This is a genomic window from Oerskovia sp. NPDC060338 (assembly GCF_042726295.1).
GTDB lineage: Bacteria > Actinomycetota > Actinomycetes > Actinomycetales > Cellulomonadaceae > Oerskovia > Oerskovia merdavium.
In genome coordinates this window covers 1-56,092 of record NZ_JBHXCQ010000006.1, presented here as the reverse complement: position 1 = coordinate 56,092, position 56,092 = coordinate 1, and the positions used below count along the sequence as shown (strand labels likewise).

The following is a 56,092-nucleotide window of genomic DNA, read 5'->3' as shown; positions in this document are numbered from 1 at the left end:
GGTGACCCCACTGCACCGTACGGTCGCCCCACGAGAGGTACCCCAGACGAGCATGTCAGCCGCAGAGCTGCGCCGGATCACGACCGTGCACCCGCGCTCCTACAACGACGCCCGCGTCATCGGGGAAGCCTTCCGCGGTGGCACGCCGGTCATCATGAACCTCTCCGACATGGACGACGCCGACGCCAAGCGCCTGGTCGACTTCTCCGCCGGTCTCATCTTCGGTCTGCACGGCGCCATCGAGCGGGTGACCAACAAGGTCTTCCTGCTCTCGCCCGAGCACGTCGAGATCACCGGTGAGGAGCAGACCCCGGAGCCTCCCGTGACCCGGGCCGGCTTCTACAACCAGAGCTGACCGCGGGATCTGGCACAGTTGACCCCGTGACATTCGTCTTCGCTCTGCTGGCATTCGTCCTCGGTCTCTATCTCATCGTGCTGATCGGTCGCGTGGTCTTCGACTGGGTGCAGGTCTTCGCCCGGGACTGGCGTCCGCGCGGCGTGATGCTCGTCCTGGCCGAGGCCATCTACACGCTGACGGACCCGCCGTTGCGTGCACTGCGCAAGGTCATCCCACCGCTGACCCTCGGTCAGGTGCGGCTGGACCTCGCATTCATCGTGCTGTTCCTCGCGGTGTCGTTCCTGGCACAGTTCCTGAGGTACCTCGCTTCCTGAGGGCGCCTCCAAACACGTAGAAAACTGACAACCCGGCGATCTTGACGCCGGCGCCCGCGCAGCGGGCGCCGGGCGAGGCCGCCTCCTCTGACAATCTCCGCTACTTTGGACTGTGGCGATCTCGAGATCGCTCGGACTGACGGCGCAAACGCATTGAGGTGAGACGATGGCACTGCTGACAGCAGAGGACATCCTGAACAAGAAGTTCTCCGCGACGAAGTTCCGCGAAGGATACGACGTCGAAGAGGTCGATGACTTCCTGGACGAGGTGGTGAGGACGCTCAACTCCGTGCAGGAGGAGAACGACGACCTCAAGACCAAGCTGGCTGCAGCAGAGCGACGCGTCGCAGAGCTCAGCCGCGCGGACGCCTCGGGTCCGGCCAAGCCTGCCGTGGTGGACGCCCCGGTGGCCCCCGAGCCCGCTCCGGTCGCGCCGATCTCGGCGGCGGTCACCGGCAAGCTGAACGGCGAGCCCGAGTCCGCGACCGGCATGCTCCAGCTCGCCCAGAAGCTGCACGACGACTACGTGCGCTCGGGCCAGCAGGAGGGTGACCGCCTCATCGCGGAAGCCAAGGAAGAGGGCACCCGGATCGTGCAGGAGGCCGAGGAGACCTCGCACCGCACGCTCTCCCAGCTCGAGCAGGAGCGTTCGCTCCTCGAGCGCAAGATCGACGAGCTGCGGCTCTTCGAGCGTGACTACCGCACGCGGCTCAAGAGCTACCTCCAGAACCTCATGGGGGACCTCGACAACCGAGGCAGTGCACTCCCGCCGCGCAGCGGCTCCGGCGCAGGTCGCTCGAGCGACCTGAGCGCGGGCATCTAGTCCGCCTGCCACCTGGCAGACGATCACACCAGGCGTGCGGACCTCGAGGTCACGCCGCCGGTCGGTCCGTCACGACGCACCACCCGGGTCCTCCGGCGTGGTGCGTTGTGCGTACCGGCGGGCGGCGTCTACTCTCACCGCAACTCGAACCGGAGGGGCGACATGACCAAGCTCAGTACCGCGACGCGCGCGGCAGTACGTCAGCAGTTCCCGCACCTAGCTCGCGACGTCAAGTCCTTCCCCGTGCGTGAGGGCGAGGAGCCGTGGACGCTCAAGGAGGCAGAGGAGCAGGCAGCGACCCTGCTCGAGGAGCGTGACCGTCTCGAGCGCGAGCTGGCCGAGGCGGACCAGGAGCTCTCGGAGCTCCTGCGGAACTCGGGGGACGGTGCCGGCGACGACCAGGCGGACTCCGGGTCCAGCGCGCTCGAGCGCGAGCAGGAGCTCACGCTCGTGAACAACACGCGCGACCTGCTCGAGCAGACCAAGCACGCCCTGGACCGGCTCGCGGCCGGGACCTACGCGACGTGCGAGGCGACCGGGCACCCGATCGGCAAGGCTCGCCTGCAGGCCTACCCGCGGGCGAACCTGTCGGTCGAGGCCAAGCAGCGCGAGGAGCGCCGCTGACGGGACTCCGCAGCACGCGAAGGCCGTCGTCCCGAGAGGACGACGGCCTTCGTCGTCCCCGGATCGTGGGGAGCCGGTCGGACATGGCAGACTTGCCGCCGATGCCATCGACTCCCTCTCCCCAGCAGCCCGTGCCCGCCGACCCGTCGCAGGGCGGCGCCGAGCCCGGGTCCGCGGCTCCCTCCACGGTCGTCCCGACACGTGCGGCCGCCACCTCGCGGCGCCTCGTCCTGTGGGTCGGGGTGCTCGCCGCTCTCGTGATCCTGGTCGACCAGGCCACCAAGATCTGGGCCGTCGCGCAGCTCGAGGGCGAGCCGACGATCGAGCTGCTCGGAAGGTGGCTCCACCTCACGTTCATCCGCAACGAGGGCGCGGCGCTCGGGATCGGTTCGGGGTACACCTGGATCCTCACGATCGTCGTCATCGTCGTGGTCGTGTTCATCCTGCGGAGCATGCGCAGGATCGGCTCGCGCGGCTGGGCCGTCGCCCTCGGGCTGCTGCTCGGTGGTGCGCTGGGCAACCTCATCGACCGGATCTTCCGTGCGCCCGGCGTGGCGCAGGGGCACGTGGTCGACTTCATCGGGTACGGCGACCTGTTCATCGGGAACGTCGCCGACATCGCGGTCGTGGGCGCCGCCGTGATGATCGCGATCCTCTCGATCCAGGGCATCGGCATCGACGGACAGCGTCACTCGGGCGAGGGTGAGGCCTCGGAGACGTCCGCGGGGTCGTCCGGAGCACCGGGGGCACCGGCCGTGCCCGACGAGAAGCCCGACGTGAAGCCCGAAGAGAAGGACGAGGTCCCCTCTGCGGCGGCGGGCCAGGCCGAGGCCACTCCGGACGAGAAGGACGCGGCCGAGGGGCCGGACGCTCCCACCACGAGGACGGTGTCCTGATGGCACAGGTCCGTGCGCTGCCGGTGCCCGACGGCCTCGCGGGCGAGCGCGTCGACGCGGCCCTGGCCCGTCTGCTCGGCCTGTCCCGCACCCGGGCGGCCGAGATCGCGGGCGACGGCGGGGTCCGCGTCGACGGACGGGAGGTCGGCAAGTCCGACCGCCTCGTCGCCGGGGCCTGGCTCGAGGTCGAGATCCCGGACGAGCCCGACACGTCGAGCGTGCAGGTCGTCGCCGAGCCCGTGCCCGGCATGAAGATCGTGTACGACGACGACGACGTCGTGGTCATCGACAAGCCCGTGGGCGTCGCGGCCCACCCGTCGCCGGGCTGGACAGGGCCCACGGTCGTCGGCGCCCTGATCGCCGCGGGGTACCGGATCTCGACGTCGGGGGCGGCCGAGCGCCAGGGGATCGTGCACCGGCTCGACGTCGGCACCTCGGGGCTCATGGTCGTCGCCAAGAGCGAGCTCGCGTACTCGGTCCTCAAGCGCGCCTTCAAGGAGCGCACGGTCGAGAAGGTCTACCACGCGCTGGTCCAGGGGCACCCCGAGCCCACCACGGGCACCATCGACGCGCCGATCGGGCGTCACCCCTCGGCCGACTACAAGTTCGCGGTCGTGGCCGAGGGCAAGCCCTCGGTGACCCACTACGAGGTCCTCGAGATGCTCCCGGCGGCCTCGCTCGTCGAGGTGCACCTCGAGACGGGCCGGACCCACCAGATCCGCGTCCACTTCTCGGCGCTGCGCCACCCGTGCGTCGGCGACGTGACGTACGGGGCGGACCCGGTGCTGGCCAAGAAGGTCGGGCTCACGCGACAGTGGCTGCACGCGGTCCAGCTCGGGTTCGAGCACCCGTCGACGGGGCAGTGGACCCAGGTCACGAGCGAGTACCCGCAGGACCTGGCGCACGCGCTCGAGGTCGTGCGCGGGGCGTACTCCTGAGCGCCGCGTGCACGTGGCCCGCTGCGAGCCACCAGGACATCGAGGAGGGCACAGGGTGCTGACGACCGAGCGGGTCACGACGCCCGCCCAGCTCGAGGCGGCGCACACGCTGCGCCTCGAGGTCTTCGTGGGAGAGCAGCAGGTGCCGCTCGCCGAGGAGATCGACGACGCAGACTTCGCCCCCACGACCACGCACGTCCTGGTCCGCGCGGGAGAGCAGCCCGGCGAGGGCCCCGTCGTCGGGACCGGACGGTTGCTCACGGACCCCGCGCACCCTGGCGAGGTGCACATCGGGCGCGTGGCCGTGGCACGCAGCGCCCGGGGGACCGGAGCAGGTGCCGCCGTGATGCGTGCGCTCGAGGAGATCGCGCTCGCCGAGCACGCAGTGGGCGGAGCCGTGCGGATCGAGCTCAGCGCCCAGACCCAGGCCTCGGGGTTCTACGAGCGCCTCGGCTACGAGGTGCACGGACCTGTCTATCTCGACGCGGGGATCGACCACCGCGACGCCGCGAAGACGCTCCGCTCGCACGACTGAGGTCGTCGCCCGGTCGGGGCGCTCCCTGCCGCACCCGGCCGACGTGCCGGGCCGTCGTCGCGCTCTCGCGGGCTGGTCCGCGCCCCAGCGCGCCGAGAGCGAGAGGCTCGCGGCGCCGTCGGGCAGGCATGAGAGAAGGCACACGCGGCCACCGGCACGCGACACGCCGAGGGGCGTCGGTGGCTCGATCTAGACTCGTCGCATGCCGTCTGCCGCCACCCCTGGAAGCACCCAGAAGTCCGACGACTTCGTCCACCTCCACGTCCACACCGAGTACTCGATGCTGGACGGCGCCGCGCGGCTCGGAGACCTCTTCGAGGAGACCGCGCGCCTCGGGCAGAAGGCCATCGCGACCACGGACCACGGCTACATCTTCGGGGCGTTCGACTTCTGGTCCAAGGCGACCCAGGCCGGCATCAAGCCCATCATCGGCGTCGAGGCGTACGTCACGCCCGGCACCAGCCGGTTCGACCAGACGCGCGTGCGGTTCGGCGAGAAGGGGCAGGAGTCCGACGACGTCTCGGCCCGCGGCGCGTACACGCACCTGACGATGTGGGCCCGCAACAACGAAGGGCTGCACAACCTCTTCCGGGCCAGCTCGCTCGCGTCGCTCGACGGCCAGATGGGCAAGTGGCCGCGCATGGACCGTGACCTGCTCGAGCGCTACGGCAAGGGCATGATCGCGTCCTCGGGCTGCCCGTCGGGCGAGATCCAGACCAAGCTGCGGCTCGGCCAGTGGGACGCTGCCGTGCAGGCCGCCGGCGAGCTCCAGGACGTGTTCGGCAAGGAGAACTTCTACATCGAGCTCATGGACCACGGGCTCGACATCGAACGCCGGGTCATCAAGGACCTGCTGCGGCTCTCGGAGACCATCGGTGCGCCCCTGGTCGCGACCAACGACCTGCACTACGTGAAGAAGGAGGACAGCCACTCCCAGGAGGCGCTGCTGTGCATCAACTCCGGCTCCACGCTCGCGGACCCCGACCGCTTCAAGTTCGACGGCGACGGCTACTACGTGAAGTCCGCCGCCGAGATGCGGCACATCTGGAAAGAGCTCCCCGAGGCCTGCGACAACACGCTGCTCATCGCCGAGCAGTGCGAGGTCAGCTTCGACACCTCGGCCAACTACATGCCCAACTACCCCTGCCCGCCGGGGGAGGACGAGACCTCCTGGTTCATCAAGGAGGTCGAGAAGGGCCTGCACTACCGCTACCCGGACGGCATCTCGGACGCCGTGCGCAAGCAGGCCGAGTACGAGACCCAGGTCATCGTCCAGATGGGCTTCCCGGGGTACTTCCTCGTCGTCGCCGACTTCATCAACTGGGCCAAGGACAACGGCATCCGCGTGGGGCCCGGCCGTGGCTCGGGAGCGGGGTCCATGGCGGCCTACGCGATGCGCATCACGGACCTCGACCCCCTGCAGCACGGCCTGATCTTCGAGCGCTTCCTCAACCCGGACCGCGTGTCCATGCCCGACTTCGACGTCGACTTCGACGAGCGTCGGCGCGGCGAGGTCATCCGCTACGTCACCGAGAAGTACGGCGAGGACCGCGTGGCGCAGATCGTCACGTACGGAACCATCAAGGCCAAGCAGGCGCTCAAGGACTCCTCGCGGCTCCTGGGCTTCCCGTTCGCCATGGGGGAGAAGCTCACCAAGGCGATGCCGCCCGCGATCATGGGCAAGGACATCTCGCTCACGGGGATCTTCAACCCGGACGACAAGCGCTACAACGAGGCCGACGAGTTCCGCCAGATCCACGCGGCGGACCCCGACGCGCAGCGCGTCGTCGAGCTCGCCAAGGGCATCGAGGGGCTGAAGCGCCAGTGGGGCGTGCACGCGGCCGGCGTCATCATGTCGAGCGAGCCGCTCATCGACATCATCCCGATCATGCGTCGCCTCCAGGACGGCGCGGTCATCACGCAGTTCGACTACCCCACCTGTGAGGGCCTCGGCCTGATCAAGATGGACTTCCTGGGGCTGCGCAACCTCACGATCCTCGACGACGCGCTCGAGAACATCGTGATGAACGGCAAGGACCCGGTCGAGCTCGAGTCGTTGACGCTCGACGACCCCAAGACGTACGACCTCCTGGGCCGCGGCGACACCTTGGGCGTGTTCCAGCTCGACGGCGGCGGCATGCGGACGCTGCTCAAGCTCATGCGCCCCGACAACTTCGAGGACATCTCGGCCGTGGGCGCGCTCTACCGCCCGGGCCCCATGGGTGCCAACTCGCACACCAACTACGCGCTGCGCAAGAACGGGATGCAGGAGGTCACTCCCATCCACCCCGAGCTCGAGGAAGCCCTCGAGGACATCCTGGGGACCACGTACGGCCTGATCGTGTACCAGGAGCAGGTCATGGCCATCGCGCAGAAGGTCGCCGGGTACTCGCTCGGTCAGGCCGACATCCTGCGCCGTGCGATGGGCAAGAAGAAGAAGTCCGAGCTGGACAAGCAGTTCGAGGGCTTCTCGAACGGCATGAAGGAACGCGGCTACTCGATGGCCGCGGTCAAGACGCTGTGGGACATCCTGCTCCCGTTCTCGGACTACGCGTTCAACAAGGCGCACTCCGCGGCGTACGGCGTGGTCTCGTACTGGACCGCGTACCTCAAGGCCAACTACCCCACCGAGTACATGGCCGCGCTGCTCACGAGCGTGCGGGACGACAAGGACAAGTCGGCCCTGTACCTCAACGAGTGCCGACGCATGGGGATCACGGTCCTCCCGCCGGACGTCAACTCGTCGTCGGCCAACTTCACGGCCGTCGGCAAGGACATCCGCTTCGGCCTGACGGCGGTGCGCAACGTGGGCGCCAACGTCGTGGACGCGGTCGTCGCGACGCGCGAGGACAAGGGGAGGTTCGGCTCCTTCACCGACTTCCTCGACAAGGTGCCCGCGGTGGTCTGCAACAAGCGGACCATCGAGTCGCTCATCAAGGCGGGAGCGTTCGACTCGCTCGACCACGCGCGGCGCGCGCTGCTCGTGGTGCACGAGCAGGCCGTGGACTCGGTCATCAGCGTCAAGCGCGAGGAGGCCAAGGGGCAGTTCGACCTCTTCGCGGACCTGGGTGCCGAGGACCCGGCCATGTCGTTCAGCGTCGACGTGCCGGACATCCCGGACTGGGACAAGAAGCAGCGCCTCGCGTTCGAGCGCGAGATGCTGGGCCTGTACGTCTCGGACCACCCGCTGTCGGGGCTCGAGCACGTCCTGACCCGGGCCGCCGACACGTCGATCGCGGCGCTCATGGCCGACGAGGCGCGCCCCGACGGGTCGACCGTCGTGATCGCGGGGCTCATCACCTCGCTCCAGCGCAAGATGAGCAAGAACGGCAACCCGTGGGCCGCGGTCACGATCGAGGACCTCGAGGGCGGGGTCGAGGTCATGTTCTTCGGCGAGACCTACCTCGCCTACTCCACGATCCTCGCGGAGGACCAGGTCGTGGTGCTCCGCGGCCGCGTGCGGCGCCGCGACGAGACCATGCAGCTCCAGGCCATGGAGGTCTCGCTCCCGGACATCTCGACGGTCGCCGAGACCCCCGTGCTCGTGAGCCTGCCCGAGTCGCGCTGCACCCAGCCCGTCGTCGAGCGGCTGCGCGAGATCCTCTCGACGCATCCCGGTGTGACCGAGGTGCACCTCAAGCTCACGAGCCCGGGGCGCACAAAGGTCATGCGCCTCGAGGACACCCTACGGGTCGAGAAGAGCCCCGCGCTGTACGGCGACCTCAAGGCTCTGCTCGGTCCGAGCTGCCTCACGGTGTGACCGGACGGTGACGAGGGACGGCCTGGCCTGCGGGCCGGGCCGTCACGCCTGGCGCCCTGCAGGGGGGCCGGGCCGGCCGTCCGACCGAGGGCCGCGCTGCGTGTCCGGTGCGTCCGGCGAAGCGTCCCGCCCGGCGGGGCGCTCGGCCGGGCCGACGTAGACTCGCCGTCGTGATCCACCTGACCCCTGAGCAGCGCGTGTTCGTGACCGAGCGCCACCTGGCGACCCTGACCACCCTCCGAGAGGACGGCAGCCCGCACGTCGTCCCCGTGGGCTTCACGTGGGACCCCGAGTCGGGGGTCGTGCGCATCACCACGAACGACACGTCGGTCAAGGCGCTCAACGCCGAGCGGCTCACGCCCGACGGTGGACATCCGCGCGCGGCGGTCTGCCAGGTCGAGGGTGGACGCTGGATCACGCTCGAGGGCACCGTCTCGCTCTCGCGCGACCCGGACGAGGTCGCCGAGGCCGTGCGCCGGTACACGAAGCGCTACAAGGAGCCGCGGGTCAACCCGCACCGGGTGGTCCTGCGGATCGTCGCCGACAAGGTCATGAGCTCGAGCTACATGGCGTTCTGAGACGCCCGAGGGGCTGGGGGCGTCCTGAGCGGACGCCCGGGGCGTGGCGGATCCTCCGGGCCGGCTGCCGGCCCAGCCCGCCCGGCGCGCGCCCGGTCCGGTTCCCCGGACGGGACGCGCCCGGGTCCCGTCAACCGACGATCGCGCCGATCTCGCCGGTCGGGACGTCGACCGTCACGACGTCTCCCTTGCGGAGCTGTCGGCCGCGACGGGTGTCGACCTCGCCGTTGACCTTGACCTCTCCCTCGGAGATGAGGTCACGGGCGTGGGCGCCCGACTCGACGAGGCTCGCGAGCTTGAGGAACTGGCCGAGGCGGATGACGTCGTCGGTGATCTCCACCGTGGGTGTCGTGGTCATGCACCCATTCTCTCGCGTCCGGGAGGCGCCGGGGAACTGACCACCTGCTGAATGGCCTGGAGGTGGGCTCGCGGCCCGGCCTACGATGGGTCGGTGATCAATCGCATCGACCTGCGTGGTCGTTCCCTGTCTCCCCGTGAGCTCACGGAGATCCTGCCTCGTCCGGAGATCGGCGTCGAGGACGCCGCGGAGAAGGTCGCTCCGATCCTGCACGAGGTCCGCCTGCGCGGCGCCTCGGCGCTGCGTGACCTCTCCGAGCGGTTCGACGGCGTGCGTCCGGTCCATCTGCGGGTCCCGGCCGAGCGCATGGCCCAGGCGCTCGAGACCCTCGACCCGCTCGTGCGCGACGGGCTCGAGGAGGCGATCCGTCGTGTCCGCACGGTGCACGCCGCCCAGCGCCCCCAGCCGTTCGCGGTCGACCTCGCCCCGGGCGCGCAGGTCCGTCAGCGCTGGATCCCGGTGCGCCGCGTGGGCCTCTACGTGCCCGGCGGGATCGCGGTCTACCCGTCGTCGGTCATCATGAGCGTCGTCGCAGCGCAGGAGGCCGGCGTGCGCGAGCTCGCGGTCGCCTCCCCGCCGCAGCGCGACAACGACGGCCTGCCGCACCCCACGATCCTCGCGGCGTGCGCGCTCCTGGGGGTCCAGGAGGTCTACGCGGTCGGCGGGGCCCAGGCGATCGGCATGTTCGCCTACGGTGCCGCGGGCAGCGAGCCGCAGGACGGCGACTACCTGTGCGAGCCCGTCGACGTCATCACCGGCCCGGGGAACATCTTCGTCGCGGCCGCCAAGCGGCTCGTGCGTGGCGTGGTCGGCATCGACTCCGAGGCGGGCCCCACCGAGATCGCGATCCTCGCCGACGGCGGCGCGGACCCGACGCACGTCGCGCTCGACCTCATCAGCCAGGGAGAGCACACGCCCGACGCCGCGGCCGTCCTCGTGACACCGTCGGTCGAGCTCGCGGCCGCGGTCGACGCACGGCTCGTGGACCTCGTCCCCGAGACCAAGCACGCTGCGCGCGTTGCCCAGGCACTGTCGGGCCCGCAGTCGGCGATCATCGTGGTCGACGACCTCGAGCAGGGCCTCGACGTCGTGGACTCGTACGGTGCCGAGCACCTCGAGATCCAGACGGCCGACGCCGCGGCCGTGGCCGAGCGCGTGCAGAGCGCGGGCGCGATCTTCGTCGGCCCCTACTCGCCCGTGCCCCTGGGCGACTACATGGCGGGGTCGAACCACGTCCTGCCGACCGGCGGGTGCGCGCACTACTCGAGCGGGCTCGGGGTGCACAGCTTCCTGCGTGCGGTCCAGGTCGTCGAGTACTCGGCCGACGCGCTCCAGGAGCTGGCCGACCGCATCGTGGCCGTGGCCAACGACGAGGACCTGCCCGCCCACGGTGAGGCCATCAAGGCGCGCTTCCAGTAGGAGAAGCACCCCCGAGACGACGAGGGCGGGGCGCAGGACGGGAGAGTCTCTCCGGTCCTGCGCCCCGCCCTCGGGCGTCGGGAGCAGGACGTCAGCGCACCCCGAGCACGAACGGGTAGACCGCCGCGGCGCCCGCCTGGCGCAGCAGTCGGGCCGCGACCGTGAGGGTCCAGCCCGAGTCGGTGTAGTCGTCGACCAGGAGGATGCGGCGACCCGCGAGGCCCGCCATCGCGGGGCCCGAGAGCTCGAGCCGGAGACGTTCGACGACCCCCGCCAGGCGCATGGCCGAGTTCACGTCGTGCCGTCCGGGCTGCTCGTGCCCCGGCACGGGGCCGATGCTCCCGACGAGCGGTCGCTCGAGGTAGCGCGCGAGCCCGCCCGCCAGGTGCTGGACGAGCAGGGGGCGCGTGGCCGACCGCACCGACACGACGCCGTCGAGCAGGAGCTTGCGCGTGGGAGTCCCGGTCCCGTCGGCCGCCGCGGCACCGTCGGCCGGTGCCGCCTCGTCGTCGGACACGGGAGGGGTCGTGTAGAGCGCGTCCCACTCGTCGAGCACGCGCGCGGCCGCGCGACGCAGCGCGACGGGAGTCTCGCCGTCGGGCACGCCCGGGGCGAAGAGCTCCCGGAGCGGGCCCGACCAGCCGAGCCCGTCGAGGCGGGCGACGGCCCGGCCCGGTGACGCGAGCTCCTCGGGGGACAGGCGTCCCTTGAGGTCGAGGCCCAGCCGGTCGAGACCCGTGGGCCACTGGCGGCGGGCGACGACCTCGACGCCCGGTCGGTCCATGTCGGCGCGCGCTGCAGAAACCGCCTCGGCGTCGGGAGCGGCCGGCAGGTCGACCCCGCCGCACCGGTCGCAGCGACCGCACTTCCAGCCGGGCTCGAGCTCGGGGTCGTCGAGGGCAGCGCGCAGGAACGCCATGCGGCAGCCCGTCGTGGCCTCGTAGTCGATCATCGAGCGCTGCTCGGCGAGCCGGGTCTGCTCGACGCGCGCGTAGCGGTCGGCGTCGTAGACCCAGGGCTGACCCGTCGAGATCCAGCCGCCCTTGACGCGACGGACCGCGCCGTCGACGTCGAGGACCTTGAGCATGGTCTCGAGGCGTGAGCGCTTGAGGTCGACCTGCGTCTCGAGGGCCGCGACGGACTGTGTCCCGCCCCCCGCCTCGAGCGCGGCGAGGGTCTCGCGGACCTGACGCTCGGCCGGGAACGCGAGCGACCCGAAGTACTCCCAGATGCGACGGTCCTCCTCGCCGGGCAGCAGCACCACGACCGCGCTGTCCACCCCACGCCCGGCGCGACCGACCTGCTGGTAGTACGCGATGGGAGACGAAGGGGCGCCCAGGTGCACGACGAAGGCGAGGTCCGGCTTGTCGAAGCCCATGCCGAGCGCCGAGGTCGCGATGAGCGCCTTGACGCGGTTCTCCTTGAGGTCGGCCTCGAGCTGCTCGCGCTCGGTCGTGTCGGTCTGGCCCGTGTACGCGGCCACGGCCAGGCCGGCCGCGCGGAGCTGGCTCGCGACCTGCTCGGCGGCCGAGACCGTGAGGCAGTAGACGATCCCCGAGCCGTCCACGTCCTGGAGCGTCTCGGCGAGCCATGCGATGCGGCTCGGCTGGTCCGGCAGGTTCAGCACGGCCAGGTGGAGCGACTCGCGGTCGAGACCGCCCCGCAGCACGAGCACGTCCTCGCGCGGGGCGCCCGGGTTCTCCGTGGCCCCCGTCCCGCTCGCCGCGGCGGCGACCGACGCGCCCGTGACGCCGAGCTGCTCGGCGACGTCGGCGGTCACGCGCTCGTTGGCGGTCGCGGTCGTGGCGAGCACCGGGATGCCCGGGGGAAGGTCGGCCAGGAGCGTGCGGATGCGGCGGTAGTCGGGACGGAAGTCGTGGCCCCAGTCCGAGATGCAGTGCGCCTCGTCGATGACCACGAGGCCCGCGTCGGCAGCGAGCCGGGGGAGCACCTCGTCACGGAAGCCGGGGTTGTTGAGCCGCTCGGGCGAGCAGAGCAGGACGTCGACCTCTCCCGCGGCGATCGCGGCGTGCACCTCGTCCCACTCGGTCATGTTCGACGAGTTGATCGTCACGGCACGGATCCCGGCGCGGGCCGCGGCAGAGATCTGGTCGCGCATCAGGGCCAGGAGAGGCGAGACGATGACCGTGGGCCCCGCGCCCCGCGAGCGCAGCAGCGAGGTCGCGACGAAGTAGACGGCCGACTTGCCCCACCCGGTGCGCTGGACCACGAGGGCCCGACGGCGGAACGCGACCAGGGCCTCGATCGCGAGCCACTGGTCGTCGCGCAGCTTCGCGTCCTCGCGACCGACGAGCGAGCGCAGCGCGGTCTCTGCCTCCTCGCGCAGGTCCTTGCCCTCGAGGAGACTGCGCAGCATGGCCACCTTGGCGAGCCGCGCGGCGTCGGCCGCCGCGACGGCGTCGGACGCCGCACCGGGGGACGGCTCGGCGGCGGGCTCCGTCGCGGTGGGCGACGGGCGGGCCGCGCCCGCGCCGGTGTGCGCGCGCCGCGGGGCGGCCCCCGCGTCGTCGGGGACCGGGGGCTCGTCGTACAGGTCGGCAGGTGGCTCCGACGCGAAGTCGGGGGGGAGGTCTGCGTACGGGTCGTGCTGGTCACGGGGGAACGAGGTCACCCAGCGATCGTAGGCGCAGGGTGGGACACCGCGTGCTCGGTGCACAGGCCGGTCGCCGGCGGGGCGCCGTGCGGCGCCGCGCGGTGACGCGCGGTGACGCGCCACGAGTTCGGCCCGGCGCGGTCCCACGGAGATCCGTCGGACCGCACCGGGCCTCATGGCCGGACAGGTGGTGGACAGGGGCCGGGCAGGCAGCCCCGCGAGAGCCTCGTCAGGAGTGCATGTCCATGACGACGCGGCCGTCGATCTTGCCCGCCTCCATCTCGCTGAAGATGTCGTTGATGTCGCTCAACGGGCGCACGGTGTACGTCGGGTTGACCTTCCCGCGGGCGAAGAAGTCGAGCGCCTCGGCCATGTCCTTGCGCGTCCCGACGATCGAGCCGCGGACCGTGAGGCCGAACAGGACGGTCGTGAAGATGTCGAGCGGGAACTTCTCGGGCGGCAGCCCGACGAGGGCGACCGTGCCGCCGCGGCGCAGCGCACCGACGGCCTGCGGGAAGGCGTGGGCGTTGACCGCGGTCACGAGCGCGCCGTGCACGCCGCCCCCGGTCTTCTCCTGGAGCTCGGCCGCAGGGTCTGCCGAGGTGGCCGCGTTGACCGTGACCTCGGCGCCGTGCTTGCGGGCCAGGGCCAGCTTCTCGTCGTCCACGTCGACCGCGGCGACGCGGCGCCCCATGGCCACGGCGTACTGGACCGCGATGTGCCCCAGGCCGCTGATGCCCGAGATCAGGACCCACTCGCCGGGCTTCGTGTCGGTCTGCTTGAGGCCCTTGTAGACCGTGACACCCGCGCACAGGATGGGGCCGACGGCCGCGTCCTCGACGCCCTCGGGGATGATCGGGGCGTAGCGCGAGTCGACCAGCATGTACTGGCCGAACGAGCCGTCGACCGAGTACCCGCCGTTCTTCTGCTGGGGGCAGAGCGTCTCCCACCCGGTCTCGCAGTACTCGCACTCGCAGTACTCGCACTCGCCGCACGCGCTCCACAGCCAGGCGTTGCCGACCTTGTCGCCGACCTTGACGCGGGTGACCTGGTCGCCGACCGCGACCACGGTCCCGACGCCCTCGTGCCCGGGGACGAACGGGGGGCTGGGCTTGACGGGCCAGTCGCCGTGGGCGGCGTGCAGGTCGGTGTGACACACGCCCGTGTAGTCGACCTTGACGAGTGCTTCGTGGGGTCCGGGGGTGGGGACCTCGATCTCGTCGATCGTGAGCGGCTCGGCGAACGTGTGGACGACGGCTGCCTTCATGGTGCTCATGGCTCTCCTCCAGGAGCGGACACTGGGCGGGGTCCACCCGCGGGTCGACGGGTGCGACGGGACGCGCTCCGCGTCCTGTGGTGTCCGACGACTCGACCGTAACCGAGGGGGCGGAGGGGCGCCCGTCCAGCGTCGGACAGAAAGGACGAACTCCGTTGTGAAAACTGTCACAAGCGATGTCTGTGCAGGTCAGGGGGTGCTTCTGGACCGTCCGGTCGCCCGACGGCGCTCGACCACGAGTGCCAGCAGCGCACCGACGAGCGCGACCCACTCGCTCACGGCCGCCGTGACCTGCTGGACCCCGCCGACGGTCTCGTTCACGCTGAAGAACCCGACCGTCGTCGAGAGGTAGAACGCGCCGAGCGTCGCGACCGAGAACCCGATCGCCCCCAGCAGCGGCAGCCAGTGGCGCCAGACCAGCACGAGCAGACCGAGCACGAACCCCGCGACCGCGTTGAGCAGGAACAGCGGTCCGACGACCTCGATGTCCTGGTACCCCTGGACGTAGAGGAACAGGTGGACGTCGGCCGAGAGCAGCAGCCCCGCGGCCGTCACGCCGCGCAGCAGCCACGCGCCGCGCGGCAGCGGCGGGGGCACGGGCGGCGTGCCCGACGGCGGGGCTCCCCCCGGGGTCGAACCTGCGGCGGGCGGGGTTCGGACGCGGCCATGGGGTGCTCCGAGTGCTCTGGTGCGGGTGGGCGGGATGCCCGGACGGGACGTCGCGCGCTCGCGCGTGGCGCCGGGCCCGATGCTTCAATTGAAAGACTTCTCGACCCCGGACGCACGGCGGAGGGTGACCATGAGGACCTCGACCACGCAGGCGACCTCTGTCGCGACGCAGGCGGGGGCGCCCGCCGCCACGCCGACAGCTTGCCCGGCTCCTGCTCGGAACGTCGGCCGTCCGGCGTGCGACCTTCTCTCGCGGCGCTCGCTCCTCGTGTCGGCGGGAGCGGGCGCAGGCGCCCTGGTGCTCGCGGCCTGCTCGGGCGGCGGGGGCGGGGGCGGTACCACCGGGACCACGGGCGGGGGCAGCGGGACGAGCGGGACGGCGGCCGCGCCGTCGGGCACCGTGGTCACCGCCACGGGCGACGTGCCCGTGGGCGGTGCCGTGTCGGTCCAGGTCGACGGTGCGCCCTACCTCGTGACCCAGCCCGAGGAGGGGACGTTCGAGGCCTTCAGCGCGATCTGCACGCACCAGGGCTGCACGGTCGCGCCGGGAGACGGCGAGCTCGACTGCCCGTGCCACGGTTCCCGCTTCGACCTGAGCACGGGCGACGTGATCGCCGGCCCGGCGCCCACGCCCCTGCCCCGCCTCGCCGTCACGGTGAGCGGCACCGACGTCGTCACCGCCTGACGTGCTCACGGCGTGGTCGCGCCGTCGGCTCCCTGCACGGTCGCGCCGTCGGCTCCCTGCACGGTCGCGCCGTCGGACGACCGTCGGCACCGCCCGCGGCGGGCAGGTCCACCGACCGCCTGCCGGACGTCCACCCGTCCGGCACGGACGGCTTCGTAGACTGTCCTGGTGACCACTCCTCTTCTCGAGTCCCCGGACGACGCACCCCGGGCGGGTGCCTCCATCTCGCAGGCCCGCACGCACGCCGTGGCGCAGGTGCGCCTCCCGGTGCGACCCGAGCACGCGGGGATCGAGCCGTACGGGGCCCCGCAGCTCGACGTGCCCGTCCTGCTCAACGTCAACGAGAACCCCTACGCGCCCTCGGCCGAGGTCGTGGCGACCATCGCCGCGGACGTCGCCGAGGCCGCTGCCACGCTCAACCGCTACCCCGACCGCGACTTCCTCGGCCTGCGCCAGGACCTCGCCGACTACCTCGCGGGGGAGTCGGGCGTGCGCGTTGCCCCCGAGCAGGTCTGGGCCGCGAACGGCTCCAACGAGGTCATGCTCCACCTGCTCCAGGCCTTCGGCGGACCCGGGCGCACCGCTCTGTCGTTCGCGCCGACCTACTCGATGTACCCCGAGTACGCCCGCGACACCTCGACCGCCTGGGTGACGGGGCGGCGTGCGGAGGACTTCACGCTCGACCCCGAGGCCGCGCGCGCAGCGATCGTCGCGCACGCCCCCTCGGTGATCCTCCTGGCCAGCCCCAACAACCCGACGGGCACGGCGCTGACACGCGAGGTCGTCGAGGCCGTGTGCGAGGCGGCGCTCGCGGTCACCCCGCACGGCGCCGAGCCGGGGACCTCGGCCGTCGTCGTGGTCGACGAGGCCTACGGAGAGTTCCGCCGCGCGGGCGTCCCCTCGGCGCTCGAGCTGCTCGAGCGCTACCCCAACCTCGCGGTCTCGCGCACCATGTCCAAGGCGTTCGCGCTCGCGGGTGCACGCGTCGGCTACCTCGCCGCGTCGACCACGCTGGTCGACGCGCTGCGCGTCGTGCGCCTGCCGTACCACCTGTCGGCGGCGACCCAGGCGGTCGCGCGCGCTGCCCTCAAGCACTCGTCCTCGCTGCTGGCCCAGGTCGACGCGCTGCGGGCCGAGCGGGACGCGACCGTGACCTGGCTGCGGGCCCAGCGCCCCGCGGCCCTGGGCGGCGCCCCGCTGCAGGTCGCCGACTCGGACGCGAACTTCGTCCTGTTCGGTACCTTCCCGGACCGCCACGCGGTCTGGCAGGGCCTGTTGGATCGAGGCGTCCTCATCCGGGAGACTGGTCCCGAAGGTTGGCTGCGGGTGTCGATCGGCACACCGCAGGAGATGACGGCGTTCAAGGACGCCCTGGTGGAGGTGGCAGGACTGTGAAGCGCACCGCGCGCATCGAGCGCGCGACGTCGGAGTCGAGCGTGCTCGTCGAGCTGGACCTCGACGGGACCGGGAAGACGGACATCTCGACGACCGTCCCGTTCTACGACCACATGCTGACGGCCCTCGGCAAGCACTCGCTCATCGACCTCACGGTCCGGGCCACGGGCGACACGCACATCGACGCGCACCACACGGTCGAGGACGTCGCGATCACGATCGGCGAGGCGCTCAAGATCGCGCTCGGCGACAAGGCGGGCATCTCCCGCTTCGGCGACGCCATGGTGCCGCTCGACGAGGCGCTCGCGCTCGCGGTCGTCGACGTCTCGGGCCGCCCGTACCTCGTGCACGAGGGCGAGCCCGCGGGCCAGGAGTACCACCTGATCGGCGGGCACTTCACGGGGTCGCTCACGCGCCACGTGCTCGAGTCGATCGCGCACCACGCCGCGATCTGCATCCACGTGCGCGTGCTCTCGGGCCGCGACCCCCACCACATCGTGGAGGCGCAGTTCAAGGCCCTCGCCCGTGCGCTGCGCGTCGCCGTGGCGCCCGACGCCCGGGTCGACGGCATCCCGTCGACCAAGGGCGCGTTGTGAGCCCCGAGCCCATGACCCCCGCACAGCCCGACGGGTCCGAGGGCGGCCACGAGCCCAGCCACGGACCCGTCGACCAGCCCCGCGGCGACCACACGCCGCGGACGACCGAGACGGACGACATGACCACCCCGCAGAACCCCGAAGAGCCCGAGCTGGACCTGGTGATCCCGGACGACATCTCGAGCCTGCTCTCCCCGTCCTCCGACCCCGAGCTCGCGGTCCTCGTGACCCAGATCGCGGGTGCCGAGCCCCTGGCGGCCGCCTGCTCGCTCGCGCAGCTCGAGATCGACGCCGTGCCCACCGAGATCGGTGCGCTGGCGGTCCTGCGCGACCTGTCGGGCGACGCGCCGCAGCGTGCCGCGGCCGCCGTCTCGACCCTCGTCAAGGGCGTCCCGCTCATCCTGCTCACGCGCCGCGGCGAGCAGCTCAGCGCGACGCGCTGGCAGGACGGCGTCGAGGGCGACGTGCTCGCCCCGGGGCTCGTGCTCGGCGGTGCGCCCGAGGAGCTCGAGGACCTCGTCACGGGCCAGACGACCGTCGCCGAGCTCTCGGGAGTCGTCCCGAGCTCGGGGATCTCGCGCTGGAAGGCCATGCGCCTGCTGACGTCGACCGCCCGCAAGGCGCGCAAGAAGTGAGCGTCGGACCCGCGGTCGTCGTCCTCGACTACGGCTTCGGCAACGTCCGCTCGGCCGTCCGTGCGCTCGAGCGGGTCGGGGCGCAGGTCGAGCTCACGGCCGACCGGGCGCGCGCCTCGGAGGCCGACGGGCTCGTCGTCCCGGGCGTGGGCGCGTTCGCTGCCGTCATGGCCGGGCTCAAGGCCGTGCGGGGCGACCAGATCGTCGAGCGCCGCCTGGCCGGCGGCCGTGCGGTGCTCGGGATCTGCGTCGGCATGCAGGTCATGTTCGACGAGGGCGACGAGCACGGGACCCTCACCGAGGGGCTCGGCGAGTGGCCCGGCATCGTCGACCGCCTCGACGCGCCCGTCGTCCCGCACATGGGCTGGGACACCGTCCAGGTGCCCGAGGGCTCGGTGCTCTTCGACGGCATCGCCGACGAGCGCTTCTACTTCGTGCACTCGTACGCGGCCCGCCGCTTCCCGCTCGGGGTCGACGAGCCCGTGGGGCCCGCGTTCCGCGCCCCGCTCGTCACCTGGTCCGACCACGGGGGCCCGTTCGTCGCGGCCGTCGAGAACGGCCCGCTGAGCGCGACCCAGTTCCACCCGGAGAAGTCCGGCGACGCCGGTGCGGCCCTCCTGGAGAACTGGGTCCGCTCGCTCTGAACCGTCCCGGGTAGGGTCCACGACCCTGCCTGACCCTCCCTCTCGTCCATCGTTCTCGTGCATTCCCTCGGAAGGACCCCTCATGACCGATCGTCTCGTCCTGCTGCCCGCCGTCGACGTCGCCGCCGGGCAGGCGGTGCGCCTCGTCCAGGGGGAGGCCGGCTCGGAGACCTCGTACGGCGACCCGCTGTCGGCCGCTCTCGACTGGCAGGCCGGGGGAGCCGAGTGGGTGCACCTCGTCGACCTCGACGCGGCCTTCGGTCGCGGGTCCAACGCCGAGCTGCTGGCCGACGTCGTCGCGCGCCTCGACGTCAAGGTCGAGCTCTCGGGGGGCATCCGTGACGACGAGTCGCTCGCTCGCGCCCTGGCGACGGGTTGCTCGCGCGTCAACCTGGGAACGGCCGCCCTCGAGAACCCCGAGTGGACCGCGAAGGTCATCGCCGAGCACGGCGACGCGATCGCCGTCGGGCTCGACGTGCGCGGCACGACCCTCGCGGCGCGCGGCTGGACCCAGGAGGGCGGTGACCTCTGGGAGGTCCTCGAACGTCTCGACGCGGCCGGTTGCTCGCGCTACGTCGTGACCGACGTGACCAAGGACGGGACGCTGCGCGGCCCGAACGTCGACCTGCTGCGCGAGGTCGCCTCGCGCACCGACGCGCCCGTGATCGCCTCGGGCGGGATCTCGAGCCTGGCGGACCTCGAGGCGCTGCGCGCCCTGGTCGGCGAGGGCATCGAGGGTGCGATCGTCGGCAAGGCGCTCTACGCGGGTGCCTTCACGCTGCCGCAGGCCCTCGACGTGGCAGGCCGTCCGTGACCTCGGACCCGCACGCCGGTCACGCCCACGCGTCCGAGCACGGTGCGGCGCCGCTGTCGAAGGGCAAGGCGCTGCCGCCGTCCTCCGGTTTCTCCGGGGACGACGGCTCGGCCGACCCGGCGCTGACCGCGGTCCTCGCGGCGTTCGTCGAGGGCGGGGCGAGCCTGACCCAGGTCGTCGCGCAGCTCGGCCGCTCGCGCCTGCTGATCCCGATCCTCGCCGAGCTCGTCACGGCGGGCGAGGGTGAGCACGGGCAGAAGGTCGACAAGGAGGCCGCGGCCGGTGTCGTCGCGCTCGAGGCCCCCGACGGCCGGCGTGCGCTCCCGGTGTTCTCGAGCGTCGCGAGCATGGCCGCCTGGCGGCCCGACGCTCGCCCGGTCCCCGTGGACGCGCCGCGCGCCGCGCTGTCGGCCGTGAGCGAGGACTGGTCGCTGCTGGTCCTCGACCCGTCGGGCCCGGTCACGGTCCTGATCCCGCGTCCCGCGGTGTGGGCGCTCGCGCAGGGCAAGGAGTGGGCCCCGGCCGTGGCCGACGGTCAGGTCGTGGAGGACGTCGCGGACGCGATCGCGGGCGCGGTCTCGGGAGTCGAGCACGTCGCGGCCGTCCGCGCCGAGACGGGGCGCAGCGCCGAGGTCGCGGTCGTCCTGGCGATCGACTCGGGCCTGGACCGACGAGGTCTCGACGCGGTCCTGGCCCAGGTCAACGCGGCCCTCGCGGGCAGCGACGTGATCTCCGAGCGCGTCGACTCGCTCGAGCTGCGCATCGGCCGCGCCGACTGACCCAGCCGTGCTGCGCCGTCGGGCATCCTGCGAGCTGCCCGACGGCGCGGACCGCTCAGCGGCGGCGTCCCAGGACCCAGCCGCCCACCAGGGCGAGCACGACGGCCACGACCTGCCCCCCCAGGACGACCCTGTTGAGGTCGAGCGCGGGGTGCCACCGTGCACCGTCGGGGCCCACGACGTACACGCCCAGCGGGCGCACGCTCATGCCGTAGCCCCCGCCGCCGCCGGCCCCCTCGCCTGCGTCGGGAGCGGCGGCCGCGCCCTCGTCGCCCCGCTTCCCGGCGCCGTCCGCCGAGGATCCGACCCCGTACCCGTAGCCCGTGCCGGTGCCGCCCCACACCTTGGCCACCGGCACCACGAGCGTCCCGTCGCGCTCGTAGGCCTCACCGAAGACCTTGCGCACCGAGAAGGCGTCGTTCGCCGCTCGCGTGACGAACGTGGGGTCGGGCCGTCCTGCCGTGCTCGCGTCGTTGCTCATGCTTCGCAGCCTACGAGCAGGCGGGCAAGGGTGCGAAGGCCGAGGTGTCGTCGAGCATCGACCGCAGCGTCGAGACCGGGACGAGCAGCGAGGCGTTGCTCGACTTCGCGTACACGACGCCGATCACCTCGCCGTCCGCGTTGAGCGCCGCGGAGCCCGAGCTGCCGGGCTCGACCTGCGCGTCGGTCACGAGGACCTCGCCGAGGTTCGAGTGCAGCGGGTCCGTGGTGGTGCCCACGACCGTGCCCTGAGTGACCGTGAGCTGCCCGCCCTCGGGGTATCCCACGACCGTCACGGCCTCGCCCTGGACCGGGTCGGCCGCGGCGAGGGTCGGGGCCGAGGGCAGGTCGTCGCTCGTGCGGACGATCGCGAGGTCCGCGAGACCCGCCGCGCTGGCGGTCTCGACCTTGATGTCGCGCCCGTCGTACGTCAGCACCTGGAGCGACTTGGAGCCCTCCACGACGTGCTTGTTCGTGATGAGCGTGCGGTCGTCGAGCGCGAACCCCGACCCGGTCGAGAGCGACGAGCACCCGACGTTGCGGATGCGTACGGCCATGCGCTTGACCGCGTCGAACCCGTCCGGGGAGAGGTTCTCCGAGCCCACGGGCTCGGCCTGCTGGGCGAAGCTGGGCACGACCGAGCTGGGCATGGGCTCGGGCAGCTCGGGCAGCACCCCGCAGCCCGTGACCAGGGCCGCGAGCAGCGGGACGCCCGCGAGCAGCGCGGCCGGTCGCCGCGGGCGGCGACGCCCGGCGGTCGTCGGCCTCACTTGTTGAGCTCCTTCTGGAGCTCGGTGTTCGCGTCGGTCGCGGCCTTGCACAGCCCGTCGACCTGGGTCGCGAACCGGGCGAGGTCGTCGGGGTTGTAGGCGTCGCGGTTGTTGAGGTAGCCGATGAGCTCGTCCTGCGCCGTGGTGCACTGCCCGAGGGCGGCGGCGACCGTGCCGGCGGCCTCGGAGATGCGGGCCTGGTAGTCGAGGTACTGCTGCGAGGCCACGTTCTCGTCGCCGAGCTGCGCCTTCTCGTTCGCGAGCTCGGTGATGCGCTCCTGCGTGGTCGCGAGCTGCGTGCGGGCCGACTCGAGCTCGGTGTTGGCGCCGTCGAGGTCGGCCGTGAGCTGGGCGACGTCCTCGCCCAGCCCCCGCGCCTCGGACTCCCACTGCGCGCTGCGGTCCTGCCAGCTCAGCGTCGTGACCAGGAGGTACGCACCGAGGCCGAGCGACGCGAGCAGCGCGAGGCTCAGGACCACGATCGCGACGGTCTTGCCGCGCCCCGGGCGGCCGCGCTTCGCGCTGCCCGACGGGGGGCCGCCGGTGGGGCCCGCAGGGCCCGCACCGGGCAGCGTGGCCGCTGCCTGGTAGGCGGACATCTGCGGGGAGACGTCGTCGGAGGCCCAGGGCTGTGCCGGCGCCGGGGTCTGCGCCTGCGCCGGCGGGACACCGGGAGGTGCGGGCGGGGGAGGGGTCGCCCGACCGTCGGGCGGGGGCACGACGCCGTGGCCCCCGTGCGCGCTGGACGGCGGGGGAGGCGTCGGCTGCCCGCCCGACGGGGTGCTCAACTGACCGCGCCCGTGTACTTCTCGCCCGGGCCCTCGCCGAGGGCGTCGGGGTAGACCGAGGCCTCGCGGAACGCGAGCTGGAGCGTGCGCAGGCCGTCGCGCAGCGAGCGTGCGTGCTGGTTGCCGATGTCCGGGGCGGACGCGGTCACGAGGGCGGCGAGCGCGTTGATGAGCTTGCGCGCCTCGTCGAGGTCCAGGTGACCCTTCTCGGCGGCGTCCTCGGCCAGGCCGCACTTGACGGCCGCGGCGCTCATGAGGTGGACCGCGGCCGAGGTGATGACCTCGACGGCCGCGACGTCCGCGATGTCCCGGGTGGCGTCCTGGGTGGTGGGGTCGTTCTCGGTTGTCATGGCTCCATCCTTCCAGAGCATGGGCTGTGCGGGGACCCCGGGCGGCCCGTCGCCGGCCCGGGCCCGGCCCGGGGGGACACGGCCGGTCGAGGCGGGCTGCGCCGTCGGGCCTCGCGCGCCTCGCGATAGGAATAGTGTGCCAAGCGCTGACCTGGCAGGTGCTCGCCACGGCGGGCGGGCGGCGGCCGCACGCCCGGAGGCCGGGCCCGCTGAGCGGACCCGGCCTCCGGGGTGGTGCACAGGGCTCCTGCCCGACGACGTCGCGCCGGTCAGGGGACCCGCGTCAGGAGTGCGCGGGCTCCGACGTGACGCCGTCCTCGTCCGCAGCGAGCGGAGCGGCCTCGAGGGCGCTGCGCAGGGCCGCCCCGAGGTTCGCGTCCACGTTCGTCCAGTACTGGATCGCGCGCTCACGGATCACAGGGCTCTGGACACCGCCGACGGCACCCGTGATGGTCTCGAGGAAGCGAGCCTTGGCCGCGTCGTCGAACACCTCGCGGTAGAGCGTGCCGGCCTGGCCGAAGTCGTCGTCCTCGGCGTGCAGCGTCGCCGCGGCCCGCGTCAGCTCACCGTCCGACTCCCACGAGCCGACCCCGGCGCGCGCCTCGTCGGCCACGGGGCCGCCCAGGCTGTTGGGGGCGTAGACCGGCGTCGAGGGGGAGTTGAACCCGTGACGCTGGGCGCCGTCCTGCGAGTAGTTGTGCACCGGCGCGGCGTGCGGCGAGTTGACCGGGATCTGGTTGTAGTTGGTGCCCACGCGGTAGCGCTGCGCGTCCGGGTAGGAGAACACGCGGGCCATGAGCATCTTGTCGGGGCTGATGTCGATGCCCGGGACCGTGTTGGCGGGCGAGAACGCCGCCTGCTCGATCTCCGCGAAGAAGTTCTGCGGGTTGCGGTTGAGCGTGTGCGTCCCGACCTTGATGAGCGGGTAGTCGGCGTGCGGCCAGACCTTCGTCAGGTCGAACGGGTTGAAGCGGTACGTCTTGGCGTCCTCGTACGGCATGACCTGGACGTGCAGGTCCCACGACGGGAAGTTGCCGGCCTCGATGGCCTCGTACAGGTCGCGACGGTAGTAGTCGGCATCGGCGCCCGCGATGAGCTCGGCCTCCGAGCCCTCCATCTCGACATTGCCCTGGTTCGACGTGAAGTGGTACTTGACCCAGAAGCGCTCGCCCGCCGCGTTGATCCACTGGTAGGTGTGCGAGCCGAAGCCCGGCATCTCGCGCCACGAGCGCGGCAGGCCACGGTCACCCATGAGGTAGGTCACCTGGTGCGCGGACTCGGGGGACAGGGTCCAGAAGTCCCACTGCATGTCTGCGTCGCGCAGACCCGAGCCCGGCAGGCGCTTCTGCGAGTGGATGAAGTCCGGGAACTTGATGCCGTCCCGGATGAAGAAGACGGGGGTGTTGTTGCCGACGATGTCGTAGTTGCCCTCGGTCGTGTAGAACTTCACCGAGAAGCCGCGCACGTCGCGCCAGGTGTCGGGGGAGCCCTGCTCGCCCGCGACGCTCGAGAAGCGCTGGAGGGTCTCGGTCCGCGCGCCCGGCTGGAACACGGCCGCACGCGTGTAGGCCGAGACGTCCTCGGTCACGACGAACTCGCCGAACGCGCCGCCGCCCTTGGCGTGGACGATGCGCTCCGGGATGCGCTCGCGGTTGAACTGCGCGAGCTTCTCGACCAGGTAGCGGTCGTGCAGCGCGGTCGCGCCGTCCGCCCCGGAGGTCAGGGAGTGGGCGTCGCTCGGGACGGGGGTGCCCGTCTGCGTGGTGGTGAAGGGGGTGTTCGTCATCGTCTTCTCCTTCAGGTGAGGGGCTCTGGGCCCCGTGCCTGCTCGTGGGTAGGGGGCGGTAGGGAGGACAGGTGCTCCGGGGAGCGGTGGGGGGCTCGGGGTGGCCGTGGTGCGGTGGCGGGCGTCAGGCCGCGCAGTCGGGGCACAGGCCCCAGTACGTGACCTCGGCCGTGTCGATCGTGAAGCCGTTGTTCCCGCTCGGTGTCAGGCAGGGTGCGTGACCGACCGCGCAGTCGATGTCGGCGACCGCGCCGCACGAGCGGCACACGACGTGGTGGTGGTTGTCGCCCAGCCTGCGCTCGTAGCCCGCCGGGTGGCCCGCCGGCGCGATCCGCCGGAGCAGACCGTGGTCCGTGAGCGCGTTCAGGACGTCGTAGACCGCCTGGACGGACACCGACCCGAGGGCCTCGCGGGTGGCCCGCAGGACGTCGTCCGCGTCGGCGTGCTGCTGCCGGGTCACGACGTCGAGCACCGCCAGACGGGCAGCCGTGACGCGGAGCCCGCTGTCGCGGAGCTCGGTCTCGTGGTCCGCGGGGCGGAGCGTCTTGTCGATCGGCACGGTCCTACTCTAACCACACTTTCTGGAAGAGTTCCAACAATGGAGGGTGTCCAGTGCGTGTCGTCGACGTGAACGCTCGTCGCGCCCCGCGGGGCGGCGCGGATCGTGGGTGGGTCGGGCGGGCCGGGCATCCGCCCTGCGGTGACGAAGGCTCCGGCCGGTGCGTGCTATTGTTGGTCGCTGACCGACCCGTAGGTTCTTGTCGAGGCTCCAGCAGGCGCTTCGAGAGACGTACGGGTGCGCAAAGTGGATTCCATCCCACCTGAGCTTCAACTGCTGACGATCGTCACGACAGAGGCCGGGTCTCGGTCCGGAGCGTCGCCGTTCTTCACGGTGACGCGACGGTGTGTTCGTCGCACCCGCGACGACCCGATCGATGGCCTCCTCCCTGCGCTCTGGGACGGGGGCCTTTCCCGTTCCTGGTGGTCTACCGACGACTTCCTAGGAGCATCACATCAGCGAGCCTCGCATCAACGATCGGATCCGTGTCCCCGAGGTCCGACTTGTCGGCCCAGGTGGGGAGCAGGTCGGCGTCGTCCGCATTGAGGTCGCCCTGAGCCTTGCCCAGGACGCTGACCTCGACCTGGTGGAGGTCGCCCCCGACGCACGCCCGCCGGTGTGCAAGCTCATGGACTTCGGCAAGTTCAAGTACGAGTCGGACATGAAGGCCCGTGAGGCTCGCCGCAACCAGGCGAACACGGTCCTCAAGGAGATCCGTTTCCGTCTGAAGATCGACCCGCACGACTACGGCACCAAGAAGGGCCACGTCGAGCGCTTCCTCGCAGCGGGCGACAAGGTCAAGGTCATGATCATGTTCCGCGGCCGTGAGCAGTCGCGCCCGGAGATGGGTATCCGTCTCCTGCAGCGCCTCGCGGAGGACGTCGCGGAGCTCGGCTTCGTCGAGAGCGCGCCCAAGCAGGACGGGCGCAACATGATCATGGTGCTCGGCCCGGTCAAGAAGAAGGCCGAAGCCAAGAACGAGCAGCGTCGTCGCGCCCAGGAGGCCGAGCCTCGTCAGACGAAGTCGGCCGCCAAGGCCGCCCCCGTCGAGGTCTCCGAGGAGCCCGCGGACGGCAACGACGTGCCTTTCGAGGTACAGGTCGCCGAGGCCGCGGAGATGGTCGCTTCCGCCGAGGCCGCTGCTGCGGTCAAGGCTGCTGCCGCTCCCGAGCCCGCACCGGCGCCCGTCGCCGAGGCCGCTCCCGCAGCAGCCCCCAAGGCAGCAGCGCCCCGCGCTTCTGCACCCAAGGCCGCGCCTCGCACCTCGGCTCCCAAGGCTCCTGCAGCCCCCAGGACTGCTGCTCCGGCCGCGCCGGCTGCCGCGCCCAAGCCCGTCTCGGCCCCCAAGCCGATCGCGGTGCCGAAGCCGGCCGCCATGCCCAAGCCTCCGGCCCCGCGGCCGGCAGCGCCCAAGCCCGGCACGGCTGCCAAGCCGAAGCCCGGCGGCAAGCCCAGCTGACCAACTGACACCGAGCCAGGCCCACCGGCCCCGGCCCGAACACGTCGGGTCCCTCCCGGGATCTCGACCAGACAAAGGAGAAACGGCAGCCATGCCGAAGAACAAGACGCACTCCGGCGCCAAGAAGCGGTTCCGCATCACCGGCAGCGGCAAGGTCATGCGCGAGCAGGCCAACAAGCGCCACCTGCTCGAGCACAAGTCGAGCACGCGCACGCGTCGCCTGTCTGCTGACCAGGTCGTCGCCCCCGCAGACGTCAAGAAGATCAAGAAGCTGCTCGGTAAGTGATCTGCCTGGTGGTCGCACCCCGGTGCTGATCATCGCTGAATCCCTACCTGAGCCCCGAACTGCAAGGAGCATCACGTGGCACGCGTGAAGCGGGCGGTCAACGCCCAGAAGAAGCGCCGTACAACTCTCGAGCGCGCTGCGGGTTACCGCGGCCAGCGTTCGCGTCTCTACCGGAAGGCGAAGGAGCAGGTCACCCACTCCCTCGTCTACTCCTACCGTGACCGCAAGGCGCGCAAGGGCGACTTCCGTCGTCTGTGGATCCAGCGCATCAACGCTGCGTCGCGCGCCCAGGGCCTGACGTACAACCGCCTCATCCAGGGCCTCAAGGCCGCTGGCATCGAGGTCGACCGTCGCGTGCTCGCGGACCTCGCGGTCAACGACGTGACCGTCTTCAACGCGCTCGTCCAGGCCGCCAAGGACGCGCTGCCTGCTGACGTGAACGCCCCCAAGGCTGCTGCCTGATCATCGAGCAGCGACTCTTCTCACCGGACGCCCGCACAGTGAACGATCTGTCCTCAGGTCGCCCCGTACCGTTCTCCCACCGCGTTCCCGAGGTCTGGAATCCTCGGAGCGACAGGGTCAAGGCGGTCCGGGCACTGTCCGGGCGTCCGGCGCGTCTGCGCCACCAGCAGTTCCTCGTCGAGGGACCGCAGGGGGTGCGCGAGGCCGTCCGGCACGGCGCGCACCTGGTGCGTGACGTGTACGTGACCCCGTCGGCAGCCGAACGCTACGCGGAGATCGTCGACGACGCCCTCGACCAGCGCCTGTACGTGCACCTCACGACGCCCGAGGCGTTCGAGGCCATGAGCCAGGACGCCCAGGGCATCCTGGCCGTGGTCCGGATCGAGCAGCTCACGCTCGACGACGTGCTCACGCGGCGTCCCCGGCTCGTCGCGGTCCTCGCGACCGTCCGCGACCCGGGCAACGCCGGGACGGTCGTCCGGGCGGCCGACGCCGCCGGGGCGGACCTGGTGGTGCTCGCGGGCGAGAGCGTCGACGTGCACAACCCCAAGGTCGTGCGTTCGACGGCGGGATCCCTGTTCCACCTCCCGGTCGTGACCGGTGCGGGTCTCGCGGAGACGGTCGACGCGCTGCGCGCCGCCGGGCTCACGGTCCTCGCAGCGGACGGCGGGGGCGACCACGACCTCGACGACCTCCTCGACGTGGCGGGCGCCGCGCCCACCGGCACACCCGACCTCGCCCGTCCCACCGCGTGGGTCTTCGGCAACGAGGCCTGGGGGCTGCCGCCCGAGGACCGCGAGCTGGCCGACGAGGTCGTGAGCGTTCCGCTCCGCGGCCTGGCCGAGTCGCTCAACCTCGCCACGGCCGCGACGGTGTGCCTCTACGCCTCGAGCAGGGCGCACCGACCGCGCACCACGGACGGGAACGCGTGAGGGGACGGTCGGTGCGTCTCTTCGCCGCCCTGTATCCCTCGGACGAGGCCCTCGCCCACCTCGACCTCGCGCTGTCAGCGCTCGGTGCGGTCGCGCTCGACGACGGTCGACCCTCGGTCCGCTGGACGCCGCGCGACCTCATGCACCTGACGGTCGCGTTCTTCGGCGAGGTCGCGGACGGGGCGGTCGACGACCTGGGGCGTGCCCTCGACGAGGTCGCGGAGGCGATCGAGCCCCTGACGCTGCACCTGCGCGGGGCCGGGACCTTCGAGGACCGCATCCTGTTCGCGGGGGTGGGTGGCGACGCGGAGGCGCTCCGTCGCCTGAGCGCCGCGACCGCGGAAGCGGCCTCCGACGTCGGGCTGCGCCTCGACCGGCGACCGCGCCAGCGCGCCCACCTGACCGTGGCGCGTGCCTCCGGGCCGCGCAAGAACGGCCGGCGCAAGACCGACCCGCGCCCCACGGGGCCGGGCCTCGCCGAGCTGGCGCACGCTCTCGCGGTCTACGAGGGACCGCGCTTCACGGCCGACGAGCTGTGCCTGGTCGAGTCGACCCCCGGGGCGGGGCGCAGCGGCGGCCCGCTCTACGAGGTCGTGCGGACGTCGCCGCTCGGCGTGCGTCGCTGACGAGCCGGGTCAGCCCTGGGCGCCGGCCCAGACGAACGCGGCGACCATGAAGCCGAGCAGCAGCCCGTACGCGCGGGTCCAGCCGCGCAGGGCGCCGGGCACAAGGAGAGCGTCCGTGCCACGGCGGGTCGTGACGTACCGGACGACCCAGGCCACGACGACCGCGACCGTCGAGACGCACAGGGCCATGCCTCCGGCCCCGACGGGCAGGAACACCGCCGCGTCGTCGAGCGTCAGCCCGCGCGCCGAGCACCTCCCGAGGTAGACCGCGCCCACCACGGCGCCGAGCACGAGCGCCCACCGAGCCGTCCGCCAGAACCCGGCGGGCGGCTCGTCGTCCGTCGTCGGGCGAGAGGCCGTCCGCCTCGTCCGTGCGGCCGGGGCGGCGTCGGGCCCACGCGCCTCGACCGAGCCCGACGGCGGAGCGTCCGGCGCGCGGTGGGGTGCGGCGTCCGCGGGGCGCGTCTCGGGTGGGGGAGCCGCCGGGCCGGTGAGCTCTGCGTCCCTGGTCGCCGAGAGCGGGTCGGGCGGGCCGGGAGTACCAGCGGGGTAGGTCGGCCAGGCGTCGTCCGGACCGTCGCGGCCCGGGCCGTACCGGTGGTGGTCCATGTCGCGCCGCCGTCTCACGTCGTCCAGTCCCTCACCGCCACCGCCGACCTCTCGGTATGCGCCTGGCAGCGCCGATCTGCGCCGCGCCGCACTCTCGCTCGCGTCCGGACCGAGGCTCCGTCGCGTCCGGACCGCGTGTGGGACGATGGGGACATGCAGCGCGATGATCGCCGATTTACGTGGCCCGCTCGAGGGCCGCGCGGCTGACGCTGCGCACGTCGACCACCGGTCGCCGCACGGCGGCCGCGGATCGACCGGTCGTGCCCCGGCGGGCGCTCTAGAATCTTCAGTTGGACGCGCGAGGTGACCTCTGCGCGTCCGGTCCCGATCCCGCCAGGAAGGCACGCATGTCCACCCCTGATCCGGTACAGCCCGCTGCGCCGTCGCCCCTCGACGGCCCCGCGCTCGAGGTCGTCCTCTCCGAGGCCCTCGCGGCCGTCGAGGCCGCCCGCGACCTCGACGAGCTGAAGTCGGTGCGTCTGCAGCACACCGGCGACCGCAGCGCCCTCGCTCTCGCCAACCGCCAGATCGGCCAGCTCGCCCCCGCCGACAAGGCTGCCGCGGGCAAGCTCCTCGGCCCGATCCGCGGGCGCCTCAACCAGGCGCTCGCCGCGCGCACCCAGGTCCTCGAGGCCGAGCGCGACGAGCGGGTCCTCGTCGAGGAGTCGGTCGACGTGACGCTGCCCGTCGACCGTGCCCCCTCGGGGGCACGTCACCCGCTCGAGACGCTCCAGGAGCGCGCGGCCGACTTCTTCACGGCCATGGGCTGGGAGATCGCCGAAGGCCCGGAGATCGAGGCCGAGTGGTTCAACTTCGACGCCCTGAACTTCGGTCCGGACCACCCGGCCCGTCAGATGCAGGACACGTTCTTCCTCCAGACCCCGGCGGGTCCGGACGGCGAGCCGGGCGAACCGTCGAACCTCGTGCTGCGCACGCACACGTCGCCGGTCCAGGCCCGCACGCTCCTCGAGCGCGAGCTGCCCGTGTACATCGCGTGCCCCGGCAAGGTGTTCCGCACCGACGAGCTCGACGCGACCCACACGCCCGTGTTCCACCAGGTCGAGGGCCTCGCAGTCGACAAGGGCCTGACCATGGCGCACCTGCTCGGCACCCTGGACCACTTCGCTAAGGCGATGTTCGGTCCCGAGGCCCGCACGCGCCTGCGCCCGTCGTTCTTCCCCTTCACCGAGCCCAGCGCCGAGATGGACCTGTGGTTCCCCCAGAAGAAGGGCGGGGCCGGCTGGATCGAGTGGGGCGGCTGCGGCATGGTCAACCCCAACGTCCTGCGCTCGGCGGGGATCGACCCCGAGGTCTACTCGGGCTTCGCGTTCGGCATGGGCATCGAGCGCACGCTCATGCTGCGCCACGGAATTGCTGACATGCACGACATGGTGGAGGGCGACGTCCGCTTCTCGACCCAGTTCGGAATGGGGATCTGATGCCGAACATCGTCATCGACTGGCTCGGCGAGCACGTCGAGCTGCCTGCTGACCTGACGGCCGAGACGCTGGCCGCCGCGCTCGTGAAGGTGGGCCTCGAGGAGGAGGCGATCCACGGGTCGTCCGTCACCGGCCCGCTCGTCGTGGGCCAGGTCGTCTCGGTCGAGCCCGAGGAGCAGAAGAACGGCAAGGTCATCAACTGGTGCCAGGTCGACGTCGGGGCGCACAACGTCGACGGCGTCCCCGTGACCGAGGGCGGGACGCCGCGCGGCATCATCTGCGGTGCGCACAACTTCGGCCCGGGTGACCGCGTCGTCGTCGCGCTGCCTGGGGCCGTGCTGCCCGGACCGTTCCCCATCGCGAGCCGCAAGACCTACGGCCACGTCTCGGACGGCATGATCTGCTCGGCCAAGGAGCTCGGCCTGGGGCAGGACCACGACGGCATCATCGTGCTCGACCGCTACGGGTACTCCCCGGAGATGGGCTACGACACGACTCCCGGCACGGACGCGCTCGAGCTCCTGGGACTCGGTGACGAGGTCCTCGAGATCAACGTGACGCCGGACCGCGGGTACTGCTTCTCCTACCGGGGCGTCGCGCGCGAGTTCTCTCACTCCACGGGCGCGGCCTTCACCGACCGCGGCCTCCCGACGGGCGACCTGCCGGGCGTGACGCCCGACGGCTTCCCGGTCGAGGTCGAGGACGAGGCCCCGATCCACGGCGTGACCGGTTGCGACCGGTTCGTCACGCGCATCGTGCGGGGCATCGACCCGCAGGCGTCGACGCCGGCCTGGATGCAGCGACGCCTGACGCAGGCGGGCATGCGGCCCATCTCGCTCGCGGTCGACATCACGAACTACGTCATGCTCGACCTCGGTCAGCCGCTTCACGCCTACGACCTCTCGAAGGTCGCGGGCCCGATCGTCGTGCGCCGGGCGCACGCGGGGGAGCGGCTCACGACGCTCGACGGCGTCGACCGCCGCCTCGACGTCGAGGACCTCCTCATCACCGACTCGCCCGAGGGCTCTCGCGCGTCGCGGGTGCTCGGGATCGCGGGCGTCATGGGTGGGGCCTCGAGCGAGGTCGGCGAGAGCACGACCGACGTCCTGGTCGAGGCCGCGCACTTCGACCCGATCACCGTCGCGCGCTCGGCGCGTCGCCACAAGCTGCCCTCCGAGGCGGCCAAGCGCTTCGAACGTGGCGCCGACCCCGCGCTGCCGCCCGTCGCGGCCCAGCGCGTGGTGGAGCTGCTCGTCGAGCTCGGTGGAGGCACTGCGGACCCGGCGGTGAGCGACCTCAACACGGTCGCCCCCGTCACGCCCGTCGTCTTCCCGATCGGCGAGGCCGAGAGGCTCGTCGGGGTGGCGTACACCTCGGAGCAGGTCCGCGGCGTCCTCGTCGAGATCGGCTGCACGGTCCGCGACCTCGACGGCGGTACGACCCTCGAGGTCACCCCGCCCACGTGGCGCCCGGACCTGACCGGGGCCGCCGAGCTCGTCGAGGAGATCGCCCGCCTCGTCGGCTACGACAAGATCCCGTCGATCCTGCCGCCGGCCCCGGCCGGTCGTGGGTTGACGACAGCGCAGCAGCTTCGCCGCTCGGTCGCGCGCGCCCTCGCGGAGGCCGGGTTCGTCGAGACGCTGAGCTACCCGTTCGTGAACCCCCAGGCGCACGACGACCTGCGCCTGCCTGCGGACGACGAGCGCCGGCGCGCGCTGCGGCTGGTCAACCCGCTCGCGGACGACCACCCCGAGATGCGGACGAACCTGCTCACCACGTTGCTCGGCACGGTCAAGCGCAACGTGGGACGAGGCAACGCGGACCTCGCGATCTTCGAGATCGGCCTCGTGACCCGTCCGGTCGCCGGTGCTCCCGCCGCCCCGCAGCTGCCGGGCGGTGCTCGCCCGAGCGAGGCCGACCTGGCCACGCTGCAGGCAGCGGTCCCGCCGCAGCCGCGCCGTGTCGCGGGAGTCCTCACGGGGCAGCGCGAGGCGTCGGGCTGGTGGGGCGCCGGCCGCGCCGCGGACTGGACGGACGCGCTCGCGGCCGCCGAGCTCGTGGCCGAGCGTGCGGGCGTCGACGTGGTCGTCGTCGCCGACCACGACCACGCGCCGTGGCACCCGGGCCGGACGGCGAGGCTCGAGCTGTCGGACGGGACCGTCGTCGGGCACGCAGGTGAGCTGCACCCCAAGGTGCTCGAGACGCTCGGCCTGCCCGCGCGGACCGTCGCGTTCGAGGTCGATCTGGACGCCCTGATCGCCGCCGCCCCGGAGCAGCCGGTCCAGGCGGCTCCCGTCTCGTCGTTCCCGCTCGCGAAGGAGGACCTGGCGCTCGTCGTCGACGCCTCCGTGCCGGCCTCGGCCGTGCGTGCCGCGATCGAGGAGGGGGCGGGCGACCTGCTCGAGGACCTCGCGCTCTTCGACGTCTACACCGGCCCCCAGGTGGGCGAGGGCAAGAAGTCGCTCGCGTTCTCGCTGCGCCTGCGGGGCGCCGACCGCACGCTGACCGCGGAGGACTCCGCGGCCGTGCGCGCTGCAGCGGTCGCCGCGGCGCACGAGCAGCTCGGGGCCGAGCTCCGTGGCTGACGTCGTGAGCGTCGCCCCCGCGCGTACCGCCCTCGTCACGGGCGGTACGCGCGGGATCGGCCGTGCGGTCGTGCGGGGGCTCGCCGCGGCGGGCCTCCACGTCGCGGTCCTGGGCCGGGACGCGTCCCGCGTGGACGACGTCGTCGCGGAGGTCCGCGCGCTGGGTCGCCGGTCCGTGGGCCTGGTCGCGGACGTCTCCGAGGTCGCGGCGGTCGACGCGGCGGTCGCGCGCGCCGAGGCAGAGCTGGGCGGCATCGACCTCCTGGTCAACAACGCCGGGCGGATCGACGCCGAGGTCCCGCTGTGGGAGGCGGACCCCGACGAGTGGTGGTCCGTCATGGAGACCAACCTGCGCGGGCCGTTCCTGCTCTCTCGCGCGGTCGTCCCCGGGATGCTCGTCCGCGGCGGGGGCCGGGTGGTCGACCTCAACTCCGGTGCGGGCTCGCACGACATGAACGGCGCGACCGCGTACAACGCGAGCAAGACCGCGCTGCTCCGCATGGGCTCGAACCTGCACCTGTCGGGCCACGCCCTCGGTCTGCGCACGTTCGAGGTCTCGCCCGGAGTCGTCCAGACCGACCTGACGGCGTCCATGGACATGCACGTGGGGCGTACCGAGTGGACCCCGGTCGAACGGACGGTCGAGATGATCGTCGCGATCGCCCGTGGAGAGCTCGACGCGTGGTCGGGGACGTTCGTGCGCGTCACGCACGACACCCCGGAGCTGTTGCGGGCCGCTGCCTCGGGCACGCCGGGGGACGCGGACGCCGCGCCCGGTCCGGAGGCACGCCGACTGCGCGTGACGCGGTTCGGTGACGGAGACCCCATGCCGGGGGCGCTGCCGGCGCGCTGAGGAGAACTCCTCGCACCTCGACGAGACGGGCCGCTGTTCCTCCGGGAGCAGCGGCCCTTCTCGTCGTTCGTCGTGGCCAGGAGGTGGCCAGGTTCACCCCTCGGTTAGTTGAACTTTCTACTACTCATGGGGAATGCTCGAGGGGCACACCGACCCGGTCGGTGCGGACACCGCTGTTCTGCACCTGCAAGAACGAGCGAGAGGCCCTGCCCGGATGACGATCGACCACCCGACCCGGTACTGGAACGGCATGACGATCCCGGATGCGGGGACGTTCCTGCTGGACGAGGCCCACAAGCGGGTCGGGTTCCTCGGGAAGCACATGATGGTCTCCCCGGTCCGTGGCGAGCTCACGCGTGCGAGCGCCACGATCGTCGTCGGGGCCGACCCGCTCGCGTCGGCCGTCTCCGCGACCATGGACGCCACGAGCCTCACGACCCACCACGACGAGCGGGACGTGCACCTGCGCAGCCCTGACTTCCTGGACGTCGAGCGGTTCCCGACCGTCGACTTCCGCAGCACGTCGGTGCGCTGGCAGGGCCCGCAGGACGACGCCATGCTCAGCTGGGCGCGCCTGCGCAACCGTTCGCCCGAGCGCTCCGAGGTCCCTGCGGCCAGGATCCAGGGAGCGGGCGCGGGGCACTTCGTCGTGAGCGGTCTGCTCACGATCCGGGACGTCACCCTCCCGATCGACCTGACCATGCAGTTCGGCGGGGCGCGGCGCGACCCGTACGGTCGCGACATCTTCGGGTTCAGCGCCTCGGGCACGTTCGACCGCGAGGCCTACGGCCTCGTCTGGAACGTCGTGCTGGAGACCGGCGGGCTGCTGGTGGGCAAGAAGGTCGAGATCGAGATCGCCGGCGAGGCGATCCGGCAGGACTGAGACCCAGCAGGACCGAGATCCGGCAGGACCGAGAGGTTCGCCCGACGGCGCACGCGGTCAGCCCGTCAGGAGTGACGGCGTCCGCGGGAGGCCCCGAACGGCCCGCCCACGAACAGCCCCAGGCCGAGCACGAACCCGAAGTCGTACCAGTTCCCGTTGTTGTGGACCTCGTAGATGTTCACCGTGTCGGTGAACAAGGAGATCACGAACGTCACGGGCACGATGATGCCCTGCCACAGACCGAGCCAGAACCCCGCGGGACTGCCGTCCGCGGTGGGGGTGCCGACGTCGGGGTTGGGCCCAGGGGCGCAGGCCGCGAGCGCCAGCGCGGCGAGGACCAGTCCTGCGGCGAGGGCGATGCGTCGGCCTCGTGGTGACGTGAGCGCGGTGCGGTGGGACGTGACGTCCTGCGTCGGGTGCATGGCCGACCTCCTCGTGGCTGGACCGGACGGTCGCCCCCAGCATCCGCCGTGCCGCGCCCCGGCTCAACCGCAGGCTCGCCTCCGCCACCCGGCGCAGGCGCTGACCGCGAGTCGCTGCTGCACCTGGCCGGGCGGCCTCGGCACGACGTAGAGCGCCTCGTGGTGCGCTCCAGCATGACGTTCGTCGCGGTCCTGCTCCGACCTGTCGTCGGGGCGGGCGCGAGGCTCCGCGGTCAGGACAGGGGGCGTGTGCTCGTGGTGTCTGCCGCACGGACGCGGCGCACGCGTTGCCAGGTCTTCAGGGCACTGCGTGCTGCGCTCGCGACCGTGCTTCCGTTCGCGATGGCCGCGGTCTCCTCCGCAGGGTCTGCTGCGACGACGAGCAGCGGCTCGTGGACCAGGTCGCTCCCGGTGCGCCCGAGGGCACGGACCGCCCAGTACCGGGTTCTGGTGTCCGGACTGGCGGCCTGGTCGAGGAGCCAGGTCGTCTGGTCGGGCTCGATCGCGCCCAGGGCGTTCGACACGTAGCCCAGGAGCCCGAACCGAGGCTCGACGAGCTCGCGGCGCAGCCCGAGCGCGGCCCCGGACCCGCCGAGGTCGGCAAGGGCAGCGGCCGCGCTCTCCCGGACGCGGTGGTCCGTGTCGCCGAGCACGTCGACGAGGGTCGGCACGGCCTCGTGCGCCCCCAGGACGTCGAGCACCTCGCAGCCGACCGTCCGCTCGTAGGTGACTGGTGAGTCGAGCAGGGCGAGGGCGTAGGGCACGGCTCCCCGGAAGCCCGCGCGTCCGCAGGCTGCCGTGAGGTACCAGGGTGCCGACGCCCCGTTCTCGAGGGCGCGCAGCATCGCCGGCTCGAGCGACGCGTCGGCGAAGGCGTAGAGACGGTTGAGAGTCCGCTCGAACGTGCTGATCGGGAACCGCTCGAAGCGCAGCACGACGTCGCGCAGGGCGTCGGCGGCCTCCCGGTCGCCGGCCAGGGCGCGTTCGGCGGCGGCGTCGACAGCGTCCTCGTCGACCGCGGGATCCGGGTCGAGGAGCCGGGCGAGCAGGTCGTCGGTCATCGCGAGGCCGAGCCGCGCGACGGACGCGGGTGGACGGGAACGCTGAGAACCATGGGGCGAGCATAGGGGGCCGGCCGACCGCCGGGTCTCCTCCGAGCGGGTCCGCTACGGTGGTCGCACCGACGTCGACGACGACCACCGAGGTGACCGCCATGCCCCGCCGCACCGTCCTGCTCGCCGGAGCCGTGGCGGCGTCGTGCGGCTCCCTGGCGCTGGCCGCCGCGCTGGGCGCGACCGGGCCGGTCGCGATCCCGCCGCAGGGGCCGTGGATCGTCGGGGTCGACGCGTGGCCCGACGGGATCGACGTCTGCATCGAGGACCCTGCGGTCGAGTACGCCGTGACACCGCTCCCTCTGCCGCCGCTCCCGACGACGGTCGCTTTCGTCCCCGGCGCCGTCCGCGAGGACGTCGAGCGGGTCGTGACGTGCCTGGACCGGTACGTCCCGCTGTCGAGCATCGACGTGATGACCGTGCCGGCCGGGGTCTCGTAGGCGCCCCCCGCTGATCCGCCCCCGGGCGACACCTGGTGGTCTCCGCCGACCGTCCGGTCCGGGTGCCCGCTATCCTTCCCCCGAAGACACGGGGTGCCCGCTCCCACGAGCCGGGCTGAGAACACACCCGTCGAACCTGATCTAGCTAGCACTAGCGAAGGGATGTCGGCAATGTCGCTTGCTGCCACCACACCTGTCCTGCCCCGACCCGAACCCGCGTCCAGCACCGCACGAGAACGCGTCGGGTCGCCCGGGGCCGAGGCCTCCCGCCCCCGCGTCCTGTCCATCGCGGGCACCGACCCGACGGGAGGCGCCGGGATCCAGGCCGACCTCAAGGCGTTCGCGGCGCACGGCGCGTACGGCATGGCGGTCACGACCGCCCTGGTCGCGCAGAACACGCACGGCGTCCGCACGGTCCACGTCCCGGGCGCGGACTTCCTGACCGAGCAGCTCGACGCGGTCTCGGACGACGTGGTGATCGATGCCGTGAAGATCGGCATGGTCGCCGACGAGGCCAATGCGCGTGCCATCGCGACGTGGCTCGGCCGGGTGCGTCCGCCGTTCGTCGTGCTCGATCCCGTCATGGTCGCCACGAGCGGCCACCGCCTCCTCGACGAGGGGGCCGAGCAGGCGGTGCGCGACCTGGTCGCGCTCGCCGACCTCGTGACCCCCAACCTCCCCGAGCTGGCCGTCCTCCTGGGCGAGCCGGCCGCGACCACCTGGCCGGACGCCCTCGCCCAGGCGAGGCGCCTGCACGTGGCGAGCGGCGCCGTCGTGCTCCTGAAGGGTGGTCACCTCACGGGGGAGGAGTCGCCCGACGCGCTCGTGGGGCCCGACGACGTCACGACCTTCTCCGCGCCCCGCGTCGACACCGTGCACACCCACGGGACGGGGTGCTCGCTGTCGGCTGCGGTTGCGGCGCTCCGACCCCGGCGCGACGACTGGGCGGGCGCCGTGCGCGATGCGAAGACCTGGTTGACCGGCGCGCTGCGGGCCGGGGGAGCGTTGACGGTGGGCACGGGCCGCGGACCCGTCGACCACCTGGCGCACCTGCCCACGCTGGGCCTGCGGGCGTTCTCCGAGGAGGCCTGGGAGCGGATCGCGGGCTGGCGCGAGGCCGTCGAGAGCATGGGGTTCGTGCGGGCGCTCGCGGACGGGAGCCTCGCCGTCGAGGACTTCGGGTTCTACCTCGCGCAGGACGCCGCGTACCTCGCCGAGTACTCGCGCGTGCTGTCGCGGGCGAGCCAGCTCGCGCCGACGCCCGAGGCCCGGCAGTTCTTCGCGGGCGCGGCCGTCGAGTCGCTCGAGGTCGAGCAGGCGCTGCACCGTGACTGGTTGGGCGAGCACGCCGGGATGGACCGGGGGGCGGTCGAGAGCGTCGACCCCTCTCCCGTGACCGCCGCCTACACCAACCACCTGCACGCGGCGTCGAACGGGTCGTACGCGGAGACCGTCGCGGCGCTGCTGCCGTGCTACTGGCTGTACTCGTACATCGGCGACGTCCTGGTGCGCCGGGCGGGGGACCTCGACGGGCATCCGTACGCGCGGTGGATCTCGCTCTACGGCGACCCGGCCTTCCAGGAGGCGACGCGCACCGCGTGCTCTTTCGCCGACGAGGCCGCGCGCTGGGCCTCGCCCGCCGAGCGCGAACGCATGCTGCGCGCGTTCGAGCTGTCCTCGATGCACGAGTACCTGTTCTTCGAGCAGGGGATCGAGCGGCCGACCTGGCCCGAGGCGCCGGTCGGGGGCGCCGAGAAGTGAGCAGATGCCCCTGATCCGGGGGGAACGGGGGCATCTGCTCACTTCTCGGCGCGAGCGGCCGTCCTCACGCGCTCGTCGTCCCGCCGTCCGGGTACGAGCAGTCGTACCCGGGCGGCCACCAGCGCCACGACGTGCTGACCTCGTTCGACGACACGCCCTCGGGGCGCTCCGTGACGCACTGCGTGCGCATCTGGTCGAGCCCGACCGTCAGGTAGTAGACCGCGAGCACGCCCGTGAAGACGACCATGAGGACGGTCAGCGCCAGGCGCAGGCGGCGGTCCGTCCGCCGGGTGGGTTCGTCCTCGCCGGGGCGCGGCGGCACCCAGTCCCAGCTCACGAGGCGGCGCTCGGGACGAGCAGGACCTTGCCCGTCGTCGCGCGGCCCTCGAGCGCGCGGTGCGCGTCGGCCGCGCGGGCGAGCGGGAACGTCGCGCCCACGCGCACGTCCAGGTCCCCCGAGGCGACGAGCGCGAAGATCTCGTCGGCGCGCTCGATGAGCTCGGCGCGCGTCGCGGTGTAGTCGTCGAGCTTGGGGCGGGTCGCGAACAGCGACCCGCCCTTGTTGAGGCGCTGCAGGTCGAACGGAGGTACCTGGCCCGAGGACCCGCCGAACAGCACGAGCATGCCGCGGCGGCGCAGCGACGCGAGCGACGCCTCGAACGTGTCCTTGCCGACCGAGTCGTAGGCGACCGCGACACCCCGGCCGCCCGTGAGGTCGCGCACGATCGCGGGCAGCTCGGTCGTGAGGTCGTCGAGCTCGGCGTAGTTCAGGACGTCGGCCGCCCCGGCCGCGCGCGACAGCTCGGCCTTGGCCTCGGTCGAGACGGTCGTGATGACGCGCGCGCCGCGGCGCACCGCGAGCTGGGTCGCGAGCAGCCCGACGCCGCCGGCCCCCGCGTGCAGCAGGACGTCGTCCCCGGGCTGGACCGGGTAGGTCGAGGTCACGAGGTAGTGCGCCGTGAGCCCCTGGAGGGCCACGGCCGCCGCGAGCCGCAGGTCGACCGACTCCGGCACGGGGATCGCGACGTCCGCCGGGACGATCACCTGCTCGGCGTACGAGCCGGACGCGTTGGTCCAGGCGACGTGGTCGCCGGGCTCGAAGTCCGTGACGCCCGGGCCGACCGCCCCGACGACGCCCGCGCCCTCGGTGCCGACCACGTGCGGGAACTCCATCGGGTAGACCCCCGCCCGACGGTAGGTGTCGATGAAGTTGACCCCCGCCGCCGCGACCTCGACGAGGAGCTCGCCGGGTCCGGGGACCGGGGTCGGGAGCTCGACGAGCTCGAGGACGTCGGGGCCGCCTGCCTGGAGTGCCTGGATCGCGCGCATGGGGTCAGCCTAGGCGGGACGTCGGCTCAGGCGGTGGCCGGACCCGCCGAGGCCCGCCAGCGTCCGTGGCGGCGCTCGACGTGGATCGGGTGCGCGAAGCAGCGCGAGACCGCCTCGGAGGTCAGGACCTCGTCCGCACGGCCGGACGCGGAGACCCGCCCCGGCGCGAGCAGCAGCGCGTGGCTCGTGGACCTGGGCAGCTCCTCGAGGTGGTGGGTCACGAGGACCGAGGCGACCTCGGGGTGCGCGACCCGCACCGCGTCGATCGTCGCGAGGAGCTGCTCGCGCGCCGCGACGTCGAGCCCTGTGCTCGGTTCGTCGAGCAGCAGCAGCGCGGGGTCGGCGACGAGCGCCCGGGCGATGATGGTGCGTCCGCGCTCTCCCTGCGACAGCGTGGTCCACGGCTCGTGCTCCTTGCCGCCGAGCCCCATGTCGGCCACGAGGGCGCGCGCCCTGTCGACCTCGGCCCGGGTCGGCTCCCAGCGCTGGCGCCAGTCGATCGTCCCGGTGATCCCGGTCAGGACGACCTCCTGGATCGTGAGCGCGGTGCGCAGCGGGTGGCGCGGGTTCACGTGCCCGATCCGGCGGTGCAGCGTCTGGACGTCGACGCGCCCGAGCGTGTGCCCCAGCACGTCGACCCCACCGCGCGTGGGGTGGTTGCGCGCCGCGCACAGGCTGAGGATCGTGCTCTTGCCCGCACCGTTGGGACCGACCAGCGCCCAGTGCTCGCCCGCGCGGACCGTGAGGTCCACGTGCTCGAGGATCGTGCGGCCGCTGCGGACGAACGCGACGTCGCGCATCGCCAGCACGACGGCGGCGCCCGCCTCGGCCGTCGAGGCGCCCGGGGGAAGGGCCACCCGGGCGTCGCCGGGCGCCGGGCGCGGAGGCGTCACGGTCCCGGGTGCGGGGGAGGCGGTGTCAGTGCTCACGGGTGACCTTCTCGTGGACGGAGTCGAGGTGCCGGCGGCTCGTCGCGGCGGCGCGGTCGGCGTCGCGGTCGCGGACGGCGTCGAGGATCGCCTCGTGGGCGTCCTGGTCGTGCCGGTGGCGCTCGCCTGCGCCGTCGAGCTCGATCATGTCGACCATCGCCCGACGCAGGCGCGGGACGAACGTCGCGAACAGGTCGGTCAGGACCGCGTTGTGCGCGGCGTCGACGACCGCGCGGTGGAAGACCAGGTCGGCGTCGACGTACTCCCGGGCGCTCGCGGTCGGGGAGACCTCGCCACGGCCCGCGAGCGCCCGGGCCATCGCGCGGAGGTCGGCCGGGGTGCGGCGGGTCGCGGCGAGCCGGGCGGCCTCGGTCTCCAGGGCGCCGCGGACCTCGAGCACGTCGACGATCTCGCCGCGCCGCAGGACCTCCTCCCAGTCCTCGCTCGCCTCGGCCCGGACGACGTAGACGCCCGAGCCCTGGCGGCTCTCGAGAACTCCCTTGCCGGCGAGCTGGCGGACGGCCTCGCGCACGGTCGAGCGCCCCACGCCGAGCTCGTCGGCGAGCGCCTGCTCGCCGGGCAGCTTGTGGTCGAGCGGCCAGGTGCCGGTGCGGACGCGGTCGAGCAGGAGCGCGGCGGCCTGGTCGGCGAGGGGGAGCCGGCGGAGCGTGGGCATGGGAGCCAACCTCTCAGGTTGTCTGAGGACTTGATCGCCGCTAGCGTACCTCCCATGTCGTGGAGCGCACTCCTTCTTGGTCGCCGCGGCGGGGCCTGAGCCGACCGGCTCCCCGCCGTGGGGAACTGCCGTGCGCCGGTCGGACGCCGCCTGCCGTGCACCGCGCGGCCCGCACCAGGAGACGCGACCATGACCACCAGCCCGTTCCCCACGCTGCGCACCCCCGACGGCGCACCGGCCCCCGGCCGGCCGGCGTGGAATCGCCAGCGCGCCTCGCGCATGCCCTCGCACCGTTACCAGGACGTGTTCTCGCGCGTCGCCGTGCCGCTCACGGACCGCCTGTGGCCCACCCGTCGACTCACCGCGGCGCCGCTGTGGGTCCCCGTCGACCTGCGCGACGGCAACCAGGCTCTGACCGAGCCCATGGACCCCGCCCGCAAGCGCCGCTTCTTCGAGCTGCTCGTCGCGATGGGGTACACCGAGATCGAGGTCGGCTACCCGTCGGCCTCGCAGACCGACTTCGACTTCGTCCGCCTGCTCGCCGAGACGGACCTGGCCCCCGAGCACGTCACGATCGTGGTCTTCACGGCCGCCCGGGCGGACCTGATCGCCCGGACGTTCGAGTCGGTCCGCGGTCTGCGCAACCCCGTCGTGGTGCACCTGTACACCGCGACCGCCCCGACCTGGCGCGACGTCGTGCTGGGCAGGGACCGGGCCGAGCTCTCGGACCTGATCGCCGCCGCGGGCGCCGAGGTCCTGCGGCACGCGGGCGACGACCCGCGCGTGCGCTTCGAGTTCTCGCCCGAGGTCTTCAACCTCACCGAGCCCGACTACGTGCTCGAGGTCTGCGCGCGCATGACGACCCTGTGGGACGCGACGCCCGAGCGGCCCGTGATCCTCAACCTCCCGGCGACGGTCGAGGTCGCGACGCCCAACGTCTACGCCGACCAGATCGAGTACATGCACCGCAACCTCGACCGGCGCGACGCGGTGATCCTGTCCGTCCACCCGCACAACGACCGCGGCACGGGCGTGGCGTGCGCCGAGCTGGCGGTCCTCGCGGGCGCGCAGCGCGTCGAGGGCTGCCTGTTCGGCAACGGCGAGCGCACGGGCAACGTCAACCTGGTGACGTTGGGACTCAACCTGCACGCGCAGGGCGTGGACCCCGAGATCGACTTCTCCGACGTCGTCGCACGGTCGTGGACTGCAACCGGATCGATGTGCACGAGCGCCACCCGTACGCGGGCGACCTGGTGCACACGGCCTACTCCGGGACGCACCAGGACGCGATCCGCAAGGGTCTCGCGCGCCATCGCGCTGATGCGCGAGCGGCGGACCTCGACCCTGCGGACGCCCCCTGGAAGGTGCCGTACCTGCCCGTCGACCCTGCCGACGTCGGGCGCTCGTACGACGCCGTGGTGCGCGTCAACAGCCAGTCCGGCAAGGGGGGCATCGCCTACCTGCTCGAGTCCGCGTACGGGCTCGAGCTGCCTCGACGGCTCCAGATCGACTTCGCGCGCCGCGTGCAGGAGCACGCGGACGGCAGCGGGGGAGAGGTGACGGCGGAGGGCTTGTGGCGCCTCTTCGAGGAGGCGTACGTCCTGCCCGACGGCGGAGGTCCCCAGGTCGTGCCGCTCGCCTGGTCGGTCGCGCGGCCGGGCGAGACGGACGACTGCGGCGAGCGCCTCGACGTCGTGCTGTCCGTGGAGGGTGAGCGGGTCGAGCGGTCCGCGGTCGGTGCGGGACCCGTCGACGCGCTCGCGAGCATCCTGGCCGGGCTGGGGCTCCCGGTCGAGGTGCTGGGGCTGACGCAGCAGTCCGTCACCGCGGGCAGCGACGCGGGGGCCGTGACCTACCTGGAGCACCGTGCCGCGGACGGCTCGGCGGCGTGGGCCGTGGGGAGGGACGCGTCGGTGCTGGGCGCGAGCGTGCGGGCCCTGGTCGCGGCGGCGAACCGCTCCTGATCCGCTCGCGCTCGACCTGCCGGCCGTCGGGGGCCGGCAACGACGTCTCGAGCGCGGCTCGCCTGGAGGCCGAAGGCCGCCTCGGGGCCGCCGACGGCCGGCCCACCCGACGTGCCCAGAGGCCAGCGGCTGACGGGCCACCACCTCTGGCACGGTCCGCGGCTCCGTCCGGTGTCGGTACCCCGTGGCACGCTGCCTGCATGGCTACCCATGCGCACGGCATCCATCACTCGATCGACTACCTCGAGCTGTCCGTCACGGACATGGCCGAGGCGCAGTCGTTCTACGCCGAGGCCTTCGGGTGGGAGTTCGTCCCCTACGGTCCGGGGTACGCGGGCTTCCGCACCGCGGCCGAGGAGGGGGAGGCAGAGGCGGGTGGTCTGGCGCTCGCCGACCAGGTCACACGGGGTGGCCCGCTCGTCCTGCTCTTCTCCGCGGACCTCGACGAGTCGCTCCTGCTGGTCCAGGACGCGGGCGGAGAGATCCTCGAGGGACCGTACGACTTCCCCGGTGGGCGGCGGTTCCACTTCCTCGACCCGAGCGGCAACGAGCTGGGCGTCTGGGGTCGGTAGTTCCCGATTCGACTGCATAACTATGTATAGTTCTGCATATGACGATCACAGTGGCGGTTGCCGGGGCTTCCGGGTACGCGGGAGGGGAGATGCTCCGGCTGCTGTCCGGGCACCCCGAGGTCCAGGTCGGTGCGCTCACGGCGCACTCCAACGCGGGGTCGGTCCTCGGGCTGCACCAGCCGCACCTGCGATCCCTCGCGGATCGCGTCCTGCTGCCGACGAGCGTCGAGCACCTGGTCGGCCACGACGTCGTCGTGCTCGCGCTGCCGCACGGCGCGTCGGGTGAGATCGCGGCGCAGCTGCCCGACGACGTCCTGGTCCTCGACCTCGGTGCCGACCACCGGCTCTCCTCGGCCGCGGACTGGACCGCGTTCTACGGGTCCGAGCACGCTGGCACCTGGCCCTACGGGCTGCCCGAGCTCCTGATCGCCGAGCAGACGGGCGCCGGGGTCGAGTACACCAAGCAGCGCGAGGTCCTGGCGGGCGCGCGCCGCATCGCCGTCCCGGGCTGCAACGTCACTGCCGTGACCCTGGGCCTGCAGCCCGGCGTGGCCGCGGGCCTCCTGGACCCGGTCGACGTCGTCGCGGTCCTCGCCAACGGGTACTCGGGCGCGGGCAAGTCCCTCAAGACGCACCTGCTCGCCTCGGAGGCGCTCGGCTCGGCCCAGCCCTACGCCGTGGGCGGCTCGCACCGGCACATCCCCGAGATCGCGCAGAACCTGCGCTCGGCAGGCGCAGCCGAGGTGACCATCTCGTTCACCCCCACCCTGGTGCCCATGTCCCGTGGCATCCTCGCGACCGCGACGGCGCGCCTCGCTCCCGGACACGAGGACCTGAGTGTCGACGCCCTGCGCCAGGCCTACGCGCAGGCGTACGTGGGCGAGCCGTTCGTCCAGCTCCTGCCCGAGGGGCAGTGGCCCACGACGGCCATGACGCTCGGCGCCAACACGGCCCTGGTCCAGGTCGCGATCGACCGCGCCGCGGGCCGCGTCGTGACCGTCACCGCGATCGACAACCTCGTCAAGGGCACCGCAGGCGGCGCCGTCCAGTCCATGAACATCGCCCTGGGTCTGCCGCAGACCCTGGGGCTCACCACCGAAGGGGTCGCACCGTGACCGTCACCGGACCGCTCGGCTTCCGGGCCGCAGGAGTCGTCGCCGGGCTCAAGTCCACCGGCAGCAAGGACGTGGCCCTCGTCGTCAACGAGGGGCCGCTCGACGTCGCCGCGGCCGTCTTCACGACCAACCGCGTGTTCGCGGCCCCCGTCGCGTGGTCGCGCCAGGCCGTCGCGGACGGGATCGCGCGCGCCGTCGTCCTCAACTCGGGTGGCGCCAACGCGTGCACCGGCCCCGAGGGCTTCGCCGACACGCACCACACGGCCGAGTACGTGGCCGACCTCCTCGAGGTCTCCGCGGGCGACGTCCTGGTCTGCTCGACGGGACTCATCGGCGAGCGCCTGCCCATGGACAAGCTCCTCGGGGGCTGCGACGCGGCGGCAGGGGCGGCCGACGCCGAGGGCGGCCCCGACGCGGCCCTCGCGATCATGACGACCGACACGGTCCCCAAGACCGTGCTCGTCACGCGCGAGGTGCGCGACGAGCACAGCGTCGACGGCGCCTCGAGCTGGTCGGTGGGCGGCATGGCCAAGGGGGCGGGCATGCTCGCTCCCGGCCTCGCGACCATGCTCTGCGTGCTGACGACCGACGCCGTGGTCGACGCCGCGACCGCCGACGCCGCGCTGCGCGCCGCGACGGCCACCACGTTCGACCGGGTCGACTCGGACGGCTGCATGTCGACGAACGACACGGTGATCCTCCTGGCCTCCGGTGCGTCCCAGGTGCCGGTGTCCCTCGAGGAGCTCACGGCGGCCGTGACCGAGGCGTGCGCGGACCTCGCCCGCGCCCTGGTCGCGGACGCCGAGGGCGCGAGCCACGACATCGCGGTCGTCGTGAAGAACGCGAGCGACGAGACCGCGGCGCTCGCGGTCGCGCGCGCCGTGACGCGTTCGAACCTCTTCAAGGCCGCGGTGTTCGGCAACGACCCCAACTGGGGCCGGGTGCTCTCGGCCGTGGGGACCGTCCCCGAGGACGTCGCGCCCTTCGACGCGCTCGAGCTCGACGTGTCGATCAACGGGGTCCAGGTCTGCCGGGCCGGGGGAGTGGGCGAGCCGCGCGAGCTCGTCGACCTGGCCTCGGCACGCGAGGTGCACGTCGAGATCGACCTGCACGCGGGCGACGCGCAGGTCACGGTCTGGACCAACGACCTCACGCACGACTACGTCCACGAGAACAGCGCGTACTCCTCATGAGCACCCCGACCTCCGAGGACGTCGTGTTCGACACCCGCACCGACCTGACCCCCGGCCAGAAGGCCGAGGTCCTGCTGGAGGCCATGCCCTGGCTCCAGGAGTTCCGCGGCGCGCTCGTGGTCGTCAAGTACGGCGGCAACGCCATGATCGACGACGAGCTCAAGGCCGCGTTCGCGCGCGACATGGTGTTCCTGCGCCAGGTCGGCCTGCACCCCGTGGTCGTCCACGGCGGCGGCCCGCAGATCTCCGCGATGCTCGCGCGGCTCGGTATCGAGAGCGAGTTCCGCGGCGGGCTGCGCGTCACGACCCCCGAGGCCATGGACGTCGTCCGCATGGTCCTCACGGGCCAGGTCTCGCGCGAGCTCGTCGGGCTCATCAACGCGCACGGGCCCTACGCGGTGGGGCTCTCGGGCGAGGACGGCGGTCTGCTCCAGGCGCAGCGCCGGCACGCGATGGTCGACGGCGAGCCCGTCGACGTCGGCCTGGTCGGAGACGTCGTGGAGGTCCACCCGTCCGCGGTCCAGGACCTGCTCGACGCCGGGCGCATCCCCGTCGTCTCGACCATCGCCCCGGACCTCGACGACCCCACCCAGGTGCTCAACGTCAACGCCGACACGGCCGCCGCGGCGCTCGCTGTCGCGCTCGGAGCCAAGAAGCTCATCGTCCTGACCGACGTCGAGGGCCTGTACACCTCGTGGCCGGACAAGACCTCGCTCGTCAGCCAGATCACGCGGACCGAGCTCGCCGCGCTGCTGCCCTCGCTCGAGGCCGGCATGGTCCCCAAGATGGAGGCCTGCCTGCGCGCTGTGTCCGGCGGGGTCCCGCGCGCGACCGTGATCGACGGCCGCGTGGCCCACTCGGTCCTCCTGGAGGTCTTCACGACGCGCGGCAACGGGACCATGGTCGTCCCGGACCCGCTCACGTCGAGCACCACGACCCCCACCGCCCACGTCACCTCGCAGGAGCAGGCATGAACGGCACGACCGGCGAGATCTCGCCGACCACCTCGGACAGCGCTGCCGACCCGGCGGCCACGGGCGTCGAGGGCGCTCCGGGCCGCGAGGGCACCGCGGACACGACCCTGACGGGACCGGGCAGCGTCGCGCAGTGGACCGAGCGCTACACGCACGCGGTCATGGACACGTTCGGCGCCCCTCAGAAGGTCCTGGTCCGCGGCGAGGGCGCGTACGTGTGGGACGCCGACGGCAAGCGTTACCTCGACCTGCTCGCGGGCATCGCGGTCAACGCCCTGGGGCACGCGCACCCCACGCTCACCGCGGCCGTCAGCGCCCAGCTGGGCACGCTCGGGCACGTGTCGAACTTCTTCGGCACGCCCACCCAGATCGCGCTCGCTGAGCGCCTCCTGAACCTCGCCCAGGCCCCCGAGGGCTCGCGCGTGTTCTTCACCAACTCGGGCACCGAGGCCAACGAGGCCGCGTTCAAGATGGCGCGCCGCAACCGTGACGGGGCCGCCGGCCCGGGCGCGCGGACCAGGATCCTCGCGCTCGAGGGCGGCTTCCACGGCCGCAGCATGGGCGCGCTCGCCCTCACCTCCAAGGCTGCGTACCGCGAGCCGTTCGAGCCCCTGCCCGGTGGCGTCGAGTTCGTGCCGTTCGGCGACCTGGTCGCGCTCGAGGAGGCGTTCTCGGACGAGGCCGTCGCCGTGCGCGGCGAGGTCGCCGCGCTGTTCGTCGAGCCGGTCCAGGGCGAGGCGGGCGTGCGCCCGCTCCCGCCGGGCTACCTGGTGGCCGCGCGCGAGCTGACCGCGTCGTCGGGCGCGCTGCTGGTCCTCGACGAGGTCCAGACGGGCGTGGGACGCACGGGGACGTGGTTCGCGTTCCAGCAGCAGGAGATCGGCGGGGGCGTCGTGCCCGACGTCGTCACGCTCGCCAAGGGGCTCGGCGGCGGGTTCCCGGTGGGAGCCGTCGTGGCGTTCGGCGAGCGGGCCGCGACCCTCCTGGGACGGGGCCAGCACGGCACGACCTTCGGCGGCAACCCTGTCGCCGCGGCGGCGTCGCTCGCGACGCTCGCCGTGATCGAGCGCGACGGCCTGCTGGCCAACGTGCGGGCCGTCGGCGAGCAGCTGCGCGAGGGGATCGCGGCGTGCGGCAACCCCGTGGTCGCCGGCACGCGCGGCCACGGCCTGCTGATCGCCGTCCAGCTCTCGGCGCCCGTCTCGGCCGAGGTCGCGCGCCTGGCCCTCGACGCCGGGTTCATCGTCAACGCCGTGCAGCCCGACGCGATCCGCCTCGCCCCGCCCCTGATCCTGACCCGGGACCAGGCGAGCGAGGTCGTCGCGTTCTTCGCGGGCCTGCCCGCCGACCTCGCTCGACGCGTACCCACCCCCACCCCCGCCCCCACCGCCTCCGCCACGCCTCCGAAGGGCTGACAGTGACTGCCTCGACCGCCTCCGTCCGACACTTCCTGCGCGACGACGACCTCACCCCCGCCGAGCAGCGCGAGGTCCTCGAGCTCGGCCTCGGTTTCCGCGAGGACCGTTTCATCCGCACGCCCCTGCGCGGCCCCCAGGCCGTGGCGCTCATCTTCGACAAGCCCTCGACCCGGACCCGCGTGTCGTTCTCGGCGGGGGTCGCCGAGCTCGGCGGGTACCCGCTGACGATCGACGGCGCGACGAGCCAGCTCGGTCGCGGCGAGCCCATCGCGGACACCGCCCGGGTCCTGGACCGCCAGACGTCTGCGATCGTGTGGCGGACCTTCGGCCAGGAGCGCATCGAGGAGATGGCGCGGGTCGCGAGCGTCCCGGTCGTCAACGCGCTGACCGACGAGTTCCACCCGTGCCAGATCCTCGCCGACCTGCTGACGGTCGCCCAGCTGCGCGGCGGCGTCGGCGCGCTGGCAGGCACGTCGCTCGCCTACCTGGGCGACGGGGCCAACAACATGGCCCACTCCTACCTCCTGGGCGGGGCGACCGCGGGCATGCACGTGCGCATCGGCGCACCGGCGCAGTACCTGCCGGACCCGGCGATCGTCGCCGACGCCGAGCGCATCGCGCGCGAGACGGGCGGCTCGGTCCTGGTGACGACCGACGCGCTCGAGGCCGCGCGGGGCGCCGACGTCGTCGCGACCGACACCTGGGTCTCGATGGGCGACGAGGCGAGCGCCGCCGAGCGCGAGCTGCCGTTCGTGCCGTACCAGGTCAACGCCGAGGTCATGGCCGTGGCGGCCCCCGACGCCCTCGTGCTCCACTGCCTGCCGGCCTACCGGGGCAAGGAGATCACCGCCGAGGTCATCGACGGTCCGCAGTCGGCCGTCTGGGACGAGGCCGAGAACCGCCTGCACGCCCAGAAGGCGCTGCTGACCTGGTTGCTGGAGCGATCGTGACGACCGGGGGCCTGGGACCGGGCAGCGTGCCGACCACCAAGGCAGCACGTCACGCGCGCATCGCACAGCTCGTCGCGCGGCACGAGATCCACTCGCAGGCCGAGCTGGCCAAGGCGCTCGCGGAGGACGGCGTGAGCGTCACGCAGGCGACACTCTCGCGCGACCTGATCGAGCTGCGCGCCGAGAAGGTCCGCAGCGCCTCGGGCTCGCTGGTATACGCGGTGCCGGGGGAGGGCGGGGACCGCTCTGTCCAGGTCGCGAACGACGCCGAGTACGTCGCCGCCCGGCTCGCGCGCCTGTGCGGCGAGCTCCTGGTCTCGGCCGAGGCCTCGGGCAACCTCGTGGTGCTGCGGACCCCTCCGGGGGCGGCGCAGTACCTGGCCTCGGCGATCGACCACTCGGTGTTCGTCGGGGTGCTCGGCACGATCGCGGGCGACGACACGGTCCTGGTGATCTCGCGCGAGGTCGACGGCGGCGAGGAGATGGCCGCGCGCTTCCTGGCCCTGAGCAACCCGGTCGGGCCGTCCGCCTCCTGACGTCCGACGGCCTGCGGGCTGACAGACTGTGACAGGACACCGGAGGCCGTGACGCGCGCGGGGCCGCCTGCCGCACCCGCGTCCGCACGGCCGCACTCGCACGACAGACAGACACGAACGACCCTGCCGACGACGAGGGCGACCCGCTCGCCCGGTCGCCGGCGGGGAGAACCCTTGAGGTCCTCGGCCGACGGCCGGGGCCTCGGCCGCCCGCGACGAGACGTCCGGGAGCGGCATCGACCTCGGTACCGGGAGCCTGAACCATGAGTGACGACCTGAACGACAACACCCCTGCGCCCGGGGACGAGCAGCCGGCGGCCGCCGCGCCTGCCGCCCCGGTCAGCCTGTGGGGTGGCCGCTTCGCCGGTGGCCCCGCCGAGGCGCTGGCGGCGCTGTCGCAGTCGACGCACTTCGACTGGCGGCTCGCGCAGCACGACATCGCAGGATCCCGGGCGCACGCCAAGGTCCTGGCCGCGGCCGGCCTGCTCGACGAGGACGAGCTCACGGCGATGCTCGAGGCCCTCGACGTGCTCGCGGCCGACGTCGAGTCGGGGGCCTTCCTGCCGGTCCTGGCCGACGAGGACGTGCACACGGCCCTCGAGCGCGGGCTCATCGAGCGTGCGGGGGCCGAGCTGGGCGGCAAGCTGCGTGCCGGGCGCTCGCGCAACGACCAGATCGCGACCCTCGTGCGCTCGTACCTGCGCGAGGAGGCCCGCGCGATCGGCATCCTGGTGCTCGACGTCGTCGACGCCCTGATCGAGCAGGCCGAGGCGCACCCGGGCGTACCCATGCCGGGTCGCACGCACCTGCAGCACGCGCAGCCGGTGCTCCTCGCGCACCACCTGCTCGCGCACGCGTGGCCGCTGCTGCGCGACGTCGACCGCTTCATCGACTGGGACGTGCGCGCGGGGCGCTCGCCGTACGGCTCGGGCGCGCTCGCGGGCTCGTCGCTGGGCCTGGACCCGGCGGCCGTCGCGGCGGACCTGGGCTTCGACGGCCCGGTCGAGAACTCGATCGACGGCACGGCCTCGCGCGACGTGGTCGCCGAGTTCGCGTTCGTCTCGGCCATGCTGGGCGTGGACCTCTCGCGCTTCGCCGAGGAGATCATCATCTGGAACACCAAGGAGTTCGGCTTCGTCCGCCTGGACGACGCCTACTCGACGGGTTCGAGCATCATGCCGCAGAAGAAGAACCCGGACATCGCGGAGCTCGCGCGCGGCAAGGCGGGGCGCCTCATCGGCGACCTGACCGGCCTCCTGGCGACGCTCAAGGGCCTGCCGCTCGCGTACAACCGCGACCTGCAGGAGGACAAGGAGCCGGTGTTCGACCAGGTCGACACGCTCAAGGTCCTGCTGCCCGCGTACGCGGGCATGGTCCGCACCCTGACGTTCGACACCGAGCGCATGGCCTCGCTCGCGCCGCAGGGCTTCTCGCTCGCCACGGACATCGCCGAGTGGCTCGTCCGCGAGGGCGTGCCGTTCCGTGTGGCGCACGAGGTCGCGGGAGCGTGCGTGCGGGTGTGCGAGGAGCGCGGGATCGAGCTGTGGGACCTCACGGACGCCGACCTCGCCGAGATCTCGGCGCACCTGACGCCCGGCGTGCGGGACGTGCTGACGGTCGAGGGCTCGCTCGCGTCGCGCGACGCGGTGGGCGGCACGGCTCCGGCGCGTGTCGCCGAGCAGCTCGAGGAGGCGAAGGTCCGCTCGGCGGAGTACCGCTTCTGGGTCCAGGGCTGAGGCCTGCATGAGCGTGAGCGCTGAGGTCCTCGCGGACCTCGTCTCCCGCGTGCACGACGGCGCAGCCCGCCTCGGCGCGGGACGTCCGGCAGGTCCGGGCGTCCCCGTCGGGCCGGGGTGCCGTCTGGTCGTCGTCGACGGCCCGGCCGGTTCGGGCAAGACGACGCTCGCGGCGCAGCTGGGCGAGGCGCTGCCGGCGCAGGTGGTCCACATGGACGACCTGTACGAGGGCTGGACCGGGATGACCGCGGGGACCGGGCGGCTCGTCGAGCAGGTGCTCGGCCCGTTGTCGCAGGGCAGGCCGGGGTGCTACCAGCGCTACGACTGGACGCTCGGTGACTTCGCGGAGTGGCACGACGTGCCCCTGGCCCCGTTCCTCGTCGTCGAGGGGTGCGGGGCCGGGGCCCGCAGGATCGCCGACCTGACGACGCTGCTGGTGTGGGTCGAGGCCGACGACGAGATCCGCCTCGCCCGGGGGATCGCGCGCGACGGCGACGACGCGTACGACGCCTGGATCGACTGGATGGTCTCGGAGCGTGAGGTCTACGCGGTCGAGGGGACGGCCGAGCGGGCCGACGTCGTGCTCGACGGCTTCGGGGAACCGGTGCTGCGACCCGACCGGGCCGCCGGAGGCGTCGCGGACGTCTGAGGCGACGACCGTCCCGGGCGTGCTCCTGAGTCGGTCGGTGGGAAGCACCCCCGAAACATGCGGGGCGTAGATTGCGGGGGAGACCCGCGCCGAGCCAGGGAGGCCACCGTGCCCGATCCCCTCCGATCCAGCACCGCCGACCTCCGCCCCGTGCAGGATCCGGACGGACCCGTCCTGGACGTGCCGGCCCGGGGCTGGTTCGGGCGGTCGAGCCTCGAGGTCGCGCGGGACCTGCTCGGGTCGTCGATCACGCACCGCACGCCCGAGGGCACCGTCACGGTCCGCCTCACCGAGGTCGAGGCCTACGACGGCGAGCGCGACCCGGGCTCGCACGCCTTCCGGGGGCGCTCCGAGCGCAACCGGGTCATGTACGGCGAGCCCGGTCACCTCTACGTGTACCGGCACCTGGGCCTGCACCACTGCGTCAACGTGGTGTGCGGGCCGCTCGGACAGGCGTCGGCGGTCCTGCTGCGGGCGGGCGAGGTGACCGACGGCGTCGAGCTGGCCAGGGCGCGTCGTCTGGCGGTCGGGGTGTGCGACTCGGACCGGCAGATCGCGCGGGGGCCCGCCCGGCTCGCGGTGGCGCTCGGGCTCGACCTCGACCACTACGGGCTCGACGTGACGGACGTGGCGGGCGACGTCGTCGTGCACCGGGACACGCGCACGCTGCGGCCCGCGATCGCGACCGGACCACGTGTGGGCGTGAGCGGCGACGGGGGAGACGCGAGCGTCTACCCGTGGAGGCTGTGGCTCACCGGCGACCCGACGGTCTCCGCCTACCGTCCCGCGTATCGCCGGACGCGCTGAGGCCTGCGTCCGGCGCGGGCCGGACGCACCGGACGACCCTGCTGCCCCCCCGGCGCTGCCCGGGACCGCGACGCGGATCGCGATCGAGGCCCGACCACCCGCGAGGCGCGGCGTCCACGGAGCAGGGGAAGTCGGTGCTCGGGGGCGGGACACGGCAGACTAGGACATCGGGCGTGCGCCGGGACGGACGGCGCCCCCGATCCAGGCCCTGCGCCGCACCGCGCGCGGGCACGACGAAGGAGATGCAGTGAACGACGTTCTCGACGAGTTGCAATGGCGAGGCCTGGTGGCGCAGTCCACCGACGAGGCCGCGCTGCGTGCTGCGCTGGCCGAGGGACCCGTCACCTATTACTGCGGCTTCGACCCGACCGCGCCGAGCCTGCACCACGGCCACCTGGTCCAGCTCATCCTGCTGCGCCACCTGCAGCTCGCCGGTCACCGCGCGATCGCGCTCGTCGGCGGCGCCACGGGCATGATCGGCGACCCGCGCCAGTCGGGCGAGCGGATCCTCAACACCAAGGACACGGTCGCCGAGTGGACCGAGCGGCTCAAGGCACAGGTGTCGCGCTTCCTCGACTTCGAGGGCGACAACCCGGCACGCATCGTGAACAACCTCGACTGGACGGCGGGCCTCACGGCGATCGACTTCCTGCGGGAGATCGGCAAGCACTACCGCCTGGGCACCATGCTGGCCAAGGACACCGTGGCGCGCCGCCTGAAGTCGGACGAGGGCATCAGCTTTACCGAGTTCAGCTACCAGATCCTCCAGGGGAACGACTACCTCGAGCTCTTCCGACGAGAGGGCGTCACGCTCCAGACGGGCGGCAACGACCAGTGGGGCAACCTGCTCTCGGGCGTCGAGCTGATCCGCAAGGCCGAGGGCGCGTCGGTGCACGTCCTGACGACGCCGCTCATCACGAAGGCCGACGGGACCAAGTTCGGCAAGACCGAGGGCGGGGCCGTGTGGCTCGACCCGGACATGATGAGCCCGTACGCCTTCTACCAGTACTGGGTCAACGCGGACGACGCCGACGTGGTGGGCTGGCTCAAGATCTTCACCTTCCGCACGGCCGAGGAGATCGCCGAGCTCGAGCGTGCCGTCGCGGAGCGCCCAGCGGCGCGAGAGGCGCAGAAGGCGCTCGCGGCCGACGTCACCACGCTGGTGCACGGTGCGGCCGCGACCGAGGCGGTCGTCGCCGCGAGCCAGGCGCTGTTCGGACGTGGTGACCTGGCCGCGCTGGACGCGGGCACGCTCGCCGCGGCCGTGGCCGAGCTCCCGCGCACGACGGCGGCTGCCGGCGACGCGGTCGTCGACCTTCTGGTCGGGTCGGGTCTGGTGGCGTCGAAGGGCGCCGCACGTCGTGCGATCGCGGAGGGCGGCGCGTACGTCAACAACGTCAAGGTGACCGAGGAGGACGCTGTCCTCGGCGCGGACGACCTGCTCCACGGACGGTTCGCCGTCCTGCGTCGCGGCAAGCGGACGCTGGCGGTCGCGGCTGCCGCGTAGGGCCGTGACGAGCGGGGCCCGGTGAGCTGTCGACCGGGCCCCGCGGGCTTCCCTGGCGCGGGAGCGCGCCGCGCGGGCGCTGCGGTGACGGGCGTCACGACGGAGCGGTTTGACCTTCCCGGCAACCTCCACGTAATGTTCTGGATGTCAGCCCGACAGGGAGGAACAGACACCACTGCGAAGCTCCTCGGAGCCGCCGCGAAGTGGCTGGTCCCGCAGGCTGGCTCCTCCAAGAAGTTCAGATCCTCGATCTGGCGTCTCGTGAGGCAGATCAGCAGAGAACGTCTCCGCCTCGGCGGTAGACACGGACTCTCCGGTCTGGTAAGGTAGAGAAGTTGCCCCGAGTGAAGGCCTGGAAACGGGTTGGAGTCGGTGCGTGTCGGTTGCTTGAGAACTCAACAGTGTGCTTGATAGTTAATGCCAAT

The 56,092-nt window shown here is 72.7% G+C and carries 56 protein-coding genes, 1 pseudogene and 1 riboswitch (1 of these 58 cut by a window edge); of the genes and pseudogenes, 40 read left to right on the top strand and 17 right to left on the bottom strand.

Annotation, left to right across the window (positions count from 1 at the left end):
- The 9 genes from ACFWGN_RS09020 to ACFWGN_RS08980 form a co-directional block, all read left to right on the top strand.
- A protein-coding gene (locus tag ACFWGN_RS09020; protein WP_056648854.1) for a cell division protein SepF crosses the window boundary here: on the top strand, positions 1 to 355 show its 3' portion. Its footprint begins 131 nt before the window's first position; 355 of the gene's 486 nt are visible here — the last part of the coding sequence; its start codon lies off the left edge, out of view; it ends in the stop codon at positions 353 to 355.
- Between the two features lie 26 nt (positions 356 to 381).
- Positions 382 to 672 (top strand): YggT family protein, encoded by a 291-nt coding sequence (locus ACFWGN_RS09015; RefSeq protein ID WP_191804025.1) that lies wholly within the window; start codon positions 382 to 384, stop codon positions 670 to 672.
- A 166-nt stretch (positions 673 to 838) separates the two neighbouring features.
- On the top strand, positions 839 to 1,495 hold the full coding sequence (locus ACFWGN_RS09010) for a DivIVA domain-containing protein (RefSeq protein WP_191804027.1): 657 nt from the start codon (positions 839 to 841) through the stop codon (positions 1,493 to 1,495).
- Between the two features lie 162 nt (positions 1,496 to 1,657).
- Positions 1,658 to 2,119, top strand: coding sequence for a TraR/DksA C4-type zinc finger protein (locus ACFWGN_RS09005; RefSeq protein WP_191804029.1), 462 nt, complete (start codon positions 1,658 to 1,660; stop codon positions 2,117 to 2,119).
- 101 nt (positions 2,120 to 2,220) lie between these two features.
- On the top strand, positions 2,221 to 3,015 hold the full coding sequence (locus ACFWGN_RS09000) for a signal peptidase II (protein ID WP_377616573.1): 795 nt from the start codon (positions 2,221 to 2,223) through the stop codon (positions 3,013 to 3,015).
- Positions 3,015 to 3,953, top strand: coding sequence for an RluA family pseudouridine synthase (locus ACFWGN_RS08995; protein WP_191804034.1), 939 nt, complete (start codon positions 3,015 to 3,017; stop codon positions 3,951 to 3,953). The genes ACFWGN_RS09000 and ACFWGN_RS08995 overlap by 1 nt, the downstream gene beginning before the upstream one ends.
- Positions 3,954 to 4,008: 55 nt before the next feature.
- A complete protein-coding gene (locus tag ACFWGN_RS08990) occupies positions 4,009 to 4,488 on the top strand; it encodes a GNAT family N-acetyltransferase (protein ID WP_377616572.1) in 480 nt (159 codons plus the stop codon).
- Positions 4,489 to 4,690: 202 nt separating this feature from the next.
- Entirely contained in the window at positions 4,691 to 8,248 is a 3,558-nt protein-coding gene (gene dnaE / locus ACFWGN_RS08985) for a DNA polymerase III subunit alpha (RefSeq protein ID WP_377616571.1), read from the top strand.
- A 170-nt stretch (positions 8,249 to 8,418) separates the two neighbouring features.
- Positions 8,419 to 8,826 (top strand): pyridoxamine 5'-phosphate oxidase family protein, encoded by a 408-nt coding sequence (locus tag ACFWGN_RS08980; protein WP_191804040.1) that lies wholly within the window; start codon positions 8,419 to 8,421, stop codon positions 8,824 to 8,826.
- A 130-nt stretch (positions 8,827 to 8,956) separates the two neighbouring features.
- Here the strand turns inward: ACFWGN_RS08980 and ACFWGN_RS08975 are convergent, their stop codons facing one another.
- Positions 8,957 to 9,184 carry an RNA-binding S4 domain-containing protein gene (locus tag ACFWGN_RS08975; protein ID WP_056648870.1) on the bottom strand — a complete coding sequence of 76 codons (228 nt, stop codon included), beginning with the start codon at positions 9,182 to 9,184 and terminating at the stop codon, positions 8,957 to 8,959.
- 93 nt (positions 9,185 to 9,277) lie between these two features.
- Between ACFWGN_RS08975 and hisD the strand changes: the two genes are divergently transcribed.
- Positions 9,278 to 10,603 (top strand): histidinol dehydrogenase, encoded by a 1,326-nt coding sequence (gene hisD / locus ACFWGN_RS08970; protein ID WP_377616570.1) that lies wholly within the window; start codon positions 9,278 to 9,280, stop codon positions 10,601 to 10,603.
- Positions 10,604 to 10,694: 91 nt separating this feature from the next.
- Here the strand turns inward: hisD and ACFWGN_RS08965 are convergent, their stop codons facing one another.
- From ACFWGN_RS08965 to ACFWGN_RS08955, 3 genes are all read right to left on the bottom strand, one after another.
- Positions 10,695 to 12,980 (bottom strand): DEAD/DEAH box helicase, encoded by a 2,286-nt coding sequence (locus tag ACFWGN_RS08965; RefSeq protein ID WP_377616689.1) that lies wholly within the window; start codon positions 12,978 to 12,980, stop codon positions 10,695 to 10,697.
- Between the two features lie 466 nt (positions 12,981 to 13,446).
- The gene (gene adhP / locus ACFWGN_RS08960; RefSeq protein WP_377616569.1) at positions 13,447 to 14,493 is read right to left on the bottom strand and encodes an alcohol dehydrogenase AdhP; all 1,047 of its coding nucleotides are present in this window, start codon (positions 14,491 to 14,493) and stop codon (positions 13,447 to 13,449) included.
- A gap of 189 nt (positions 14,494 to 14,682) precedes the next feature.
- Entirely contained in the window at positions 14,683 to 15,090 is a 408-nt protein-coding gene (locus ACFWGN_RS08955) for a hypothetical protein (RefSeq protein ID WP_377616568.1), read from the bottom strand.
- Positions 15,091 to 15,292: 202 nt separating this feature from the next.
- On the opposite strand from ACFWGN_RS08955, the gene ACFWGN_RS08950 reads away from it, so the two are divergent.
- The 7 genes from ACFWGN_RS08950 (at position 15,293) to ACFWGN_RS08920 (ending at position 20,710) form a co-directional block, all read left to right on the top strand.
- On the top strand, positions 15,293 to 15,847 hold the full coding sequence (locus ACFWGN_RS08950; RefSeq protein WP_377616567.1) for a Rieske (2Fe-2S) protein: 555 nt from the start codon (positions 15,293 to 15,295) through the stop codon (positions 15,845 to 15,847).
- A 246-nt stretch (positions 15,848 to 16,093) separates the two neighbouring features.
- The gene (locus tag ACFWGN_RS08945) at positions 16,094 to 17,242 is read left to right on the top strand and encodes a histidinol-phosphate transaminase (RefSeq protein WP_191804125.1); all 1,149 of its coding nucleotides are present in this window, start codon (positions 16,094 to 16,096) and stop codon (positions 17,240 to 17,242) included.
- Positions 17,239 to 17,838, top strand: coding sequence for an imidazoleglycerol-phosphate dehydratase HisB (gene hisB / locus ACFWGN_RS08940; protein WP_377616566.1), 600 nt, complete (start codon positions 17,239 to 17,241; stop codon positions 17,836 to 17,838). The genes ACFWGN_RS08945 and hisB overlap by 4 nt, the downstream gene beginning before the upstream one ends.
- An 11-nt stretch (positions 17,839 to 17,849) precedes the next feature.
- The gene (locus tag ACFWGN_RS08935; RefSeq protein ID WP_377616565.1) at positions 17,850 to 18,473 is read left to right on the top strand and encodes a hypothetical protein; all 624 of its coding nucleotides are present in this window, start codon (positions 17,850 to 17,852) and stop codon (positions 18,471 to 18,473) included.
- Complete coding sequence (gene hisH, locus ACFWGN_RS08930; protein WP_191804046.1) at positions 18,470 to 19,117, top strand: imidazole glycerol phosphate synthase subunit HisH; 648 nt, start codon at positions 18,470 to 18,472, stop codon at positions 19,115 to 19,117. The genes ACFWGN_RS08935 and hisH overlap by 4 nt, the downstream gene beginning before the upstream one ends.
- Before the next feature lie 82 nt (positions 19,118 to 19,199).
- Entirely contained in the window at positions 19,200 to 19,931 is a 732-nt protein-coding gene (priA, locus tag ACFWGN_RS08925) for a bifunctional 1-(5-phosphoribosyl)-5-((5-phosphoribosylamino)methylideneamino)imidazole-4-carboxamide isomerase/phosphoribosylanthranilate isomerase PriA (RefSeq protein WP_056648878.1), read from the top strand.
- A gap of 53 nt (positions 19,932 to 19,984) precedes the next feature.
- Positions 19,985 to 20,710, top strand: a complete 726-nt coding sequence (locus ACFWGN_RS08920; protein WP_377616688.1) for an SseB family protein — start codon at positions 19,985 to 19,987, stop codon at positions 20,708 to 20,710.
- A 55-nt stretch (positions 20,711 to 20,765) separates the two neighbouring features.
- On the opposite strand, the gene ACFWGN_RS08915 is transcribed toward ACFWGN_RS08920, so the two are convergent.
- The 6 genes from ACFWGN_RS08915 to ACFWGN_RS08890 all read right to left on the bottom strand — a co-directional run bounded on the left by ACFWGN_RS08915 (position 20,766) and on the right by ACFWGN_RS08890 (position 25,443).
- A complete protein-coding gene (locus ACFWGN_RS08915) occupies positions 20,766 to 21,191 on the bottom strand; it encodes a spore germination protein GerW family protein (protein WP_377616564.1) in 426 nt (141 codons plus the stop codon).
- Positions 21,192 to 21,201: 10 nt separating this feature from the next.
- Entirely contained in the window at positions 21,202 to 21,960 is a 759-nt protein-coding gene (locus ACFWGN_RS08910; RefSeq protein ID WP_377616563.1) for a trypsin-like peptidase domain-containing protein, read from the bottom strand.
- Positions 21,957 to 22,748: a hypothetical protein gene (locus tag ACFWGN_RS08905; protein WP_377616562.1), complete on the bottom strand. Its 792-nt coding sequence runs from the start codon at positions 22,746 to 22,748 to the stop codon at positions 21,957 to 21,959. The genes ACFWGN_RS08910 and ACFWGN_RS08905 overlap by 4 nt, the downstream gene beginning before the upstream one ends.
- Positions 22,745 to 23,098: a DUF1844 domain-containing protein gene (locus ACFWGN_RS08900; protein WP_056648882.1), complete on the bottom strand. Its 354-nt coding sequence runs from the start codon at positions 23,096 to 23,098 to the stop codon at positions 22,745 to 22,747. The genes ACFWGN_RS08905 and ACFWGN_RS08900 overlap by 4 nt, the downstream gene beginning before the upstream one ends.
- Positions 23,099 to 23,381: 283 nt before the next feature.
- The gene (locus tag ACFWGN_RS08895; protein ID WP_377616561.1) at positions 23,382 to 24,884 is read right to left on the bottom strand and encodes a catalase; all 1,503 of its coding nucleotides are present in this window, start codon (positions 24,882 to 24,884) and stop codon (positions 23,382 to 23,384) included.
- A 124-nt stretch (positions 24,885 to 25,008) separates the two neighbouring features.
- Positions 25,009 to 25,443, bottom strand: a complete 435-nt coding sequence (locus ACFWGN_RS08890) for a Fur family transcriptional regulator (RefSeq protein ID WP_377616560.1) — start codon at positions 25,441 to 25,443, stop codon at positions 25,009 to 25,011.
- A gap of 454 nt (positions 25,444 to 25,897) precedes the next feature.
- Here ACFWGN_RS08890 and infC point away from each other — a divergent pair, with 454 nt between their 5' ends.
- The 5 genes from infC (at position 25,898) to thpR (ending at position 29,208) form a co-directional block, all read left to right on the top strand.
- Entirely contained in the window at positions 25,898 to 26,902 is a 1,005-nt protein-coding gene (gene infC, locus ACFWGN_RS08885; protein WP_191804137.1) for a translation initiation factor IF-3, read from the top strand.
- A 91-nt stretch (positions 26,903 to 26,993) separates the two neighbouring features.
- Entirely contained in the window at positions 26,994 to 27,188 is a 195-nt protein-coding gene (gene rpmI, locus ACFWGN_RS08880) for a 50S ribosomal protein L35 (RefSeq protein WP_030150472.1), read from the top strand.
- Between the two features lie 75 nt (positions 27,189 to 27,263).
- A complete protein-coding gene (gene rplT, locus ACFWGN_RS08875) occupies positions 27,264 to 27,650 on the top strand; it encodes a 50S ribosomal protein L20 (protein ID WP_030150471.1) in 387 nt (128 codons plus the stop codon).
- A 38-nt stretch (positions 27,651 to 27,688) separates the two neighbouring features.
- Positions 27,689 to 28,582, top strand: a complete 894-nt coding sequence (locus ACFWGN_RS08870; RefSeq protein ID WP_318244549.1) for an RNA methyltransferase — start codon at positions 27,689 to 27,691, stop codon at positions 28,580 to 28,582.
- 11 nt (positions 28,583 to 28,593) lie between these two features.
- Positions 28,594 to 29,208 (top strand): RNA 2',3'-cyclic phosphodiesterase, encoded by a 615-nt coding sequence (gene thpR / locus ACFWGN_RS08865; protein WP_377616559.1) that lies wholly within the window; start codon positions 28,594 to 28,596, stop codon positions 29,206 to 29,208.
- A gap of 9 nt (positions 29,209 to 29,217) precedes the next feature.
- Here thpR and ACFWGN_RS08860 read toward each other — a convergent pair whose 3' ends face one another.
- Positions 29,218 to 29,817, bottom strand: a complete 600-nt coding sequence (locus ACFWGN_RS08860; protein ID WP_377616558.1) for a hypothetical protein — start codon at positions 29,815 to 29,817, stop codon at positions 29,218 to 29,220.
- Positions 29,818 to 30,164: 347 nt separating this feature from the next.
- On the opposite strand from ACFWGN_RS08860, the gene pheS reads away from it, so the two are divergent.
- From pheS to ACFWGN_RS08840, 4 genes are all read left to right on the top strand, one after another.
- Positions 30,165 to 31,256, top strand: a complete 1,092-nt coding sequence (gene pheS, locus ACFWGN_RS08855) for a phenylalanine--tRNA ligase subunit alpha (protein ID WP_191804057.1) — start codon at positions 30,165 to 30,167, stop codon at positions 31,254 to 31,256.
- A complete protein-coding gene (pheT, locus tag ACFWGN_RS08850) occupies positions 31,256 to 33,841 on the top strand; it encodes a phenylalanine--tRNA ligase subunit beta (protein ID WP_377616557.1) in 2,586 nt (861 codons plus the stop codon). Before pheS ends, pheT begins: the two co-directional genes overlap by 1 nt.
- A 4-nt stretch (positions 33,842 to 33,845) precedes the next feature.
- Positions 33,846 to 34,694: an SDR family NAD(P)-dependent oxidoreductase gene (locus ACFWGN_RS08845; RefSeq protein ID WP_377616556.1), complete on the top strand. Its 849-nt coding sequence runs from the start codon at positions 33,846 to 33,848 to the stop codon at positions 34,692 to 34,694.
- 214 nt (positions 34,695 to 34,908) lie between these two features.
- The gene (locus ACFWGN_RS08840; protein ID WP_191804063.1) at positions 34,909 to 35,577 is read left to right on the top strand and encodes a YceI family protein; all 669 of its coding nucleotides are present in this window, start codon (positions 34,909 to 34,911) and stop codon (positions 35,575 to 35,577) included.
- A 65-nt stretch (positions 35,578 to 35,642) separates the two neighbouring features.
- Here ACFWGN_RS08840 and ACFWGN_RS08835 read toward each other — a convergent pair whose 3' ends face one another.
- Positions 35,643 to 35,999, bottom strand: a complete 357-nt coding sequence (locus ACFWGN_RS08835) for a hypothetical protein (RefSeq protein WP_377616555.1) — start codon at positions 35,997 to 35,999, stop codon at positions 35,643 to 35,645.
- A gap of 233 nt (positions 36,000 to 36,232) precedes the next feature.
- A complete protein-coding gene (locus ACFWGN_RS08830) occupies positions 36,233 to 37,060 on the bottom strand; it encodes a HEAT repeat domain-containing protein (RefSeq protein WP_377616554.1) in 828 nt (275 codons plus the stop codon).
- 152 nt (positions 37,061 to 37,212) lie between these two features.
- Here ACFWGN_RS08830 and ACFWGN_RS08825 point away from each other — a divergent pair, with 152 nt between their 5' ends.
- Positions 37,213 to 37,551 (top strand): hypothetical protein, encoded by a 339-nt coding sequence (locus ACFWGN_RS08825; protein WP_191804067.1) that lies wholly within the window; start codon positions 37,213 to 37,215, stop codon positions 37,549 to 37,551.
- A 79-nt stretch (positions 37,552 to 37,630) separates the two neighbouring features.
- Positions 37,631 to 37,731: riboswitch (TPP riboswitch) on the top strand.
- Positions 37,723 to 39,312, top strand: a complete 1,590-nt coding sequence (gene thiD, locus ACFWGN_RS08820) for a bifunctional hydroxymethylpyrimidine kinase/phosphomethylpyrimidine kinase (RefSeq protein WP_377616553.1) — start codon at positions 37,723 to 37,725, stop codon at positions 39,310 to 39,312. Its footprint overlaps the riboswitch before it by 9 nt.
- A gap of 64 nt (positions 39,313 to 39,376) precedes the next feature.
- Here the strand turns inward: thiD and ACFWGN_RS08815 are convergent, their stop codons facing one another.
- The 4 genes from ACFWGN_RS08815 to ACFWGN_RS08800 are packed head-to-tail and all read right to left on the bottom strand — an operon-like array spanning position 39,377 to position 42,246.
- The gene (locus ACFWGN_RS08815) at positions 39,377 to 39,649 is read right to left on the bottom strand and encodes a hypothetical protein (protein ID WP_377616552.1); all 273 of its coding nucleotides are present in this window, start codon (positions 39,647 to 39,649) and stop codon (positions 39,377 to 39,379) included.
- Entirely contained in the window at positions 39,646 to 40,641 is a 996-nt protein-coding gene (locus ACFWGN_RS08810; RefSeq protein WP_377616551.1) for a quinone oxidoreductase family protein, read from the bottom strand. Before ACFWGN_RS08810 ends, ACFWGN_RS08815 begins: the two co-directional genes overlap by 4 nt.
- A 26-nt stretch (positions 40,642 to 40,667) precedes the next feature.
- Positions 40,668 to 41,570: an ABC transporter ATP-binding protein gene (locus ACFWGN_RS08805; RefSeq protein ID WP_377616550.1), complete on the bottom strand. Its 903-nt coding sequence runs from the start codon at positions 41,568 to 41,570 to the stop codon at positions 40,668 to 40,670.
- Positions 41,560 to 42,246, bottom strand: a complete 687-nt coding sequence (locus ACFWGN_RS08800) for a FadR/GntR family transcriptional regulator (RefSeq protein WP_377616549.1) — start codon at positions 42,244 to 42,246, stop codon at positions 41,560 to 41,562. The genes ACFWGN_RS08805 and ACFWGN_RS08800 overlap by 11 nt, the downstream gene beginning before the upstream one ends.
- 279 nt (positions 42,247 to 42,525) lie before the next feature.
- Here ACFWGN_RS08800 and ACFWGN_RS08795 point away from each other — a divergent pair.
- The 12 genes and pseudogenes from ACFWGN_RS08795 (at position 42,526) to tyrS (ending at position 55,667) form a co-directional block, all read left to right on the top strand.
- Positions 42,526 to 44,210 (top strand): annotated as a pseudogene (locus ACFWGN_RS08795) (2-isopropylmalate synthase).
- Positions 44,211 to 44,410: 200 nt separating this feature from the next.
- Positions 44,411 to 44,782: a VOC family protein gene (locus tag ACFWGN_RS08790; RefSeq protein ID WP_377616548.1), complete on the top strand. Its 372-nt coding sequence runs from the start codon at positions 44,411 to 44,413 to the stop codon at positions 44,780 to 44,782.
- 38 nt (positions 44,783 to 44,820) lie between these two features.
- The gene (gene argC / locus ACFWGN_RS08785; protein WP_377616547.1) at positions 44,821 to 45,897 is read left to right on the top strand and encodes an N-acetyl-gamma-glutamyl-phosphate reductase; all 1,077 of its coding nucleotides are present in this window, start codon (positions 44,821 to 44,823) and stop codon (positions 45,895 to 45,897) included.
- Positions 45,894 to 47,090: a bifunctional glutamate N-acetyltransferase/amino-acid acetyltransferase ArgJ gene (gene argJ / locus ACFWGN_RS08780; RefSeq protein ID WP_377616546.1), complete on the top strand. Its 1,197-nt coding sequence runs from the start codon at positions 45,894 to 45,896 to the stop codon at positions 47,088 to 47,090. The genes argC and argJ overlap by 4 nt, the downstream gene beginning before the upstream one ends.
- Entirely contained in the window at positions 47,087 to 48,064 is a 978-nt protein-coding gene (argB, locus tag ACFWGN_RS08775; protein WP_377616545.1) for an acetylglutamate kinase, read from the top strand. Before argJ ends, argB begins: the two co-directional genes overlap by 4 nt.
- Positions 48,061 to 49,479: an acetylornithine transaminase gene (locus tag ACFWGN_RS08770; protein ID WP_377616544.1), complete on the top strand. Its 1,419-nt coding sequence runs from the start codon at positions 48,061 to 48,063 to the stop codon at positions 49,477 to 49,479. Before argB ends, ACFWGN_RS08770 begins: the two co-directional genes overlap by 4 nt.
- A gap of 2 nt (positions 49,480 to 49,481) precedes the next feature.
- Entirely contained in the window at positions 49,482 to 50,432 is a 951-nt protein-coding gene (gene argF / locus ACFWGN_RS08765) for an ornithine carbamoyltransferase (RefSeq protein ID WP_377616543.1), read from the top strand.
- Positions 50,429 to 50,968 (top strand): arginine repressor, encoded by a 540-nt coding sequence (locus ACFWGN_RS08760; RefSeq protein ID WP_318244551.1) that lies wholly within the window; start codon positions 50,429 to 50,431, stop codon positions 50,966 to 50,968. The genes argF and ACFWGN_RS08760 overlap by 4 nt, the downstream gene beginning before the upstream one ends.
- 263 nt (positions 50,969 to 51,231) lie before the next feature.
- Positions 51,232 to 52,704: an argininosuccinate lyase gene (gene argH, locus ACFWGN_RS08755; RefSeq protein WP_377616542.1), complete on the top strand. Its 1,473-nt coding sequence runs from the start codon at positions 51,232 to 51,234 to the stop codon at positions 52,702 to 52,704.
- Between the two features lie 7 nt (positions 52,705 to 52,711).
- Positions 52,712 to 53,353, top strand: a complete 642-nt coding sequence (locus ACFWGN_RS08750) for a uridine kinase (protein WP_377616541.1) — start codon at positions 52,712 to 52,714, stop codon at positions 53,351 to 53,353.
- A gap of 108 nt (positions 53,354 to 53,461) precedes the next feature.
- Positions 53,462 to 54,160 (top strand): DNA-3-methyladenine glycosylase, encoded by a 699-nt coding sequence (locus ACFWGN_RS08745; protein ID WP_377616540.1) that lies wholly within the window; start codon positions 53,462 to 53,464, stop codon positions 54,158 to 54,160.
- A 247-nt stretch (positions 54,161 to 54,407) separates the two neighbouring features.
- Complete coding sequence (gene tyrS / locus ACFWGN_RS08740) at positions 54,408 to 55,667, top strand: tyrosine--tRNA ligase (RefSeq protein ID WP_377616539.1); 1,260 nt, start codon at positions 54,408 to 54,410, stop codon at positions 55,665 to 55,667.
- The last annotated feature ends 425 nt before the right edge of the window (positions 55,668 to 56,092 follow it).

Excerpts from the sequence above, each read along its gene's own strand:
- priA (WP_056648878.1), top strand. The coding sequence starts at position 19,200 with ATGACCGATCGTCTCGTCCTGCTGCCCGCCGTCGACGTCGCCGCCGGG.
- ACFWGN_RS09000 (WP_377616573.1), top strand. The coding sequence starts at position 2,221 with ATGCCATCGACTCCCTCTCCCCAGCAGCCCGTGCCCGCCGACCCGTCG.
- ACFWGN_RS08840 (WP_191804063.1), top strand. The coding sequence starts at position 34,909 with ATGACGATCGACCACCCGACCCGGTACTGGAACGGCATGACGATCCCG.
- ACFWGN_RS08975 (WP_056648870.1), bottom strand. The coding sequence starts at position 9,184 with ATGACCACGACACCCACGGTGGAGATCACCGACGACGTCATCCGCCTC.
- argH (WP_377616542.1), top strand. The coding sequence starts at position 51,232 with ATGAGTGACGACCTGAACGACAACACCCCTGCGCCCGGGGACGAGCAG.
- ACFWGN_RS08770 (WP_377616544.1), top strand. The coding sequence starts at position 48,061 with ATGAACGGCACGACCGGCGAGATCTCGCCGACCACCTCGGACAGCGCT.
- ACFWGN_RS08950 (WP_377616567.1), top strand. The coding sequence starts at position 15,293 with ATGAGGACCTCGACCACGCAGGCGACCTCTGTCGCGACGCAGGCGGGG.
- ACFWGN_RS08830 (WP_377616554.1), bottom strand. The coding sequence starts at position 37,060 with ATGACCGACGACCTGCTCGCCCGGCTCCTCGACCCGGATCCCGCGGTC.
- ACFWGN_RS08810 (WP_377616551.1), bottom strand. The coding sequence starts at position 40,641 with ATGCGCGCGATCCAGGCACTCCAGGCAGGCGGCCCCGACGTCCTCGAG.
- ACFWGN_RS08995 (WP_191804034.1), top strand. The coding sequence starts at position 3,015 with ATGGCACAGGTCCGTGCGCTGCCGGTGCCCGACGGCCTCGCGGGCGAG.
- pheT (WP_377616557.1), top strand. The coding sequence starts at position 31,256 with ATGCCGAACATCGTCATCGACTGGCTCGGCGAGCACGTCGAGCTGCCT.
- thiD (WP_377616553.1), top strand. The coding sequence starts at position 37,723 with ATGTCGCTTGCTGCCACCACACCTGTCCTGCCCCGACCCGAACCCGCG.
- ACFWGN_RS08935 (WP_377616565.1), top strand. The coding sequence starts at position 17,850 with ATGACCCCCGCACAGCCCGACGGGTCCGAGGGCGGCCACGAGCCCAGC.
- rpmI (WP_030150472.1), top strand. The coding sequence starts at position 26,994 with ATGCCGAAGAACAAGACGCACTCCGGCGCCAAGAAGCGGTTCCGCATC.
- ACFWGN_RS08860 (WP_377616558.1), bottom strand. The coding sequence starts at position 29,817 with ATGGACCACCACCGGTACGGCCCGGGCCGCGACGGTCCGGACGACGCC.
- ACFWGN_RS08835 (WP_377616555.1), bottom strand. The coding sequence starts at position 35,999 with ATGCACCCGACGCAGGACGTCACGTCCCACCGCACCGCGCTCACGTCA.
- ACFWGN_RS08915 (WP_377616564.1), bottom strand. The coding sequence starts at position 21,191 with ATGAGCAACGACGCGAGCACGGCAGGACGGCCCGACCCCACGTTCGTC.
- ACFWGN_RS08900 (WP_056648882.1), bottom strand. The coding sequence starts at position 23,098 with ATGACAACCGAGAACGACCCCACCACCCAGGACGCCACCCGGGACATC.
- dnaE (WP_377616571.1), top strand. The coding sequence starts at position 4,691 with ATGCCGTCTGCCGCCACCCCTGGAAGCACCCAGAAGTCCGACGACTTC.
- argB (WP_377616545.1), top strand. The coding sequence starts at position 47,087 with ATGAGCACCCCGACCTCCGAGGACGTCGTGTTCGACACCCGCACCGAC.
- adhP (WP_377616569.1), bottom strand. The coding sequence starts at position 14,493 with ATGAGCACCATGAAGGCAGCCGTCGTCCACACGTTCGCCGAGCCGCTC.
- ACFWGN_RS08750 (WP_377616541.1), top strand. The coding sequence starts at position 52,712 with ATGAGCGTGAGCGCTGAGGTCCTCGCGGACCTCGTCTCCCGCGTGCAC.
- ACFWGN_RS08965 (WP_377616689.1), bottom strand. The coding sequence starts at position 12,980 with ATGCTGCGCAGTCTCCTCGAGGGCAAGGACCTGCGCGAGGAGGCAGAG.
- ACFWGN_RS09010 (WP_191804027.1), top strand. The coding sequence starts at position 839 with ATGGCACTGCTGACAGCAGAGGACATCCTGAACAAGAAGTTCTCCGCG.
- ACFWGN_RS08825 (WP_191804067.1), top strand. The coding sequence starts at position 37,213 with ATGCCCCGCCGCACCGTCCTGCTCGCCGGAGCCGTGGCGGCGTCGTGC.
- ACFWGN_RS08895 (WP_377616561.1), bottom strand. The coding sequence starts at position 24,884 with ATGACGAACACCCCCTTCACCACCACGCAGACGGGCACCCCCGTCCCG.
- argC (WP_377616547.1), top strand. The coding sequence starts at position 44,821 with ATGACGATCACAGTGGCGGTTGCCGGGGCTTCCGGGTACGCGGGAGGG.
- pheS (WP_191804057.1), top strand. The coding sequence starts at position 30,165 with ATGTCCACCCCTGATCCGGTACAGCCCGCTGCGCCGTCGCCCCTCGAC.
- ACFWGN_RS09005 (WP_191804029.1), top strand. The coding sequence starts at position 1,658 with ATGACCAAGCTCAGTACCGCGACGCGCGCGGCAGTACGTCAGCAGTTC.
- ACFWGN_RS08790 (WP_377616548.1), top strand. The coding sequence starts at position 44,411 with ATGGCTACCCATGCGCACGGCATCCATCACTCGATCGACTACCTCGAG.
- ACFWGN_RS08800 (WP_377616549.1), bottom strand. The coding sequence starts at position 42,246 with ATGCCCACGCTCCGCCGGCTCCCCCTCGCCGACCAGGCCGCCGCGCTC.